This window comes from Nostoc sp. NMS7, from assembly GCF_017115085.1.
In the GTDB taxonomy this organism is placed as follows: domain Bacteria; phylum Cyanobacteriota; class Cyanobacteriia; order Cyanobacteriales; family Nostocaceae; genus Nostoc.
This window is the reverse complement of record NZ_JABXKJ010000263.1, coordinates 52,789-104,678: the sequence shown is the minus strand read 5'-3', so window position 1 is coordinate 104,678 and position 51,890 is coordinate 52,789. Positions and strand designations below refer to the sequence as shown.

General features: G+C 42.8%; 52 protein-coding genes, 2 pseudogenes and 1 CRISPR repeat array (1 of these 55 running past the window's edge). Of the genes and pseudogenes, 27 read left to right on the top strand and 27 right to left on the bottom strand.

Translation table 11 applies throughout. The features are described 5' to 3' along the window. Positions 1–122: 122 nt before the first annotated feature. Positions 123–416: a transposase gene (locus tag HWQ38_RS38880; RefSeq protein WP_292805455.1), complete on the bottom strand. Its 294-nt coding sequence runs from the start codon at positions 414–416 to the stop codon at positions 123–125. Positions 417–499: 83 nt separating this feature from the next. Here HWQ38_RS38880 and HWQ38_RS38875 point away from each other — a divergent pair, with 83 nt between their 5' ends. From HWQ38_RS38875 to HWQ38_RS38865, 3 genes and pseudogenes are all read left to right on the top strand, one after another. Continuing rightward, a complete protein-coding gene (locus HWQ38_RS38875; protein WP_292805441.1) occupies positions 500–1,483 on the top strand; it encodes an AraC family transcriptional regulator in 984 nt (327 codons plus the stop codon). Positions 1,484–1,599: 116 nt separating this feature from the next. Beyond that, positions 1,600–3,030: a TonB-dependent receptor plug domain-containing protein gene (locus tag HWQ38_RS38870; protein WP_292805438.1), complete on the top strand. Its 1,431-nt coding sequence runs from the start codon at positions 1,600–1,602 to the stop codon at positions 3,028–3,030. A gap of 74 nt (positions 3,031–3,104) precedes the next feature. After that, positions 3,105–3,287: pseudogene (locus HWQ38_RS38865) on the top strand (hypothetical protein); the annotation flags it as partial. Between the two features lie 2 nt (positions 3,288–3,289). On the opposite strand, the gene HWQ38_RS38860 reads toward HWQ38_RS38865, so the two are convergent. The 6 genes from HWQ38_RS38860 to leuC all read right to left on the bottom strand — a co-directional run bounded on the left by HWQ38_RS38860 (position 3,290) and on the right by leuC (position 7,967). Continuing rightward, on the bottom strand, positions 3,290–3,601 hold the full coding sequence (locus tag HWQ38_RS38860) for a hypothetical protein (RefSeq protein ID WP_292805435.1): 312 nt from the start codon (positions 3,599–3,601) through the stop codon (positions 3,290–3,292). Then, positions 3,585–3,869 carry a BrnT family toxin gene (locus HWQ38_RS38855; protein ID WP_334787264.1) on the bottom strand — a complete coding sequence of 95 codons (285 nt, stop codon included), beginning with the start codon at positions 3,867–3,869 and terminating at the stop codon, positions 3,585–3,587. The genes HWQ38_RS38860 and HWQ38_RS38855 overlap by 17 nt, the downstream gene beginning before the upstream one ends. 179 nt (positions 3,870–4,048) lie before the next feature. Next, a complete protein-coding gene (locus HWQ38_RS38850) occupies positions 4,049–4,954 on the bottom strand; it encodes a DUF3153 domain-containing protein (protein ID WP_292805432.1) in 906 nt (301 codons plus the stop codon). 294 nt (positions 4,955–5,248) lie between these two features. Next, on the bottom strand, positions 5,249–5,788 hold the full coding sequence (locus HWQ38_RS38845) for a tetratricopeptide repeat protein (protein ID WP_292805429.1): 540 nt from the start codon (positions 5,786–5,788) through the stop codon (positions 5,249–5,251). Positions 5,789–5,888: 100 nt separating this feature from the next. Then, the gene (leuD, locus tag HWQ38_RS38840; RefSeq protein WP_292805427.1) at positions 5,889–6,497 is read right to left on the bottom strand and encodes a 3-isopropylmalate dehydratase small subunit; all 609 of its coding nucleotides are present in this window, start codon (positions 6,495–6,497) and stop codon (positions 5,889–5,891) included. 66 nt (positions 6,498–6,563) lie between these two features. Further along, the gene (gene leuC / locus HWQ38_RS38835) at positions 6,564–7,967 is read right to left on the bottom strand and encodes a 3-isopropylmalate dehydratase large subunit (RefSeq protein ID WP_292805424.1); all 1,404 of its coding nucleotides are present in this window, start codon (positions 7,965–7,967) and stop codon (positions 6,564–6,566) included. 294 nt (positions 7,968–8,261) lie between these two features. Here leuC and HWQ38_RS38830 point away from each other — a divergent pair, with 294 nt between their 5' ends. The 4 genes from HWQ38_RS38830 (at position 8,262) to HWQ38_RS38815 (ending at position 11,878) form a co-directional block, all read left to right on the top strand. Then, positions 8,262–8,432, top strand: a complete 171-nt coding sequence (locus HWQ38_RS38830; RefSeq protein WP_292805458.1) for a hypothetical protein — start codon at positions 8,262–8,264, stop codon at positions 8,430–8,432. A 220-nt stretch (positions 8,433–8,652) separates the two neighbouring features. Beyond that, positions 8,653–10,512 carry a Mu transposase C-terminal domain-containing protein gene (locus HWQ38_RS38825; RefSeq protein WP_292805421.1) on the top strand — a complete coding sequence of 620 codons (1,860 nt, stop codon included), beginning with the start codon at positions 8,653–8,655 and terminating at the stop codon, positions 10,510–10,512. Positions 10,513–10,515: 3 nt separating this feature from the next. Next, positions 10,516–11,370 (top strand): ATP-binding protein, encoded by an 855-nt coding sequence (locus tag HWQ38_RS38820; protein ID WP_292805418.1) that lies wholly within the window; start codon positions 10,516–10,518, stop codon positions 11,368–11,370. Beyond that, complete coding sequence (locus tag HWQ38_RS38815) at positions 11,324–11,878, top strand: TniQ family protein (RefSeq protein ID WP_292805415.1); 555 nt, start codon at positions 11,324–11,326, stop codon at positions 11,876–11,878. Before HWQ38_RS38820 ends, HWQ38_RS38815 begins: the two co-directional genes overlap by 47 nt. A 567-nt stretch (positions 11,879–12,445) precedes the next feature. On the opposite strand, the gene HWQ38_RS38810 is transcribed toward HWQ38_RS38815, so the two are convergent. From HWQ38_RS38810 to HWQ38_RS40735, 9 genes and pseudogenes are all read right to left on the bottom strand, one after another. Beyond that, entirely contained in the window at positions 12,446–13,591 is a 1,146-nt protein-coding gene (locus HWQ38_RS38810; protein WP_292805412.1) for a carbohydrate kinase family protein, read from the bottom strand. Beyond that, positions 13,581–14,756, bottom strand: coding sequence for a hypothetical protein (locus tag HWQ38_RS38805; RefSeq protein WP_292805410.1), 1,176 nt, complete (start codon positions 14,754–14,756; stop codon positions 13,581–13,583). The genes HWQ38_RS38810 and HWQ38_RS38805 overlap by 11 nt, the downstream gene beginning before the upstream one ends. Beyond that, positions 14,753–16,264 carry a hypothetical protein gene (locus HWQ38_RS38800; protein ID WP_292805407.1) on the bottom strand — a complete coding sequence of 504 codons (1,512 nt, stop codon included), beginning with the start codon at positions 16,262–16,264 and terminating at the stop codon, positions 14,753–14,755. The genes HWQ38_RS38805 and HWQ38_RS38800 overlap by 4 nt, the downstream gene beginning before the upstream one ends. Before the next feature lie 174 nt (positions 16,265–16,438). After that, entirely contained in the window at positions 16,439–16,699 is a 261-nt protein-coding gene (locus HWQ38_RS38795; RefSeq protein ID WP_292805405.1) for a hypothetical protein, read from the bottom strand. Positions 16,700–16,701: 2 nt separating this feature from the next. Beyond that, positions 16,702–17,832 carry a hypothetical protein gene (locus tag HWQ38_RS38790; protein ID WP_292805402.1) on the bottom strand — a complete coding sequence of 377 codons (1,131 nt, stop codon included), beginning with the start codon at positions 17,830–17,832 and terminating at the stop codon, positions 16,702–16,704. Beyond that, a complete protein-coding gene (locus HWQ38_RS38785; RefSeq protein ID WP_292805400.1) occupies positions 17,829–19,793 on the bottom strand; it encodes a hypothetical protein in 1,965 nt (654 codons plus the stop codon). The genes HWQ38_RS38790 and HWQ38_RS38785 overlap by 4 nt, the downstream gene beginning before the upstream one ends. Before the next feature lie 483 nt (positions 19,794–20,276). Beyond that, entirely contained in the window at positions 20,277–22,406 is a 2,130-nt protein-coding gene (locus HWQ38_RS38780) for an N-6 DNA methylase (protein ID WP_292805397.1), read from the bottom strand. A gap of 140 nt (positions 22,407–22,546) precedes the next feature. Then, positions 22,547–24,190, bottom strand: a pseudogene (hsdR, locus tag HWQ38_RS38775) (EcoAI/FtnUII family type I restriction enzme subunit R); the annotation flags it as partial. A 197-nt stretch (positions 24,191–24,387) separates the two neighbouring features. Continuing rightward, positions 24,388–24,621 carry a hypothetical protein gene (locus HWQ38_RS40735; RefSeq protein ID WP_366933402.1) on the bottom strand — a complete coding sequence of 78 codons (234 nt, stop codon included), beginning with the start codon at positions 24,619–24,621 and terminating at the stop codon, positions 24,388–24,390. A 219-nt stretch (positions 24,622–24,840) separates the two neighbouring features. Between HWQ38_RS40735 and HWQ38_RS38765 the strand changes: the two genes are divergently transcribed. From HWQ38_RS38765 to HWQ38_RS38750, 4 genes are all read left to right on the top strand, one after another. Continuing rightward, a complete protein-coding gene (locus HWQ38_RS38765) occupies positions 24,841–25,155 on the top strand; it encodes a hypothetical protein (protein WP_292805450.1) in 315 nt (104 codons plus the stop codon). Between the two features lie 184 nt (positions 25,156–25,339). After that, the gene (locus HWQ38_RS38760) at positions 25,340–26,650 is read left to right on the top strand and encodes a hypothetical protein (RefSeq protein ID WP_292805388.1); all 1,311 of its coding nucleotides are present in this window, start codon (positions 25,340–25,342) and stop codon (positions 26,648–26,650) included. Positions 26,651–26,661: 11 nt separating this feature from the next. Continuing rightward, positions 26,662–28,743, top strand: a complete 2,082-nt coding sequence (gene cas12k / locus HWQ38_RS38755; RefSeq protein WP_292805385.1) for a type V CRISPR-associated protein Cas12k — start codon at positions 26,662–26,664, stop codon at positions 28,741–28,743. Between the two features lie 494 nt (positions 28,744–29,237). Beyond that, positions 29,238–29,713: direct repeats of the CRISPR family, unit length 37 nt; unit sequence GTTTCAACAACCATCCCGGCTAGGGGTGGGTTGAAAG. Between the two features lie 411 nt (positions 29,714–30,124). Continuing rightward, positions 30,125–31,756 carry a hypothetical protein gene (locus HWQ38_RS38750; RefSeq protein ID WP_292805382.1) on the top strand — a complete coding sequence of 544 codons (1,632 nt, stop codon included), beginning with the start codon at positions 30,125–30,127 and terminating at the stop codon, positions 31,754–31,756. 40 nt (positions 31,757–31,796) lie between these two features. On the opposite strand, the gene HWQ38_RS38745 is transcribed toward HWQ38_RS38750, so the two are convergent. Next, positions 31,797–32,816 carry a hypothetical protein gene (locus tag HWQ38_RS38745; RefSeq protein ID WP_292805378.1) on the bottom strand — a complete coding sequence of 340 codons (1,020 nt, stop codon included), beginning with the start codon at positions 32,814–32,816 and terminating at the stop codon, positions 31,797–31,799. Between the two features lie 81 nt (positions 32,817–32,897). Here HWQ38_RS38745 and HWQ38_RS38740 point away from each other — a divergent pair, with 81 nt between their 5' ends. Next, on the top strand, positions 32,898–33,239 hold the full coding sequence (locus HWQ38_RS38740; protein ID WP_292805375.1) for a hypothetical protein: 342 nt from the start codon (positions 32,898–32,900) through the stop codon (positions 33,237–33,239). Positions 33,240–33,704: 465 nt separating this feature from the next. On the opposite strand, the gene HWQ38_RS38735 is transcribed toward HWQ38_RS38740, so the two are convergent. Continuing rightward, complete coding sequence (locus HWQ38_RS38735; protein WP_292805372.1) at positions 33,705–34,469, bottom strand: SGNH/GDSL hydrolase family protein; 765 nt, start codon at positions 34,467–34,469, stop codon at positions 33,705–33,707. A gap of 419 nt (positions 34,470–34,888) precedes the next feature. Between HWQ38_RS38735 and HWQ38_RS38730 the strand changes: the two genes are divergently transcribed. Continuing rightward, positions 34,889–35,200 (top strand): hypothetical protein, encoded by a 312-nt coding sequence (locus HWQ38_RS38730; protein WP_292805369.1) that lies wholly within the window; start codon positions 34,889–34,891, stop codon positions 35,198–35,200. Positions 35,201–35,469: 269 nt separating this feature from the next. On the opposite strand, the gene HWQ38_RS38725 is transcribed toward HWQ38_RS38730, so the two are convergent. The 3 genes from HWQ38_RS38725 to HWQ38_RS38715 all read right to left on the bottom strand — a co-directional run bounded on the left by HWQ38_RS38725 (position 35,470) and on the right by HWQ38_RS38715 (position 39,569). Beyond that, positions 35,470–37,509 (bottom strand): pentapeptide repeat-containing protein, encoded by a 2,040-nt coding sequence (locus HWQ38_RS38725; protein ID WP_292805367.1) that lies wholly within the window; start codon positions 37,507–37,509, stop codon positions 35,470–35,472. Positions 37,510–37,602: 93 nt separating this feature from the next. Beyond that, entirely contained in the window at positions 37,603–38,835 is a 1,233-nt protein-coding gene (locus HWQ38_RS38720) for a hypothetical protein (protein ID WP_292805364.1), read from the bottom strand. After that, entirely contained in the window at positions 38,832–39,569 is a 738-nt protein-coding gene (locus HWQ38_RS38715) for a hypothetical protein (protein ID WP_292805361.1), read from the bottom strand. The genes HWQ38_RS38720 and HWQ38_RS38715 overlap by 4 nt, the downstream gene beginning before the upstream one ends. 161 nt (positions 39,570–39,730) lie before the next feature. Between HWQ38_RS38715 and HWQ38_RS38710 the strand changes: the two genes are divergently transcribed. After that, on the top strand, positions 39,731–39,931 hold the full coding sequence (locus HWQ38_RS38710) for a hypothetical protein (protein ID WP_292805357.1): 201 nt from the start codon (positions 39,731–39,733) through the stop codon (positions 39,929–39,931). Then, a complete protein-coding gene (locus tag HWQ38_RS38705; RefSeq protein WP_292805354.1) occupies positions 39,924–40,130 on the top strand; it encodes a hypothetical protein in 207 nt (68 codons plus the stop codon). Before HWQ38_RS38710 ends, HWQ38_RS38705 begins: the two co-directional genes overlap by 8 nt. A gap of 242 nt (positions 40,131–40,372) precedes the next feature. Here the strand turns inward: HWQ38_RS38705 and HWQ38_RS38700 are convergent, their stop codons facing one another. Continuing rightward, entirely contained in the window at positions 40,373–40,627 is a 255-nt protein-coding gene (locus tag HWQ38_RS38700; protein ID WP_292805351.1) for a hypothetical protein, read from the bottom strand. 204 nt (positions 40,628–40,831) lie between these two features. Here HWQ38_RS38700 and HWQ38_RS38695 point away from each other — a divergent pair, with 204 nt between their 5' ends. From HWQ38_RS38695 to HWQ38_RS38675, 5 genes are all read left to right on the top strand, one after another. Further along, positions 40,832–41,674, top strand: coding sequence for a hypothetical protein (locus HWQ38_RS38695; protein WP_292805348.1), 843 nt, complete (start codon positions 40,832–40,834; stop codon positions 41,672–41,674). 154 nt (positions 41,675–41,828) lie between these two features. After that, positions 41,829–42,071: a hypothetical protein gene (locus tag HWQ38_RS38690; RefSeq protein WP_292805345.1), complete on the top strand. Its 243-nt coding sequence runs from the start codon at positions 41,829–41,831 to the stop codon at positions 42,069–42,071. Continuing rightward, on the top strand, positions 42,055–42,669 hold the full coding sequence (locus HWQ38_RS38685) for an HNH endonuclease (protein ID WP_292805342.1): 615 nt from the start codon (positions 42,055–42,057) through the stop codon (positions 42,667–42,669). Before HWQ38_RS38690 ends, HWQ38_RS38685 begins: the two co-directional genes overlap by 17 nt. Beyond that, entirely contained in the window at positions 42,666–43,004 is a 339-nt protein-coding gene (locus HWQ38_RS38680) for a hypothetical protein (RefSeq protein ID WP_292805339.1), read from the top strand. The genes HWQ38_RS38685 and HWQ38_RS38680 overlap by 4 nt, the downstream gene beginning before the upstream one ends. After that, the gene (locus HWQ38_RS38675) at positions 42,997–43,230 is read left to right on the top strand and encodes a hypothetical protein (RefSeq protein WP_292805336.1); all 234 of its coding nucleotides are present in this window, start codon (positions 42,997–42,999) and stop codon (positions 43,228–43,230) included. The genes HWQ38_RS38680 and HWQ38_RS38675 overlap by 8 nt, the downstream gene beginning before the upstream one ends. 553 nt (positions 43,231–43,783) lie before the next feature. On the opposite strand, the gene HWQ38_RS38670 is transcribed toward HWQ38_RS38675, so the two are convergent. After that, positions 43,784–45,196, bottom strand: coding sequence for a pentapeptide repeat-containing protein (locus HWQ38_RS38670; RefSeq protein ID WP_292805333.1), 1,413 nt, complete (start codon positions 45,194–45,196; stop codon positions 43,784–43,786). A 170-nt stretch (positions 45,197–45,366) separates the two neighbouring features. On the opposite strand from HWQ38_RS38670, the gene HWQ38_RS38665 reads away from it, so the two are divergent. Both HWQ38_RS38665 and HWQ38_RS38660 read left to right on the top strand, forming a co-directional pair. Beyond that, positions 45,367–45,630 carry a hypothetical protein gene (locus HWQ38_RS38665; protein WP_292805330.1) on the top strand — a complete coding sequence of 88 codons (264 nt, stop codon included), beginning with the start codon at positions 45,367–45,369 and terminating at the stop codon, positions 45,628–45,630. A gap of 72 nt (positions 45,631–45,702) precedes the next feature. Next, positions 45,703–46,812 carry a hypothetical protein gene (locus tag HWQ38_RS38660; protein ID WP_292805327.1) on the top strand — a complete coding sequence of 370 codons (1,110 nt, stop codon included), beginning with the start codon at positions 45,703–45,705 and terminating at the stop codon, positions 46,810–46,812. 46 nt (positions 46,813–46,858) lie between these two features. Here the strand turns inward: HWQ38_RS38660 and HWQ38_RS38655 are convergent, their stop codons facing one another. Both HWQ38_RS38655 and HWQ38_RS38650 read right to left on the bottom strand, forming a co-directional pair. Beyond that, complete coding sequence (locus HWQ38_RS38655) at positions 46,859–47,116, bottom strand: hypothetical protein (protein WP_292805324.1); 258 nt, start codon at positions 47,114–47,116, stop codon at positions 46,859–46,861. A 129-nt stretch (positions 47,117–47,245) separates the two neighbouring features. After that, the gene (locus HWQ38_RS38650; protein WP_190950108.1) at positions 47,246–47,386 is read right to left on the bottom strand and encodes a ribbon-helix-helix protein, CopG family; all 141 of its coding nucleotides are present in this window, start codon (positions 47,384–47,386) and stop codon (positions 47,246–47,248) included. 18 nt (positions 47,387–47,404) lie between these two features. Between HWQ38_RS38650 and HWQ38_RS38645 the strand changes: the two genes are divergently transcribed. Next, a complete protein-coding gene (locus tag HWQ38_RS38645) occupies positions 47,405–48,667 on the top strand; it encodes a transposase (protein WP_292805318.1) in 1,263 nt (420 codons plus the stop codon). Between the two features lie 96 nt (positions 48,668–48,763). Further along, positions 48,764–49,231 (top strand): hypothetical protein, encoded by a 468-nt coding sequence (locus HWQ38_RS38640; RefSeq protein ID WP_292805315.1) that lies wholly within the window; start codon positions 48,764–48,766, stop codon positions 49,229–49,231. 60 nt (positions 49,232–49,291) lie between these two features. Here HWQ38_RS38640 and HWQ38_RS38635 read toward each other — a convergent pair whose 3' ends face one another. After that, positions 49,292–49,603: a hypothetical protein gene (locus HWQ38_RS38635; protein WP_292805312.1), complete on the bottom strand. Its 312-nt coding sequence runs from the start codon at positions 49,601–49,603 to the stop codon at positions 49,292–49,294. 78 nt (positions 49,604–49,681) lie between these two features. On the opposite strand from HWQ38_RS38635, the gene HWQ38_RS38630 reads away from it, so the two are divergent. Together HWQ38_RS38630 and HWQ38_RS38625 are read left to right on the top strand one after the other, a co-directional pair. Beyond that, positions 49,682–50,137: a hypothetical protein gene (locus HWQ38_RS38630; protein WP_292805309.1), complete on the top strand. Its 456-nt coding sequence runs from the start codon at positions 49,682–49,684 to the stop codon at positions 50,135–50,137. Between the two features lie 81 nt (positions 50,138–50,218). Further along, positions 50,219–50,710, top strand: coding sequence for a lysozyme (locus HWQ38_RS38625; RefSeq protein WP_292805306.1), 492 nt, complete (start codon positions 50,219–50,221; stop codon positions 50,708–50,710). Positions 50,711–50,730: 20 nt separating this feature from the next. Here the strand turns inward: HWQ38_RS38625 and HWQ38_RS38620 are convergent, their stop codons facing one another. Further along, positions 50,731–50,988, bottom strand: a complete 258-nt coding sequence (locus tag HWQ38_RS38620) for a hypothetical protein (RefSeq protein WP_292805303.1) — start codon at positions 50,986–50,988, stop codon at positions 50,731–50,733. A gap of 170 nt (positions 50,989–51,158) precedes the next feature. On the opposite strand from HWQ38_RS38620, the gene HWQ38_RS38615 reads away from it, so the two are divergent. Then, positions 51,159–51,890: the 5' end (the start) of a hypothetical protein gene (locus HWQ38_RS38615; RefSeq protein ID WP_292805300.1), read on the top strand. It continues 1,701 nt past the right edge of the window; 732 of the gene's 2,433 nt are visible here — the first part of the coding sequence; the start codon lies at positions 51,159–51,161; the stop codon falls past the right edge of the window.

Sequence of the window (51,890 nt, the reverse complement as noted above, 5' to 3'; positions counted from 1 at the left end):
TTGTTTCTTCCATCCATAACGGAAGCGATAGCGTCCGTAAACAGCTTCTGTCACTCTCCGAAAACATTTGCCATTTCTGAATTCTAGAGCTTTTATCTACCAAGGGTTCACACGATTTTTTTCTAATAACAAATACAACACCGATTTTTTTCTAATAGGATAGCTTGTATTGATTGCCTGATGAGGCTTCTAGCTATTACCCTCCCGGAGAGTGACAAAAGAGGGATAGCTTGAAAAAGTGCTTTTTGTCTATTGAAAAAGTGATTGATAGATTTTAAAGGTCTGCCATTTATCAGGAACGGTACTAAACCGGACTGATTGAAAGTTACAGCCGCTAAATTATTCAATCCTAAATCTATGCTAGCAATTTTACTTTGATCAAGAAGATGAGGTTCTATTTCTTTGTTGTAAACAATTTCAACAATATATACGAATAAATCGTGATAAATTTATTGATAATTTATATCATTAATTTCTAACCATCTACCAATCGCCAGCTATGACAATTACCCTAACGCCGGAACAGGAAAAAGAGCTTTGGGCAGAAGCTAGACAGAATAGCCAGCAAAACTTGTCAGAGCCATTTGAATCCTATTGTCAAGTACCCAAGCAACTGGGCAAAGGATATACGCGAAGCATAGAAGTGCATCCCCAAGTGTGGCTGGGGATTGGTAACTACGAATACTACGATGACATACTGGAACCAGGCTGTGAATGCGTTCACCCTTTGCAATTTTGTGTTCGTCTTTCAGGAAAAGTTATAGATGAATTTGGAGGGCAAATAGGAGAAGGATACACAGCCATTTCCGGTGGCGGCATTCAACCAAAGATGGCTTTTTTGGATTCTCAAGCGCACCTGGGTATTGGCTTCAGTATGCCTCCTGAGTTGTTGGCAACCTTTTTTCCTACAGGGGACGGAGAAATTCCACCGCAATTACGTTTTTTGGCAAAGGGTAACGAGTGGCAGATATTGCTCTACCCAAAAACTACAACAGCAATACAGACAGTGGCACAGCAAATAGTCAACTGTCCTTACCACGGGATGACGAAGCGTTTGTATTTACAGGCGAAGGTGCTAGAGTTGATGGCATTGCAACTTGCCCCCTTCTTAGCTGACCAAGATGAACCGCAACCACGATTTAGAGCCGGAACTGTGGAGCGGATATATCAAGCAAGAGAAATTTTACTCTCCCGTCTAGAAAATCCACCATCATTACTAGAATTAGCACAACAGGTAGGAGTAAGCGATCGCACCCTGCAACGTGGTTTTCAGCGACTCTTTGATACTACCGTATTTGGTTACTTGACAGACAAACGCATGGAGCGAGCAAAACGCTGGCTCAGAGAAGGAAATCGCACAGTGCTAGATGTGGCAATTATGACTGGTTACTCCAATCCCACCCACTTTAGTGTTGCTTTTAAACGTAAGTTTGGTATCTCTCCTAGTCAGTGTCGGTTGCCAGAAAAGTCTGTTTGGCGATGATTAATTCTGTATTGGGGTAGACGCGACTCATCTAATTCCTCTAATCTCAATTTTGAGTTTATTCAGAAATCTTCTCAACAAAGAGGGTTTTAGTTACTGGAGTGTGGGGAATTATTGTGAGGATTCAAGAGTTGTCGTCTAATATTTGGCTGTGTTTGGTGATGAGTTTTCTGCCATTGTTGATGGCACAATCTGTACGGGCAGAAGTGAAACAGAATCAGACAACAGCAATTACAACAATTAAGCGACTGAGCGAGATTGAACGCCCAGCCACTAATGTTAGCGAGTTGTTTTCTCAATCGTCAACACCTTCAAGTGCAGTTGTGCAAGTGACAGCAGTGAAGGCAAATCCTACCGCCAAAGGTGTGGAGGTGATTTTACAAACCACCAAAGGGGAACAATTACAAATTACTAATCGCAGTACTGGTAATAGTTTTATTGCTGATATTCCTAATGCCCAGCTGCGTTTACCCAATGGTGATGGGTTTACATTCCGTTCGGAAAAACCACTTGCGGGAGTTACTGAAATAACAGTAACAAATTTTAATGCTAACACAATCCGGGTGACGGTGATCGGTGAGGCAAGCTCACCAACAGTCGAGTTATTTGACAGTGATGAAGGTTTGATTTTCGGGTTGACAACTGCTGCATCTACTGCACAGCAGCCACCCCAAACACAACCAACACCTCAAGTAGAGCAGCCAACAAACCCAACTCAGCCGAAGCAACCATCAGGGCCGGATAATCAGCCAATTGAATTGGTGGTGACAGGAGAACAAGATGGATACAGTGTACCAGATGCGACCACTGCGACCAAAACCGATACACCCTTGCGCGACATCCCGCAATCAATTCAAGTTGTACCGCAACAGGTAATCCGCGACCAACAAGCCACCCGCTTGAACGATGCTTTAAGAAATGTTCCCGGTGTGATTACATCATCTGGATCACCTGGCAATAACGAAACAAGTGCATTTACCATTCGGGGCTTTGATAGTAGTGGGACTACGATCAGGAATGGTCTGATAGATCCTCTGGGCGATCGCTCACTGGAACTCTCCAATATAGAGCGAGTGGAAGCCCTCAAAGGTCCGGCTTCAGCTCTGTTTGGTAATGGTAGTCCCGGTGGCACAGTCAACTTGATTACCAAGCAGCCCCTCGCCACTCCTTACTATGCCCTTGAAGCAACGGTTGGAAGTTACAGCTATTATCGGGGCGCTGTCGATCTGTCTGGGCCTTTAAACGATGACAAAACAGGGCTGTATCGACTAAATGTGTCTTATAAAGATGCAGGCAGTTTTATCGATTTTGCTCATGATAAAAATCTACTCATTGCGCCAGTGGTTAGTTTTGCCATTGGTGAGCGCACAAAGCTAACTCTGGAAGGAGAGTATATCAGTGCAGACACCAATCGATTGTGGCTACCAGCCGTCGGCACTGTACTACCTAACCCAAATGGGAAAATACCACGCAACCTCAACACTAGTGGATCTGACAGGAATGACAATTATGTTCATCAAGATATTGGTAGAATTCAAAAGTGTTGAATGTTAAGAGAAATCCGATAAAAACAGCCCAAAATATGTTAAATTTTGGGCGGAAGATTAAAGTATATCTATTTTTTCAGTTGCCGAGTTATTTCCGTACTGATGCTGCCATTTTCTATAAACAAGGACAGCTCCGCGCACAGGTTAATTTCAGAAATCTGTTTGATGTGGATTATTTTGAGTCTGCTCGTGACCTTTTGCGTGTTTATCCTGGTGAGCCGTTCACGGTGCAGGGCACGATTTCGTGGGAGTTTTGATCCTAGTCGCAATTATGAATATACTCTGCCAACACCTGATTAATCAGCCCTTGAACCCCTTGCTCACCCGCCTTTGCCTCGAAATATTCCACGATGAAGGCATCCAGCAGCAAACTGATGTGCCGCTGATCTCGTTCAACAGTCAGGGTATCGGTTTTTGGTCTCAACTCAATCACTTGCTCCGTACCGTCTTCCAAAACCCGAATCAACGATCCCTGAAACCCTCGATGTCTACCAGGTTTGGCATTGCTGAAGTCATATTCGTCCAACATATCCTCTGCCTCGGTTTCATCCCGTTCAAGTTTGTGATTCATAGATTCGTCGTTCATTTTTAGTCGCCAATCTAGAACTAATAATCCGTATTCTATCGACTCGTTGAGTGCATGTGACAACCAACAAACGCCCACTGCTAGATACACCTATGATCTTAAACCGATCTTCCTGGTCAGAGTGTGCTTCATCATAATCCTCCAAATAGAGAGGATCGTAGAAAATAGTTGCCGCCTCATCAAAGGAAACCCCATGTTTTTTGACATTGAACTGAGCTTTTTGACTGTCCCATTCAAATCGCAATGAATCCATGCAGGCTAAATCACTCCGAAACCGAATATTTACCTTACACCGCTAATTCTGGGCATGGCGCGATCGCTCCCGCATTCCGCAGCGCTTCTGTACTTTTTACAAAAAGCTGGGGAAAGTCTAAAAAAGCCGATGGAAAATACATCGGCTTTGCTAACAATATTCAACAGATGAATAGTTTACTATTCCTGGATCGCTGCTGCTTTGGGAGAAAACTGAATTCTGGGATCTGGCATGAAATTGTATCTCAAGTACAATCCTCCCCAGACGAACAGAATAATGAACAACCCACCAATACCAAGGGGACTGGGAAGCCAGAAAACAGCTTCTATGTGGTTTAGTTCACCAGGCTGGAGTTTCCACACTAGTTGATTGCCATTTTTTTCTGGCGCAATCGCAGTTTCAGTTTGTTGAATGTTTTTGGCTCCCCAAGGAGTCTTCAAGCTAAATTCCAAATTGAGAATTGAACCAGCATTAGCTAGGACGTTACCTTTGCTAGCAATTAAAGATAGCGATCGCAAATCCAAATCATAAATCAACCGATTTCGGACTAAAAGTAAAAAGTTGTTCTGTTCCAAGAGGACGTTTGATTCAATTTTCGGCAGTTCTGAGTCAGATTTGCTCTGCACAGTCTCAGAGGTTTGATTCGCACGGGAGTTAAAAAATTCGTTGAACTTCTCTTGCAATTCCCTACCACTACTAAAAGGAATTGTGACGATGATTTCTTCAGGGGAAACTCGTTGCACTTTCCCCTGAAGTTGACGGGTGCGGCGCTCTATGCTATGTAACCATTCGTATACAGAATCGCCACTAAAACTGGTTAACCGCTCTCCCAACTTAATATGCTGTACTACTTCGCCACTATTTGAATTATCAAAGTTAACCCCCACATCGTACTTCACACAGCCAGACAGTAGCAGGGATGTTAACAGCACTACCCACAAAATAGGATTTCGGATGCGAAAGACGCGCTTGATTCGATTTCGACCATTCAGTGGTGAGATAAATTTCACATTTCCCAACACAAAACTAAATGGTCTGATGAACCACAAGAAAATCTTTCCGAAAATTGAAGAAGTTGAAACCATAAATCTCCCCAAAAGTCAAACTTTCTAACCAATCTTGACTTATTAGTATTGTTTGAGATTCCTAGAACACCGTTTTGGTAAAGAATTTTAATCTAAAATCGTTCGACTGACTTGTACTGAGCTTGCCCTTCGGCAGGCTCAGGGTAACACCTGCCCTGAGCCTGTCGTTCGCGGAGCGTCTCGTAGAGAAGGGTCGAAGTAGCGTAGCCGTGCCGTACTCCTTCTCTACGAGACGCTCCGCGAACGGAGAAGCAAGCTACGCGTAGCGTTCCGCAAGAAAGTCCAAAATTGGTATCAGCCAGGGGTTCCTGAAAAACTCAACCAAACCAAGTACGAGATGGTTAAACCAATGGCAATTAGCGCCACCCAGATAAAGCGATTATCTCTGGTATTGACCTGACTGAGGTCAACTAATTCTGGCTGGGCAGGTTTAGGCTTCTGCTGGACAGAAGATTTCGTAGACTTAGCGACAGTAATTTTGAGTTCATTCTCGGATAATGCGCCCAAATCGGGAATTTCGGTCATCCATTCGCTGGGTCTTTTCAGCTTTGGTGCTTTTAAGATGTAAAGCATCTGTCGCGCTTGTTTGCTGGTTTCAAAATCGGGATGGCGTTTGAGCCTTTGGCAAAGAGCGATCGCCTCATCCGTGCGTCCAGCTGCTTCATAAGCTGTCACCAGATGAATTTCTACTTCGCCCCCAAGACGAGAATTAGCAGCTAACAGGGCGCTGGCCTTTTCTAAATTTTCTACGGCTTGGCGGTATTGCCCATTTTCAAAGGCAATTTTCCCAGTCTGGTAGCGGGTTTGAGCAATTTCTAAACTTTCTGCACTCACGTCTTATATAAAAAATCAGCACTATTTTTATTTTGCCAATAGTTGTAATGTTTTTGGAATCTTTTCAAAGGCTGGCAATCTGAAAGGGAACGAGAGAATATTAACTGGCGGCTAAATTGCCCCAACTCACATAAGGTAATTTGGCAGCCGTTGTCCGAACTTGATCAGCATTGGCCACCAACTGACCGCAAGCGTCCCAAGTCCCGGAAATAAATGTGCTTCTTGTACCTTCACCGATCGCAACTGAAGCGGTGTAATCACCAATTTGCACTTGCAAAGTTTCTAAATTCACTGTCACGACAGCTTGGGGATTGGCAGCTATTAACTCTTGCAGTTGTTTAACAGTAACAGCATCGGCTGTCACACAAGGTATGCCCATTGCCACACAGTTACCAAAAAAGATTTCGGCGAAGCTTTCACCGATTAAAGCTTGAATTCCCCATTTGGCGATCGCTTGCGGTGCGTGTTCCCGTGATGAACCACAGCCAAAGTTACGGTTAACTATTAAAACTTTCGCGCCTTGATATTGGGATTGGTCAAAGGGATGTTCACCTTTAAGTGCTGTCCGGTCATCAATAAACGCGCCTTCACCTAACCCATCAAAGGTAATGGCTTTCAAATATCGTGCGGGAATGATGCGATCGGTATCTATATCGTTGCCCACTAAGGGTATACCGCGCCCTGAAACTGTTTTAACTTCACTCACCATAAATTTAAATTCTTACTTTAATTATTGCCTGTTGCAGATTTCGCGTAACCTCTCCCCTGCTTGAGGTTACAGCAACTCGCGCACATCAGAAACTTCGCCTTTAATTGCAGCAGTGGCGACCATTGCCGGACTCATTAGCAATGTGCGCCCGGAAGAGGAACCTTGCCTTCCTTTAAAGTTGCGGTTGGAGGAAGAGGCGCTGATTTGTCTTCCTTGTAGCTTATCGGGGTTCATGGCTAGGCACATGGAACATCCCGGTTCCCGCCACTCAAATCCAGCTTCCTGAAAGATTTTATCCAATCCTTCGGCTTCCGCCTCTTCCTTCACCCTTTCAGAACCAGGGACAACGAAGGCTTTAATTCCCTCAGCAACGTGGTGACCTTTGGCGATTTTCGCCGCTTCTCGCAAATCAGTAATCCTGCCGTTGGTGCAACTACCAATAAAGCAGACATCTATTTTGGTGCCCTTGATGGATTGACCAGGATATAAATCCATGTAGCGGTAAGCTTCTTCGGCAATGAATCGGTCTTCTTCCAGCAGTTCTTCTGGCTGAGGTACTGACTGGTTGACACCGATACCTTGACCGGGAGTAATCCCCCAGGTAACAGTAGGAGAAATTTCCGCAGCGTCGAATACGACTAGATCATCGTAGTGGGCATCAGCATCACTCTTGATGGATTCCCACCAAACTACTGCTTGATCCCAATCTGCATCTTTGGGAGCAAAATCTCTACCTTTGAGGTAATCGTAGGTGACTTGATCGGGATTGACGTAGCCGCATCTAGCACCGCCTTCGATCGCCATATTGCAGACAGTCATCCTTTCTTCCATGTTCATTTGCTCAAATGTCGTACCTGCAAATTCGTAGCCATAGCCGACACCACCTTTCACGCCAAGTGTGCGGATGATATGCAAAATTACATCTTTGGCGTAAACTCCGGGGTTGAGAGTGCCGTTAACTTCAATTTTGCGGACTTTCAACTTAGAAAGGGCGAGGGTTTGAGAAGCGAGAATATCCCGGACTTGGCTTGTACCAATCCCAAATGCGATCGCCCCAAATGCCCCATGACTTGATGTGTGACTATCTCCACAAGCGATCGTCATTCCTGGTTGCGTCAGCCCAAGTTCGGGAGCGATGACATGAACTATACCTTGACTGCCAGAACCGATGTTGTAAAAAGTTATGTTATTTTCTTGACAGTTATGTTCGAGCGCCTGGATCATTTCCTCTGCCAAGCGATCGGCAAAGGGACGCGCCTGATTTTCTGTCGGTACAATATGATCGACTGTGGCGACGGTACGCTCTGGAAACAGGACTTTTAAACCCCTCTCGCGTAACATCGCAAAGGCTTGGGGACTGGTGACTTCATGAATTAGGTGAAGCCCAATAAATAGTTGCGTCAGCCCTGAGGGAAGTGTACCAACGGTGTGTAAGTCCCAAACTTTATCAAACAGGGTACCTTTGCTCATACGTCAATCAATATTTAAAGAGTCCGATCTTAAATAGTATCAAAAAAGAGTCTCGTTTTTTGCAGATAACTTAATATTACTTACATCATAGTCCCCTCCTCGCTTGCTCTTAGGGGGTTGGGGGTGGGGTTCTTGTATCTCGCTCAAGGGAGAACAGTCCTAAAACCATTTGCTCACCTTTGAGGTAGCAAAAGCAAAAATTCTCCGAAATATTGAGATGCAAAGATGTAAATAACTTTATCCTTTTAATCAAGGATATCTAGGACAATACGAGATAATTGCACTACCAGCGTTATGCCCATAGATTTACGGGAATTTTATCAGGCTTCCGACCCCAGCAGAACTCTGTTTGTCAACAATAGCTCTGATGGCAAGTATTATATAGATTTTTCCTCAGTCCGAGGTGGGGATATTCTTGGCAAGCTGATGTACATTCGCAGATTAAATGTCGGTGTTCGCAAATAACGACATCATCTTCTTGAGTTGCTGAAACCTTTACTGTAAAAACTTTTTAGTTGATTTTGTTACTTAAAAGACAAGATTACTTAATTCGCATATTTAATGTCGAAAAACCATTTTTCGCAAATTTATGTCGTTACCTTAGATTTTTACGAATTGCAAATTAAATGTCGTATTTTCTAAATTTATGGTACATTAATACTATTAATCAGTTCTTCTTACTTCTATGGCAGACCAAGAATTTGGATTAACTGGAGAATCGACGGAAGTTACAGAAGCTATTTGCCTCAGTGACAGTAATTTCGCAGTCGATCCATTGCTGATTATTCTGAAAACGACGGATAATAATAAACTCAGATTTAATTTAATTCAATGGCTTGCTGAATCGCCAAATCACCAGATTAAGTCTCAAAGAAAGCAGGCAGTAGCAGATACTCTCCGTGTTTCTATTCGGCAGGTGGAGCGTCTTCTTAAAGAATACGATGAAGACAGGTTACAAGAGACAGCAGGAGTATCACGCTCAGATAAAGGCCAACATCGAATCTCCGAATACTGGCAAGGGGTTATTAAGGATATTTATAAAAAGAGTGTTGATGAGGAACATCCAATGTCTCCTACACAGGTTTTTAGCGAAGTAGAGCGAAAAGCGTTGGTTGATCTTGGGCTGAAACAAGGAGATTATCCTCACAAAGCTACTGTATATCGAATTTTAAATCCGTTAATCGAGGAAGAAAGACGGAAGAAAAAAGTTAGAAATCCGGGTTCAGGATCTTGGTTGGGAGTGGAAACACGAGATGGGAAGCTACTAAAAGCGAATTTTAGTAACCAAATTATTCAATGTGATCACACACGGGTGGATCTTCGGATAGTTGATATTCTTCTTAGCCTGCTACCGGAGCGACCTTGGTTAACCACAGTTGTAGATACTTACTCAAGCTGTGTTCTAGGTTATCACTTATGGGTAAAACAGCCAGGTTCTGCTGAGGTGGCTGTAGCCTTAAGACACGCTATCTTACCCAAACAGTATCCTTCTAACTACCAACTTAGTAAAACTTGGGACGTATATGGGACTCCCTTACAATATTTTTTTACTGATGGAGGAAAAGATTTTCGCTCAAAACATCTGAAAGCCATTGGCAAGAAATTAGGGTTTCAGTGCGAATTGCGCGATCGCCCACCTCAAGGTGGCATTGTAGAGCGGCTTTTCAAGACTATTAATACTCAAGTTCTTAAAGGGCTACCTGGCTATACGGGATCAAATGTTCAGGAACGTCCTGAAAATGCAGAGAAAGAAGCCTGTTTAACCATACAGGAGTTAGATAAGATTTTAGCTAGTTTCTTTTGTGACATTTATAACCACGAGCCTTATCCCAAAGATCCTCGTGAAACGAGATTTGAACGCTGGTTGAGGGGTATGGGAGGAAAATTGCCTGAACCTTTGGATGAGCGAGAATTAGATATTTGCTTGATGAAGGAAGCTCAAAGAATAGTTCAAGCTCATGGCTCTATCCAGTTCGAGAATCTGGTTTATCGAGGAGAATCACTCAGGGCATATAAAGGTAAATATGTGACGCTGAGATATGACCCAGACCATATACTGACATTATATGTTTACAGTTGTGATGCAAATGATGACTTGGGAAATTTCTTAGGCTACGCTCATGCAATAAATATGGATAGCCAAGACCTGAGTTTAGAAGAATTGAAAAGCCTTAATAAGGAGCGAAGCAATGCTCGTAGAGAACATTCTAATTATGATGCATTATTAGCATTAGGTAGGAGAAAAGAGATTGTTGAAGCAGCTAAACAGAATAAGAAAGAAAGAGTGCAAGCAGAGCAAAAACGTTTACGTTCTGCTTCAAAGCAAAAGTCAAATGTTGTAGAATTAAGAAAAACTAAAACTTCATCTTCTTCTGTACCACAAGAACAACTTGAGGCATTGCCAAAACAGATAGAAGAAGATATAAAGCCTCAAGAATCAGAATTTAAAGCTGAAAAAGATTTATCAAATCAAAGTAATAATAACAAAGAGGATAGACACAAGTTAATTATCTCTAAGCATCAACATAAAAATAATATTTGGTGACCTATGGCACGATCGCAACTCGCAATTCAGCCTTCTGTCGCAACTCTAGCTCCTCAGCTTGATCTCAATGCTCAACTTTCTAAAATCGCTGAGGTTGAAGAGTTATTTAGAACTGCTTTTATTCCAACTAATCGCGCTTTAGAATACTTCAAATGGTTAGATGAACTAAGGTTAATCAAACAATGCGGTCGAGTAATTGGCCCCAGAGATGTGGGGAAAAGCCGAGCGTCTCTTCACTATCGGGAAAAGGATAGCAAAAAACTTTCCTATGTAAGAGCTTGGTCAGCGTCGAGTTCCAAACGTCTATTTTCACAAATTTTGAAAGATATTAAGCACGCAGCAATAACAGGTAAACGAGAGGATTTACGTCCAAGATTGGCTGGTAGCCTTGAGCTATTTGGGATAGAGATGGTCATTATTGACAATGCTGAAAATCTTCAGAGAGAAGCGTTATTAGACCTAAAACAACTATTTGAAGAATGTAATGTCCCTATTGTTTTGGTTGGAGGGCAGGAGCTAGATGATATTTTATGCGGTGTTGATTTGTTGACTAGCTTTCCCACATTGTATGAGTTTGAACGCTTAGAATACGAAGATTTCAAGAAGACACTACGGACAATTGAACTTGATATTCTCGATCTGCCAGAAGTATCTAACCTAGCTGAAGGGTCTATATTCGAGCTTTTGACACAAAATACAGGTGCGCGAATAGGAGTTCTTGTCAAGATACTAACAAAGGCAGTTTTACATTCTTTGAACAACGGCTCTAGCAAACTTGAGCTATCTGTTTTAGAAAAAGTTGCTAATCGGTATGGCAGAAAATACATCCCACCAGAATCGAGCAAAAAAAATAAATGAAGATGATAACGTTCTGCCAAGGTTAGGCTATGTTGAGCCGTATGAAGGCGAAAGCATTAGTCATTATTTGGGACGCTTGCGACGATACAAGGCTAACAGTCTTCCTTCGGCATACTCTTTAGGAAAAATTGCTGGTATTGGCGCTGTGACATCTCGATGGGAGCAGCTTTATTTCAATCCATTTCCCAGCTATGAAGAATTAGAAGCTTTGGGTAAGCTTATTTGTGTGCAGGTTGACAGGATATATGAAATGTTGCCGTACAAAGGTATAACAATGCAGCCTAGACCGATTCGTTTATGCGGTGCTTGTTATGCAGAGTCCCCTTGTCATCGAATTGAATGGCAGTTTAAGGAGAAAATGAAGTGCGATCGCCACAAGTTGGGTTTATTAACAAAATGTACTAACTGTGAGACACCATTTCCAATTCCAGCCGATTGGGTACAAGGTGAATGCCCTCGCTGCTTTTTACCTTTTGTTACGATGGCAAAGCGTCAGAAGCTTCGCTAACAAGTGAGATAGCCCATTTTATGCTGTGTTTAACTTAAGAGCTATTACATATTGGGAAAAGTTCCGCTTTAATCCCCCTCATTCTAAGCAATACTGGAGATTTTTGGTAATGTAGGGGGAGTTAATGCAGATAGGTTAGAGCAGATGTTAGATGAAGCTTGAACCTTTTGCCTTATTGAAAATAAGCCATCTAGCCAGATTAAGGGAACATAAGACTGTAAGGGCCATAAATTCAGTTTCCTTTCAGAATGCCCAAACTATGGAGCTAACCCTGTTCTGTCACTCTCAGGAGAGAAAAATATTATGGTTGTCCTGAGACTCAAAGAGCATCAATAATTGAGCAATGGCATTCCTCTTTTATCATTTAACTTTCTTTGTTGCGAAAAGACCTTAAAATAAAAATTTAAGATTCTTCTCTGCCGAAAGTGACAGAAGAGGATTAGGTTCAAGATTTCGGTGTTGTGGCTGCATGGTTTGTCAACGATGTTTTATGGAGTTTACATAGATAGTGAAATTTCAAAAAACTATGTACTTTTCACCATAAACTATATGAGTTAACATCAATAATTAAGCTATATTTTGAACTAAACTAGTATTTTGCTCTTCTGCTTGGCTGTTTGTTTTAACACTATAGCATTGCTTAGTGCAGCCCGGACAAACACACTGGATTGTATATTTTATAATGTTAGTCTGATTGGAAAAATCTTCTGGAATAGTAAGTAATGTTGATTTTTCCAACATAACTTTCTCGACTGCGATTTTCATAGATTGTCTATCAAGAATATACATACTACCTCTTGCTCCTTCAAAAAGGCAGTTAATTGCTGCAAGAGCTTGACCAAAGCGTAAAGCTTCAACAACTTTATCGTTAGATGCTTTTTCTAAATTTGTACTGCCGTTTTGACCAAGTAAATGTATAATTCCAGCAGTACACCAATCTCCAGAGCCGGCAGCATCTTTGAAACCGTTTATCTCAAATGCTGGGAGTTGTTGCCACTGTTCTTGATAATTATTACAACCTCTCCAAATATATCTGAGACCTTCTTCTCCCAAGGTCACTACTTGTAAAAGTGGTAAAATATCGCTTTTATATTCTTCAATATTCCTCAATCGCTCATGAGAATATTTAATAATATGGCAACTTTGTAATGCTTTATTAAATAAGGATTGATCCCCAATACCTGATGGTTCAAAAACTACAATACCTCCCTGTAATCTTACTGCATTAGCCAACTCTATTGCAGCAGGAGAAACTTTATCAAAATAAAAAGCTTTAATATCAGTTAATGTTTTTAATCTCTCTTGTATGATTTTAAGAGTTAAGCTTTTATATCTTGGTAATCGTATTCCACAATAAGGACAAGCAAAATGAAATGTATGTTTAGGAATGCCATCAGGTTTTGTACGAATTTTTTCAATAATTATAGGCGTACTTCCATCCTCAGAACTTTCTACAAAATCTAGCCTAACTTTAAATTGAGCTAGATCATTTTTAATTTTTTCAGCAGCAGAGTCATTAGCAAGACGTGAAAGTGGGTATGATTCCCAACCAAGATAAGATAATATACTGAGTACATTTCCACAGGAACCCCCAGCCCAGAATTTAGGTTCTGCTTCTGTACTCTCATTTATGACAACATCTAATGCTAGAAGACCAGTACCAGCACATCTTGTACCTGTTTGAGGAATAGCAAAATAATTTTTATTTTTCATAGCACTCACCTGCTATCCATAGAGTAAATAACTCTGATTTTTTATACTCTTCTTCGGCATCAACCATATAATATCCCTGTGCTTCAACATGGGCTATTCCTACTCGACAACCTGCCTTTTTTAACTCAAGAGATTGTCTAATTTCATAGGCAGCTAATAAAGAGCCTATAGATAATATTTTACTAGATAGTGGTGATATAAATGCTTTGCATCCTCCAAGAATTTGTAAAGCTTCATTGTATTGAATTATTGTTTGATGAATTTGTCTATAAGCTTCAAAAAGATTTTGTTCAGAAGCATAAATAATATTACTTGATTCAAATTGAAATTCATCAAAAAATAGTTCTCTGTATTCTTGTAGTAACAATGCATCAGCACGTCGCGGATTAAGTGATGGTGAAGGAAGTATAGGGCATATTTCACTAGGTCTGCCAAGATACTCATGTATAAGCTTTAACTGAGTGACTTTTCCTTCCCCAAGTACAGGAAGCCATATTTTTGGAAGATTTGCTGTTCCTTCAAGATTGAGGTCACCAGAAAAGCCATGTAAACATATAGCTTTTTCATCAATTCCTTGCTGTCGAATACATCTATCTAAATTGACATTTTCAGCTACTAAAAGATGTAAATTTGGAATAGTAGTAGATTGATTATTTTTATTTTGATATTCTTGATCAATTAAAAAAATTAACTTAGCAATTATGGAAAAATATATACTACGAGGCATTGCACTAATGTCAACCACAATATCAGTAAATACTGATAGTTCTTCTAAATTATTGAAAATATCATTAGCTCGACGCCCTATTCCTAGTAGCCCTTCGCTTGACGACATTTGCAGTTTATAAGATTGAATATCACCCTTGGTATCTATTAATTTCTTAAGGGTATGGCGATTTTTTTCAACTAAGTCTGCATATTTTTTTGAAGGTGAGTTAGCGCCCTCCTCATATTCAATCAATAAACACTTTCGCCGGCCAGTTCCTCCAGCATCTAGAAGTGCTTTTAAACCTTGACACATACGAGGATCGAAACCTAAACCCATTATCACAAGTAGGTTCCGGTTTTTTTCAGATAAGAGTTCTTTCCAAAACGGTAAAAACTCATCGCCACGTTTCATTACATAATATTCCCATCGGCGTTTTCTCTTATTGACATTACTCATAACCAAAGCTCAGGCTCCTTTTTCGGAGGTAGAAAACCGCGCTGTAACCATCTAAACAGTTTTGTTAGTGACTGCGGACGCCATCCCCCATAGGTAAGAGGAAGGTCAAAATGTACGCAAAGCATCCGATTAAGGTATAACAGCATCCATCTTTGCCCTCCTTTTTGACCTTGCTTGGCATCAACCACTACTTCAAGAAAGTTATAAGCCACACAAATTTGGATTACACGGGATAGTTGTGCCAACCCTGGATCTTTTGCTAATTGCTGTGGGTCTTGCAGTTTATCTCTATCAGCCATAGAAATAGCAATACCCGTGACTCCTGGAGCATAGGGAGCGTTAGGCCTGTTAGTTTCCCACTTAGACAATTCACCAATAGCTTCTAGGAATTTACGAACATCATGCCCATATTTCACTTGCTGTGGAAGTGTATTCCATCTTTGTTCAACAGCTTGTTTTAGAATTTGCTGCTGTTGGTTAGGAGGCAGGGCACAAGGCTGCTTGAGTAGAGCCGCAGAAAGGGAAACTTCAAATAAACTCCCAGTAAGCCATAGGAACTGTTCAATGTTGGATGATGCTATATTTGCCAAACGAGAGATGCCGTAATAGTACGGTATTTTAAACTCTTTACAAAAAAATAGCTCTGCTGCTGCACGCACCTGAGAATCGTCACGTTTTTCTAATTCATTTACTTCTAGCGGCAAATCAAATATTGTTAATTGTTTATATGGCTTTCTCTCTTCTCGGTCAATGAGAATCTCCAATGTTTTCCAAGCGATCGCATTATCTTTTTCTGTACCCTTTTGCTGTTCTCTTTCTGAAACCCATTGGATGTAGCGTTGCTTCTGGTCAGCGCTACTGCGTACACGTTCGCTAACAATTAACTTTCCTTCGGCAAATTTATTTTGCCACTTTTCTCCATCTAAAGAATTTTGAAGGCATCCATTAAAAGACTCTATATCTGTATCGGCTGCTTCTCTCACTCGACAATCAGCAATGTTTTTGACCACTCCCTCAAAGCGCCTATTCCCTCGCCAGAAAGCCTCTAGGTTAATGACTCCTTCATGATCTCGCCCAAGTATTGCTCCTTCAGATAAGAGTTCTTCAACACCAAGTGCCTCCAATCTCTCTGCCATCCAAATACCAACAGGAAGACGGTTATCAATAAGTTCTTCTCGCAAAAAACGTCTTTGCTCCCAAGTCAGTTTGTGTACATCATCAAGCATTAGCAGCACACGCTCAGTAATTGGTTGCCCAGCATATAGTATAAAAGGATATTTAATTATGTCCAGAGCAATTAAGTAATCATGCCCAGGTAACCCATCTGTAGGAGTAATAAAGCTATCCAAAGCATCACAAACTTTCTGCTCTACTCCGCACGCCCAGTCATACAATTGCTTACCTGAGCAGGGTAGGGTCAGCCCTACAGAAGATGTGTCTATCGAAAACGAAATTTCAATTTGTTCAAGAGCAGATATCTCTGGATATCTTAATCCTTTAAGTACCAAAATGCTCCGCAAAACTGCAAGTATAATCCGAGCATTCAATAATGATAGAAGTAAGCGCTTTTTTTTTGCTAAATCTATATCCAACTCATCAAGAGTTGCAAATCCACGGGCGCAGGATAATAGAATACCTAATACCTTGATTTTGCTTTCATCAAGTGCCCCAAGTTGCTTGAGTCATTGAAATAAGTCTTTAGTATCATTAGACCGTTCCCGGATAGTGCGAATAGTCAGCAGTGCATTAGGAGTAAAAAGGCGCAATAGAGAAGTTTTACCACCACCAGGAGCACTTATAAAGATTCGTAGCCTATCAAAAAGACCTTCAGTTGAATCCCCTAATATGTCAAGCACACGCGAACTAAATAAGCGGACAAAGTTGTCATCCGATTCACTTTGCTCTGAGGCTCGCATTCTAAATGGATTACGAGATTCTTTCATAACTAACTCCGATGCCTTTCCGTTCGTGGAAAAAGACCTCTTACATTGTAAAAATCAGGATCAGCCCAAAGTAAAAATATAGAATTATTCGGCGTATTATGACTTAGCACTAACGGGAGACTACAATCGTTAAAACCTCGCCTTCCATCTCCTTTACCTACATTCATGTGCTTAGTTTTAACCTTGGCATCGTAATATATATCCTTTTCTACTAATTCTAGAAAAAGAGAGTCATCCATCTGCTGTAATGGAACTCCTGCTGATAAAGGTTGTATAACTGTAATATTGCATTTTATAGATTTTTCAGAGAATAAATCTCTTACTATAGAATCTAAGTGAGAACAAGCTTGTTGGGTCGCCATATATAAAACAAGGTGTATATGAAGCTCGTTTCTGTTAAAAAGTTTTTCTATACCATTGTTTAAATTAGTTCCTGCCTCGTAAAATTGTTTATAAACTTTATCAATTTTCCCTTTAAATTCTTTAGTTTCAGGGTTTCTTCTTAAGTAACTTAGACCACTTGCCGAAAAATCATCAAGTAGAAAGACCATTCTAAAACAGCTTTCATACTCTGTAGGTTTTCGCCCCAGTATACTCTCCATATCTTCAGATAGGTTCTTGAGCATATCCTTAGCTTTTTCTGGAGAAATTTCATAAGCTTGCCATATTTGTTCATGACTCAGTTCTCGATTGCTGCGACGGAATATATCAGTATGTGCTCCATCACTTAAACCTAGAAAAAGACATTGCCGTCGAAGTACTTTAAATTTTTGGCTATCTGCAAGTCGGCTAATATAGTTTTTGGGAATGCCAGATTCTTTAGCTGTGTAATCCAATAAAATTGGTCTAATAAAATCTGGATATGCCATTGCTACAAGATGTTCCATTTCTGCTGAAGAACAAAAAATTAACCGTTTCTTCACAAATTCGTAAGCAATTTGCCGCTCATTTTTGGAGAATTGTTTGAGCCATAAAGCTAAACTCTCAACAAATTTTCTACCAGTTGAAAATTGCTGATATTGGTCATATTTGTAAGCAGCCATTGCTTGAAGTGAAGGACGTTCATTAGCAACATTTTCTGATGTCCATTCCATAACTTCCGCTAGAAGGCGCTCTGCCAACTCATCTTTCATTGGTTTTTAGTTGCAATTTGTCCTAAATCAAAATGTATACCATCATCAACAATTTGCAGGCAATCCAGGTAAGCAAGAGTTGCTTGCACTCCTCGAAATCCTGGAGGTGCAAGATTCCAACAAGTTTTAGGATCGGGCGAAACTTCATCCACACTCAAGGAAAATGGCTCTCTCAACAGATAAAAGTCATTACCAGTCCACATACCGCGATCGCCAATACACAAAACTTCACCTGTTCCTAAGATACCCAACATCCTGCGAACCTGCTCTACAACTGTAGATTTGGATACACCAGGCGCTAATACATCAATAGAGTGACTAGACCTGACTATAGTTACATTTGGAGAATTAGTGGCATGAACTATTGTCTGGACTAAAGACCAAATTGTTGTTAATGGTGCAAGAGATTTTGCTTCAACTGTGATCTGCTTCTTACGAACTGTAATTTGTGCCATTTTTGGCAGTCGAATGTCTATTTGAAACGCCTCCGCTAATGGTGCCAACTCAATACATGGTTTTTCTGAGAAATTAGGGTGCTGGTCATCATCTAAAAGCCCACAATCTGCTCCGTTATAGTAGCCTACTAATATTTGCTGCCAGTATCGCTTGGGGATAGCTTCGCGAAGAGCTTCTTTAACGGATTTTCCTCGACCTGTGGCTACCCCAATAACAATGCCTGCTCTTAGCAAACGTGAAAGTTCTTTGGTCATCTTGCTACTAAGGCTACCAAAGCGATCGCTACCATCACATAGAGTTCCATCGTAGTCAAAGATTATGGCAGCAAAAGAAACCCTTTGCATTTTTTGAATAAACTCTTCATAGGATTGTCGCCAAAAGTCTAACTCTCCAAATGAAGTAAGAATTTCAGGAATAGTACCCGTTTTACGCATGATACAGAAGGTTGCAATGTCAGTATCTTTACCAAATCTTACTGATGGAGTACACAAGGCACGAAGATTATATAGTTGCTGTCCAAAGGGTGGAACTCCAGGACGGCCTGGATCGATACCTCGACGCTCTCCAGCAAAAGATACAATGTAAAAACAAGTCACTAGAGCTTTGATCGCCGCAACTGTTTCATTTCCTGCAAAGTACAATTGTACTATAGAGATATCTGATGGAATTAATTGAAGGGTTTTTTCTGCAAGTTCTTTTTCTGCCTGCGTTATTAATACAAGTAAGGCTGTGCTTTTTCCACGCTTGGCAAGCCAATGGTGTCTGCCATGAGCAAAATTACGGTAATCAGCAAGGTGTAATGAACCCAATGCTGCTTCAACAAACTTAGATTCCAGGTCAATAGCTGCTGGGTGTGTAGGGATACTATACAGCACAGAAATATAGTCACGCTCCCACAATGAAATACAATATTCCCGGAGTAGCGAGTGGTACTCATTGGCAGTTTTTCCATCGTATAAAAGTTCTGCTAGGTTTTCGGGAAGTTCTTTGCTAGTATCGAAAACTTGATGATAGGCTCGTGCCAAAAGAACGAAAAAGGCAAGTAGTGAATTGGTGGCTAGGAAGCCATCTGTCTGAGACGGTAAATCAAAATCAAAAATCCCCGCGTAACTATACCGCGCAACAAGACGCGAGAGTGGACTCCCGCTCTTTGCACATAGTACAAATAAATGTTGAGGTTCACGGAGGACAGCCGTTTTAAAAGCCGCTTGAATATCTGAGTTTTTACCTCCTGCACTCAAGCACCAAATTGCTACTTCTCTCGTTACTGGACTACTCTCTATGAAATCAAGAGTCGTGACTGCTTTTGCAACTGTCTGTGCAAATCGTTGATGAAGAGCACTCATAAAGTGCGCGGCTGTGAGCGCTCCTCCTGAACCAGTCACGAGTAGAGGGAACGACGCTGACGATGCGACAGCAGCAACTAAGCGATCAATATTTAAAGTCATTGCTATAGAGTAAGTATCTGCAAGCTGCTGAAGTTCAGAGAGATATGGTTTGCCCATAAACAATCTCCTTTGGGAAAGCTACTAGCTTACTACAGTGCTTCTCATACCTCAATCACTCAAAGCTTCAAGAATCTTACTCTTCACTCTACATATATTTTTTCATATACTTTTTTCAAGTGTAGCTCCTAGCACTCTTCGCTCTAAGAAAAGCATCTGGGTGTTGTTTTACTTCGTTAACCTGCTCACTAGCCACAGATAAATGTAATACCATTTTGAATTACGAGTTACTTTCTCTGTCTAGGTTTTCTAAATCCATCTTTTGTAATCATTTTTCCAATTGGTATGATCCAACCACACAGTAATCAAGGAGTGACCTGCTTTTCAGGATGCGATCGCATTTTCTCAGTCAAACTGTACAAATTCAAGTGATCGCCTCATGATTTGTCTTCCAAGTACCTAGTTCACTAATAAAGTTACGGTATTTTTAAACACGCATAGTCTATGCAATGAAACCACCCTGAACTGGCAAGAAGCCTTTGACTACAGTAGGTCTCTATTTGGTGAAGATACCGTTTTGTATGCCTGCTGAGGGTGATTTAGTTGTTCGGGGTATCGCAGTTCTATTAATCCCCGGTCTAACATTAGGCTTAAATAGTGGTTCCTAATGCTGTCCGGTTTACGGTTGAGTAAGTCAGCTAATGTTCGGAGTGCGAGATAATGTTCGGAGCAAAGTTCTAAGATCACACGCTCGACTAACTCTTGATCTACGCGGCTTTTCTCACAAACAGGGACGGCAATATCTTTTAGACGCTTGTAATGTTCGGAGCTTAGTCCGTAATGTTCGGAGCTTGGCTCGTAATGTTCGGAGCTTGGCTCGTAATGTTCGGAGCTTGGAAGCAACGCAACTAAATCCGATTGTTGTTGGATGACTAAAGCGTAATACGTCCCACGACCGCGACCAGAGCGTTCCAACCAACCATTATTTACCAAGCGCTTGAGGCAGTCTCCTATGTCTCTGGGATGTTCCCGTCTGTAACACTGAATATCACTGTTACAAATATCTCCAAATTGATGCGCTAGTACCAAGATAATGCGATCTAGCTCTGTTAGTTCACAATAGTTATCCCCTATAATCTCCCTTAATTCTTTTTCGACATTTTCGGGAATTAGGCTCACCATTGGTAATGCCACTGATGTCATTTCTAAATCTAATTCTTCTGATACTAGGGGGTAAAACCATTGCTGCTCTTTCCAAGCGCGGAGAATTTTCCCAAAACCTGAGCCTGCCTTCTCACCTAAACCAAGCATTTGAAACATCTTTTGCAGGTTGGGATTCCGAGGATCGCTAATACCACCATCATAAAGTTGTTCAAGAGAGATTCTTAGGCGACCGGGATTATAGAATAAAAAACTATTTGTGAATTTGGTAACTACTAGAGGGCGAGTAGATATATGATCTGCGTGGATAAGGGAATTAACTAGAGCTTCTCGAAGTGCCTCATGTACGTGAGTTTCACCTCGCCGCACAGCATCCCTATCAAGTTGAAATGGAACGTTTATATCGTTGACTAGACGAAGCTTGGCGCAAATTCCATCCCCAAATAGCACCCCATTGGGAAATACTACTGCCGCGCGTCCTGGTTTGGGTCTTTGTCTGAGACGACGCATAATCAACTGAAGGAATAAAAACGCCGTTTCCTTGGTTTGTCTATCTGGGGGAAAGTTAATTTTAATTCTGTCTTCTTCCTCACCCCCAAACGGCGGATTTGTGAGAATCACGTCTACCCAATCCTTTTCACCCATTTCTGAAAGGGTAAACCGCAGACTATTTCCATCATCAATATCGGGATATTCAAACCCATGTAACAGCAAACTCATGTGCGCTAACATCAAAGGCAAGGATTTTGCCTCACCGCCAATAATGCTTTTTTGTAATATCTGCCAATCTTGGGCGCTACAATTCTTTTTCAGATATTCATACGCCTCGACCAAAAAACCACCTGTTCCGCAAGCAGGGTCAAAAATGGTTTCTCCCAGCTTCGGTTCCATCACTTGCACAATAAACCGCACTACCGGACGGGGGGTGTAAAACTCTCCCGAATCTCCCGCCGCGTCTCGCATTTCCTTCAGCATCGACTCATAAAGGGTGCTGAGTAGATTCACTTCTTCTGATTTATCAAAGTGAATATCATTTACCTTACTCAGCACATCCCACAGCAAAGTCCCGCTAATCATGCGGTTAGTGACATCTTTGAACACCTTGGCGATTACATCAGCGTGATCGCGTCCAGTTTTGCTTTTGAGATTCCGCAAATAGGCGAGTAGCCCTGCACCTTTAGTGCCATCTGGTGAAATTGCCTCATCATTGTTGATGAAACTTTTCAGGCGATCGCCAGTAAAATTTTCATTAGCTGCCCAATCTCGCCAGCGATAAGGCGGTTGAATCGTTGGTTTATAGGATATTCCTTCTAATTCTGCTTCCACCTCATGCAGTTTTTCGGAATCATCCAAAAGTTTCAAAAACATGATCCAAGTCAATTGGGGAAGACGGTCTAATTCTCCATTCAATCCCTTATCCGTCCGCATGATGTCACGCGCTGACTTAACCACGCTTCCTAGTTTTTGGGCAGTGGTTATGGGTTGATTAATTTTATTTTTTTTACTCACCATTTATTCAGATATATCAAAACATAAATTATCGTCATACAAGCAAATAAATCTATCAAGAATGAGTATTAATTTTAAAGAATTTTTAGCAATGCCAAAATTAGTTAGCCTTCCATGACAAATGCCATGACGATATAATCCATTCTATCCTCAAACAACACCGTGCTATTGGTGTAATCGAGTATATTAAAAGACCTCTTACCCCGTTCTTCTCGTACACGGGTTCCCCGCCCAATAATCTGCTTAAAGTCTGTCATTGAACGAATAACACGGGCAAGCACAACATTTTTACAGGTGGGAATATCTACCCCTGTTGTTAGCAACTTAGCAGTAACAGCAATAATGTGAGTTTCATCTAAGACATCTTTAAATTTGTAGAGATGTCCTTTACCCACATCACCAGCATCAGAGGTAATGCGAGTTATATAGTCAGGATTTGTTTTGGTAATATCGCTGTTGAGGTTGCGTAATTCCTTGATCATTGCCTTAACGTGTTCCTCATCCACGCAAAAGACAATAGTTTTGGCATAGCGATCGCCACTTCTCAAAAAATCAGTAATGTGTTGTGCGATCGCCTTTGTCCGGGCTTCTCTCACCAATTTCCGCTCAAAGTCTGGAGTGAGATAAACTTCATTAGGAATTGTTCTTCCATAGCGGTCAATCTGTCCAGCGTTAGGTCGCCATCCTTCGCGATCGGAACGGGTAGTAATTCGATAAACTCGATAGGGAGCTAAGAAACCATCATCAATCCCTTGTTTGAGGGAATATGTATAAAGGGGATTGCCAAAGTAGCGATAGGTATCAACATTATCATCGCGTAGCGGTGTTGCTGTCAGTCCTAACTGATACGCAGGTTCAAAATGTTCTAGAATTTGTCGCCAGTTACTTTCATCCCTGGCGCTACCTCGGTGACACTCATCAACAATAATCAAGTCAAAATAATCAGGATTATATTCTCTGTAAAGTCCAAAGCTATATTGTGTATCACCAATTGCTTGATAAATAGCAAAGTAGAGGTCACGTCCTTTTTTCGCTTCCCCCTGAATTTTGTAAATTTTCTCTTGATTAAAGGCAGAAAAATCCTTATTCATCGGGTCATCTACCAAAATATTCCGATCTGCCAAAAACAGAATTCTAGGAGAACGAGATTCTCCAGAAGTATTCCACTCCAAACTTGACAGTTTCCAAACTATTTGGAAAGCAACAGTAGTTTTACCCGTTCCTGTTGCCATTGTTAGCAGTAGGCGCTTTTGACCTTTGAAAATTGCGGCTAGTGCAGCATTAATAGCATTTCGTTGATAGTAGCGCAGTGGTTTATCTGGAATTGGATAAAACGGAGTTAACAGTTTTTCTGCTATGTCCTCTCTAATTTGTTCCTTTGCTTCCCCAGTTAGTCGTCGCCAAAGTTCATCAGGGCTGGGAAACGATTCCATCACATTAGACTGCTTACCCGTGATGAAATCAAACTCTACAATTCCTTGTCCGTTAGTGGAATAAGCAAACTTCACCCCTAGAAGATTGGCATAGTCTATTGCCTGTTCCAGTCCCTCATCTGGTGTTTTATGTTTTCGCTTGGCTTCCACCACGGCTAAGGGAAATTCTCCGTTATATAGCAGCAAATAGTCTGTAAACTTCCGTTTACCACGAGGTTGGCGCTTATTTTTCGGGCGAATTTTGCCATTAGTGAAGTAATACTGCTCAGTATAATCGTGAGGCTCTTTTTCCCACCCTGCATCTCTTAGTTTTGGCTCAACATACTTACGGCAGGTATTAGCTTCATTGCTCATTGCTTGCTATTTTACTAGTTATTTTTCTAACTTAACACCTAGTTATGTCTACGCACAAAAAAATAATATTACCCTTGTTATTCAAGATGCAAATAAGACCTGAGCAATAATCAGCGATCGCACTACTTTTCTACATACATCGTGGCTCATAATATCTTTAACATAGTCACGAATCGTGAGTAAATGTGTTACTCAGATCAAGTAAGGTCATAGACATCATTCGCCCAAGGGCTGAATATAGAATCGACGCGCTCAGTGAAAAGCCCTTGGAGCCGATGGAATACTGTAAAAAATGGGTTGATATGTCCCCCGATGACCGGGGGTACAGAAAAGCCTGCATAGCCGCTCTCACCGAGGCAACCGCCCTGAGTCCAAGGACTATAGGTAATTGGGGTTCCAATTTCGAGAAGCGCCCCAATTATGTAGCGCATATTTTACGAATGGCGGATAAACTCAACCAAATCAAAAAAATAGTCTTACCTCCTGACTTTCCTCAAGAATAATTTACTCGTGATTCGTGACTAAAATACTTGTACTATAGGCAGAGATTTCCTAAGTTGAGGTCAGCAAGCATGGGTTTTGCGTGCAGTAGCTTGATACCTCCACAAATCTCTGTTGCTGTAACCCTTAGTAACTCACGAACGCTCAAGATGCAAACTGGGAGGCAATCCCACCAAAACAAACATCAAATTGATACCCTCTGTCAGTTGCCCCTGGAACCGATGGAGTATTGTCATCGTTGGGTTATTCACGAACCAGGACGTAATTATCGCAAAGCTTGCATTAATGCAATCGCGGAAGTTACAGGTACTAGCCCAAAAACTGTTAAAGATTGGGGGACAGAGTTTCGCCGACGACCAAAATACGTTACCCGAATTTTGCGGCAAGCCGACCTGATTAATCAATTCAAACAGCTAGTTGTTAAGGGAATTATTACCTTGCCCTCTGACTTTCCTCAAGAATAAGCGAGGGTATATAATACCTGTGCCTGCTCTTTTATTGGGTAGAAGTAACCTTTCTGAAAGCAAGTTGAAGTGTCAGAGGTGATCGCTACTCACTACCAATTGCGCCAAAAACCGCTTGCTCTGATTACAAGGTTAATCTTAGGCTGAGATACAGAAGTACTAATTGGAACAGGCAAGAGGTCTAATGAATTCAATCAGCACCGTTGAAATCAGCAAAAATCCTTGCACAATCGAGGTAATGGATAATTGTATTTTCGTCCGTGATTTGGAAATCCCCCTACGTGAAGCTATAGACTACCTGCAACTTCTTCCACAATCAGAAAAAGAAAAGGCTTGCCTAAATGCTTTTGAAGTAGGATTCTTTTGCCTCCAAAGAGTTCAAACTCTTACTGACACAGAATTTGTGAAGCGACAGTTTGAGTCTTTGCTTGTTGATATTTCTAAAGCGGTTGGGGTTATACCTGAAACCCTTGAGCAAAGATTAATCAGTCAACTTAGTACAGATGATGGTCAAGTATTTGCTCTAATACAAAACCAAATTAATTTAACCAAAGCAGTTCTCACCGAACAACTAGAAGGAGTGAGAATATTGTTTCAACAGGAGATTGACACCTCGAAAGAGACTTCAACTCTTGGCGGCGTGATGAAGAAGTTGCAGGACTTGTTAAATCCTCAGTATTCTGGCTCGGTACAAGGCGTATTTCTAGAGGCGTTAAATAATGTCATAACAGAAAATGGAACTTTAGTTAAAGCCGTTAAAACCGTGGTTGAGGAAGCAGTTAAACCATTAGCTAGCGAAGTAGATCAATTAGCTAAACAAATTCGAGAAAAAGAGGTGGTAGAGTCTGTTCTGGAGCAAACTATTGCTAAAGGAGCAACTTACGAAGAAGCTGTGGTTGTAGAATTACAAAATTGGTCAAAGCTTTATGGCGCAGAGGTTTCTCATGTTGGTAATGATAAAGAACCTGGAGATATTCTCATCAAGCTGAGTGCAAACTCAATAGCACTAACAGAAATGTCAATAGTTATTGAAGCGAGAAACCGAGAATCTAAACGATGGGGTCGAGGAAAAATTTCTAAGCAATTAAGCACAGCTATGGAAAAGCGTGGAGCAAATACTGCTATATTTCTAAGTCGCACTCGTGATGGTTTAGCTCACGAAATTGGTGAATGGGGGCAAGGGATATGTGAACAGGGTTTATGGGTAGCTACTACACATGAACTATTAAATGTCGCTATCCAATTTTTGATTATTCGCCAACAGTTGGCATCTCAGCAGATCGTTAACTCTCAACTGGATTATACAGTTATAGAAGCCCAGCTTCAGCGAATTCAGTCATCTTTAGATTATGTCACCAAGATTAATACTCATCTAACTTATGTACAAGAAAATGCGGAAGGAATTCGAGCAAAAGCCAAAGCCATGAGAGTTGAGATTCGGAATAGTATTTCCGAAATTTATGAAGCAGTTCGTCTGAATGAGATTGTAAGTTAGTAGGAAATAATATGAGTGTTATCACTATTCAATGTCGTCTCGTCGCTCATGAAGCAACTCTTCGCCTCTTGTGGAAACTGATGGCTGAGAAAAACACACCACTGATTAACGAATTATTGGAACAGCTAGACAAGCATCCTAATTTCGAGACTTGGTTAGAAAAAGGTCAAGTACCTAAAGACACTATCAAGACAATATGCAATTCTCTCGAAATACAAGAGCGTTTTGCTGACCAGCCAGGTCGTTTTTACGCATCAGCAGTTACTCTAGTCAAAGAAATTTATAAGTCTTGGTTCGCCTTACAAAAGCGACGACAGCGCCAAATAGAAGGAAAAGAGCGTTGGTTAAATATGTTGAAAAGCGATATAGAATTACAGCAAGAAAGTCAATGCAATTTAGATGTAATTCGCGCCAAAGCTACTGAAATTTTAGATTCGTTTTTAACCAAGTTCAGTCAGGAGAAAAATAAGCAATCCAAAACAAAAAAAGCCAAGAAGACTAAAAAAAATAAAGAAATATATTCAAATACCACACTTTTTAATGGGTTATTTGATACTTACGATAAAACGGAAGACTGCCTATCCAAGTGTGCGCTTGCATATCTGCTTAAAAATAACTGTCAGGTCAGTAAAGTTGATGAAGACCCTCAACAATATGCTAAAAATAAACGTAAAAAAGAAATTGAAATTGAACGCTTAAGAAACCAAATCAAAAGTCAGAAACCCAAAGGTCGAGATATTACAGCAGAAAAATGGTTAGTAACTTTAGAAGAGGCGACCAAAAAAGTCCCTTTAAATGAAGACGAGGCAAAGTCTTGGCAAGCTAGCTTCTTAAAAGCAAATAGCTATATGCCATATCCTATTGATTATGAAACAAATACAGATTTGGATTGGTTTACCAATTATATTGATGATGAAACTAAGAGAGTAATAATACTATTAGGGCAAATATATTTTTTGAATTTGGCTTTAAAATTAAGGACATACAACTTAATTAAGTATGTTTATTTCACAATGGTATGCTCTTCCAATAGAGATGTAAATTGGTTGAACCTACAAAGCAAAAAAGATCGTATCTTTGTCAAGTTTAATGGTTTGAAGGAAGAAATCAAGAATCCTGAATTTTATGTTTGTTGTGATTCTCGCCAGCTTCATTATTTTCAACGTTTCTGTCAAGACTGGCAAATTTGGCATGATGACGATGAAACATATTCTTCTGCATTGTTTATTCTCCGTTCTGCACGTCTGCTTTGGCAGGAAAGAAAAGGTAAAGGTAAGCCGTGGACGGTTCACCGCTTAATTCTTCAATGTTCTATAGAAACACGTTTGTGGACACAAGAGGAAACAGAACTAGTTCGCTCTGAGAAAATCAATCAGCCTGAAAAAACTATCAGCAAAATGGAACAAGAAGGTAGTTTAAAGAAGAACCAGGTAACTCGTCTAAAAAAAGAGTTAACTACGAGGCGTAAACTTAACAACCCCTTCCCTGGCCGTCCCAGTAAACCTCTGTATCAAGGAAAATCTAATATTCTGGTTGGTGTAGGCTTAGGTCTAGATAAACCAGCAACAGTTGCTGTGGTAGATGCTGCCAACAATAAAGTTTTGACTTATCGCAGCGTTAAACAACTACTCGGTGACAACTATAATCTTCTCAACCGCCAAAGACAGCAACAGCAACGCCTTTCACACGAACGCCACAAAGCTCAGAAACAAAACGCGCCAAATTCATCTGGTGAATCAGAGTTAGGACAATATGTTGATAGATTACTGGCAGATGCGATTGTTGCGATCGCAAAAACTTACTCTGCTGGCAGCATTGTTCTACCCAAACTCAGCGATATGCGAGAAATCATTCAAAGCGAAGTTCAAGCCAGAGCAGAGAAAAAAATTCCAGGTTACAAGGAAGGTCAACAAAACTATGCCAAAGATTATCTTGTCAGCGTCCATCGCTGGAGCTATGGTCGATTAATCGAGAGTATTAAAATCCAAGCTGCAAAAATTGGAATATCTATTGAAATGGGGCCACAGCCAATTAGAGACACTAAACACGAACAAGCCAGAGATTTAGCTTTGTTTGCTTATCAACAGCGCTAACTTGAGGTGCTTTAGTTGAAATACTGAACCTTGAAAATATAATATAGAAATAATAGCGCCGCAGTTCATGCTTTTCGGAGCTAATCTGTAAAAAATCTGGGTTAGTTTGACGGTTGTCAGACCGTTTTGCTTTCTGGCCCTGGTAGCTGCCCGCTTCTGATGCTGCTGTCGCAAGACAGGATAGGTGCGCTCCCTGCAATAAGAAGTAAGGCTTATTAAGCTCTAACCGTTCTAGCAACGGTGCGGATTACCTCAGTGGTGGCTACTGAATCACCCCCTTCGTCGGGGGAACTCTCCAAATATTTTTTTGGCGTGTCGAAGCGGGGGCAAAATCCCTGGAGTCCCGCCAAAAATTAAAACCTTTGTCCGGCCTTAATTTCAGTCTCTTAGACATGAAGATAAGCTCTAGTCAGAGGAACGAAAAACCATTTATGTACTTTCGCTGCCAAATTTAAGTTTGGAAGCCTGTACTAATAAGGGTATAGACGGGTCGAGTTTCAACAACCATCCCGGCTAGGGGTGGGTTGAAAGTCTCTATATGCTACATCCAGAGCATGATTACGGTGAAGTTTCAACAACCATCCCGGCTAGGGGTGGGTTGAAAGATTCACTTCCGGTCGAATCAGCAGTGAATCAAGAGTTTCAACAACCATCCCGGCTAGGGGTGGGTTGAAAGAAAGATCAATTCCGCAGTTTATCTGAGGGTCAATTGTTTCAACAACCATCCCGGCTAGGGGTGGGTTGAAAGAAGTTTCTATTGAGAAAGTGGGAAAGTAGTGGACTTGTTTCAACAACCATCCCGGCTAGGGGTGGGTTGAAAGGGTTAACTACATGGCAGCAGTTGAAGTCCGAGTATGGGGTTTCAACAACCATCCCGGCTAGGGGTGGGTTGAAAGTTATTGCAGATCCTGGGGAATTTCCGATTGCAGAAAGGTTTCAACAACCATCCCGGCTAGGGGTCGGTTGAAAGCATTCCCCTACTAAAAACAATTGATTTAGGATTGAACAAAGCTCACAGCTTTCTAATTAGAAATGAGTAATAATTTAGTGAGCTTTGTTCGTTTTTAAAACTTATAATCTTGAAGTTTGACAGGAGGGTTGAAAGGAGCGCCTGCCTAACAATGAATATTTTATTGGCTAAAAAATGTGCTTTTGAGCGACATTAATTTGCTAATAGCATCAATAATGGCTCAAAAGCGTTATTTGCGTACAAACGACAGCAAACTGCGAAATTCGACATTAAGTTGCGAACACCGACATTTAATCTGCGAATGTACATTTAGAAAAAAACAAAATCGACCAAAAAGCGGTAAGCGATCGCATTAATTTTCTCAAGTCGCGCATCGGTAGCAAAAAGGATGCAACTCAGGCGATCGCTCCATTGAAAGAACAGTTAGTTGAGCTAAAAATTGCGGGTGAGGAGAAATATCGTGCCATTGTTGACCGTAATATCTCCACAAACAAAACCATTGCGACAACTAAAATAGATAAGGGACTTTTAGCGGCAGGACTAACCCCCGAAGCCCAAGACCAAGCAGCACTCGGTAAAAACAAACTTGATCAACAAGAAGCGGTTGACAGGATCAGCTTTATCAAATCGCGTGTCAAGAATGAAAAGGATGCCAAAGACGAAATAGCTGCTTTAGATTCACAGCTTAATAAGCTCAAAATTGAGGGAGAGGAGAAGTACCGCGAAAACTTTGAGCATAGTATCCAGCGCGTCGTGCAAGCCGAAGAGGATCGCTTTAAAAAGCAACAAAGTCAGCTTGATGAATCTAAGGCAAAACTTGAACTTTATAATCAAAGTCTGGATCGAACCGTCAAGCTAGAACAATCGCGCAACAGCCTATCCAAGGCAGTATCTGATGCTACAACTAGCTCTGCTGAAAACACAAAAACTGATGCGGATGATGATTTGGACTTAGTACAAAAGCTTAAAGACAAACATACTAAAGGTAGAGTCAAAAGAGCGATTCTTAAACAACTTGACGACAAAGGATATGACAGAGGTACTCCCGAAAATTACGAACTGCAAATTAAAGAGAGGAAAGCGGTAGCTGAAAAGGACGCAGCCTTTCAAAAAGAAGCAAGCATGGCAGTCCAGCAAGAGTTTCAACGCAAGACTCTAGAAAATGACCTGAAACGCCAGAAAATTGCTGCTCAAATTTCTTTGTATGAAGCTCAGGGCTATCAGATTGCAGCCCAAAAATCTAAATTAGAAGCTGATGCGGCTCTGAAAGTTGCCGTAGCTAAAAAAGATCCCGCAGCAATTGAAACAGCTAAGGTTGGGGTCGAACTTGCTGATAAAGAAGTTAATTTAAGCTCAATGCGCGTAGACAGCGCCCAAGCGAACCTTAATGATCAGCCTGAAATTGCTGCTAATTCTACTCTTGAGCAGAAAGTCGCCCAAGGGATAGAAGCACTAGGCCTGCGATCTGGTGAGAAAAGACGCGAACGCAAAACTGCTTTAGATTTAGTAGAAGCTGGGGAAAAAGCTCATAGACCAATGAGTTTGTCAACGGCTGAAGACAAGGCAGGAAGGGTTAATCCCGTGTTGGCGCAAAGTCTGCCACCGGGGAGTATCCCCGGTAGCAGCAGCTTTGCGCTTCCTAAAAGTTTCGAGTCCGATCCGATACCCAGCCTTAACCTCAAGCCGGGAGAAAACTTGTTTGAAGGTTATCAGCGCCAGCGTGAAAACATGAAGTTACCAAGTGCATCGGCAAAATTCCCCAATTCTGCTGCATCCGATATGCCACCAATTGATAAGACAACTGCCTCTGTATCGAGCGATCGCATTCAGCCGCGTGAGGGAGCCGGTAGTAATCAATTTGTAGAGGCGCTAAAGATGGCAAACCAAGGGATTGAGCAACGGCTGGATGCGTTAAGAGGTGCGATTATGGCATTGGCGAACACGCCGCGTAGTCTCACGGTTTCTACTGCTAACCCTGTGGATGACACGGCGGACTTGTTGAATAGGATGTCACGCGGTCAAGTAATGGCAGGGGGGATGTAAACAATTGTATCTGTCCTCCGAGGACAGATAGCTATCTGATTTAAGCCTCCGTCAAAAGCTTTACGCACCAGCCACCGTATTTAGTTTTAGAGTACTTGTATGCATCCGTTGAATCACTTAACATTTGTTTTTCGGCAAGCGTGTCACCTTTTACAAGAGCGAATTGCCAATTTTGCCTAATTGGTGTTCCATCTCCAGTACTAGATTCAATCCTAGCTGTAACCGTAGCCGTGCTGCCATCTAAAGCAACCCATGTCTCTAAAATTGTTGCACTTTGTGGTGAGTAGAGAGAAGACGAAAGCTCAGGTGTTTTTGCACACGAATAAACTTCACCTCTCATCCCCTTATTTATGGTCTGGTCAAAATATTCATTCATAAAGACTTTAGCAGATGCCTCAAGCGTATGCTCTTTGTCTTTAAAAGTTAATTGCTTGGGCTTGGATGCTATAGCCTGGGATTGGACAGGCGCAATAGTGGTTAATGGGCGAGGTTTTGCAGCAATAGTGGGTGCTGACGGTCTAGAAATGCTAATTACACTCGAAAAGGATGCTTGCTGAATTACTGGTTGAGCAGTTGCAACAACTGAAGTTACTGGCTTAATAGATTGTTTGTTTGCTAATCGTAAATTCTTCTGATATTCTGCTACCTTCTTTTGAGCAGACGCATAGTTTGAACTGGTGCTTGGCACAGATTGCATCAAAGCGATCGCTTGGAGCCACATTTGCGCGACTAATTTCCAATCGTCTGATGATTGAGCAGACTGGCTAATAGTTGCTGCACCAATTGCAATACTTGTTGCATCTGGATAAGGATCTGCTTGCGGTGATGGTTGAGCTTTAGCTGAGGCTTGAAGCGTCGTTTGCTCTAAAGTGGGTACGGGATTCGTGGCTGTATGTGGTGTTGGGGATGGCAATATAGCTTGTTTTCCTTCTGTAGAGCATCCCGCAACCAACGTAGAAAATACTGTTAACAATACAGCAGTTACATAAAACCTTTTTGCAGTGCAGTTTAAAATCTTGGAGTTAGAATCGGCAGTGATAAAACTTGCGAGACGGTGCATACTGAAAACTCTGAGAATAAAATAACACCTCCTTTTTACTGTATTTACAAGAAATACTCCTCCAGTACAGCTACCGAAAAAATGCATGAATATTTAGCGATCGCCCCTAACATCCATTTCCGCCGTTCACGGCAGATCAGTATGCTCTTCTTACGATCGCTCTCACCCGCTAACATCCATTTCCGCAATCCGGCGGCGCTCAAAATTTGGCGTTTGTCAGAAACTTGCGATCCCCCTCATCCGCCAACATCCATTTCCGCCAAATGCTTCAGCAGATATATAGCCCGCTTCATGATCTGCACGCTTGCGATCGCCCTTAACCCCTCGCATCCATTTCCGCTCAAACCAAAAGAGCGATTCTTAAACATTGCGATCGCTTGGCATTGGACGCGAAGATCCGATGGCGTAAGCGATCGCACTTGAGTTGTGACATACTCCCCGCGCCGCCCTTTCCTTCGGAACGCTCCGCGAACGGGACGGCGTGGGGCTGCTGTCGGAAATAGCTCACCTATTTACGCTCAAACAGATGCTTGAATTTTTACGTCAAGCCGTAGACCGCGAGTATGGGGTAGCCTGCGAAGCTTGTTTACCATCTGGCTGATTTTGGTCGTTTTGCCACTCTTTCTATAAGTTCAGCTTATAACTCATTTCTCGAAATCAGCTTTTGTACATTCCTGAATAAACGGTATCACAGACTACTATTTTTTAGCGATCGCAAAACTTTTCGGTCTACTGAGAGTCAATTGTTGGTTCTGAAATGTTTTTTTGCGACAGAACCGTCGGAGGCGGTGGTTCGCCAAATCGGCCGGACTGCCCTTGAAGTGTTGCCGGCGACCTCGCGCCTTGGAGGCGGCCGTTGACCGTCATGGACCGCCCCGGGTTTCACGCTCAACTATCGAGCGATAGGTCCAGTCCTGCGCCAAGCGTTTTGTCGAGGGCGGAGGCGAGCCGGTTCATGCCGGCCTGGTTGGGATGGTAGGGCACGGGACCCGGCCAGCCCGGGGTGGCGGGCGGCTGGTAACCTGCGACGAAGGGCTGGGCGGAGCAGGCGTCATGGTCGGAACCGATCATGGAGGAGCGCACCACCGGCGTGCCCGTCTCTTGCGCTACGCCGCCGATGACGTGCGTCAGGCGTGAGTAGATCGCCTGCATCCGCCGGAGGTCGGACAGGCTGAGCGGAACGGCCGCGCAGCCTGGCATCCCCGATCCCGGCAGGACGGGCAGGTAGCCGATCATCACTAGGCGTGCCTTGGGCGCGCGCCGATGCACCTCGGCAACGACCCGGCGCAGCGAGCCGGGCAACGCTTGGAAGTGCTGATCCACCTCCGCATCGGATACGATCTTGCAGTTCGCCCCGCCCGTGTGGCGGCAGGTGTAGCCAAGGAGGTTGCCGACATAGTTGACGTCGTTGCCGCCGACCGTGACGGTGACCAGGCGGGTGTCGGCGTCCACCGCGTCGATCTGGGGGCGGAAGCCGTCCTGCGAGCGTTGCAGGATGTCGGCCGTGGTCGCGCCGGAACAGCCGACATCCACGAGGTTCAGGCCGCGTCGCGCCGCCAGCAGATGCGCGTAGTTGGAGAGCGACCGGTCGCACCCGCGGCTCTGCCCATCGCGTCTGCCGACGCCGGGTCCGGCGGCGTAGGAGCTACCCATCGACACGTATTTGAGCGGACGGGTGCCGCCGGACCCCGCTGCAAGACTAGGCGCGCGGAAGGGCTGCGCTGCGACGGTACCAACGGCCAGCCACAACGCAGCACCGATGCCGACCGCGGTTCTTCCTAGTGTACGCATGAGCTTCTGACGGAGCATTGGTGACAGGTTAAGGTTATGATGCATTTCTCAATCTACCTATAGCACGAAAATTTTATCAATAACCGCGATAGAAAACATTGTTTTTGGGTTAGCGATCGTTGGGAGTTGTGGTTAGCCCGTGATCTTGGCGACGCCTTGATGATGTTTCGGGTAAAAATGTCCCTCAGATTCGCCTCAAGGGTGAAATAGGCTGTAGAGGGAAAATACTGATAACAGTAGACAAATTTTTAGATGTTTTAAGCAATTCTGACGACAGCCCCGTGATTCAAACTGTTTCTTATGCTTACAATGCGTCGGTGCAGGGGTTAAGCAATATTTTTCGATACGATAACCTAGATGACTACTTTGTTGTTAACTCTGGACACCTAGACAGCCATCACAAACACAACTTTAACTGGCGTGCTAATCAGCAAAAATGGGATAAACTCACTTGGGTTGGCTATGCAAATTGGCCGACATTAGGCCAGTTTATAACTGAACTAGAAGAGTGGTACTGGGATAATAGAGATGAATTAGCCAATTACATAGATGATGCAGATGACTACCCTGTACTAGGGCTTGGGTGGGACTAAATAAGTGAAAACAACCCGACCATAACACGGTGAAAGTTGAAAAATTTTCCAACTATAGTGATTTTGGCGATCAGCTTGCTAGCTAAGAATTTTAACTACTCTATCAAGCTTATTTTTACCTGTTTTCTGGTGACACAGTGCAAAGCGCGATCGCAAGTGTCCAAAGTCGTACCAAGAGTAGATAATCTTTTACTCGGCAAATTCTATTTGTCCACGGTGGACAGATAGCGAGGAGGGCGAAGCCAACCTCACATAGTCATAGTTAAAAATTATGGTATGGGTATACCCGATAGTCTCAGTGCTATCTTGAAAACTTCTTTTGCAGCTTCACTTACAGTTGTTTTAGCGGCAGTATCACTCAATGACTGTCCCCATTTAACCAACTTGCCTAAAACTGTGGGGTCATTATTAGCTTTCTTTGCCAAGTCCTGGGCGGCTTCTTGTTGAGCGTCTTCAGTGGTTAATCCTTGATTTTGAAGTTGATTTAATAGTTGTTGAATTTCTGACGCTGCTTCAGCTAAGTTTTGTTTGTCAGCATAGTTGATTATATTGCCGCCTATTTGTTCAGCATTAACTGTTTCAGCATCTACAAGACCTCCAGCAAATTGAGCATTTTGTAAATTGAAAGTAGATTGTTTTTTAGAACTTTGTGACATAGTATCTCCTTGATTCTGATAAGTTTCAGCATAAAAGCTAGGTCGTTGTAACGCTGTCACTACCATAGTTTCTAAACTACGAATTCTGCTATCTTTTTCTGCCATCAGTGCTTTTAATTCTTGTTCTGCTAAAGCTTTAAGTTGATTATAAATTTCAAAATATTCTTGACTAAGTTGAGATTTATTAGCTTCAGGAGCAGTTTTAGCACGAAGTAAAAACTTATCCTGTCCCCGTTTCTCCATTGCCACAATTTCTAATTCGGCATCAGGGTGGTTCTCTGCTAATTCCTTAAAGGAAATTGCGATCGCTCTTGGGTCAACCCCTTGGTTATGGTACAGGTCGAGGGTGTCAAAAATTGGCTTGATAAAGTCGCCAAAATCCCCGTCTGCAAATTTCTCTTGTTTATTATCAGGTTTGCGGAGGGGGTCAGGGTCTTCTTTTGTGCCGACGCGCATGAAGACATATTCACACTTCACCCCATGCAATTTAGTTGTATTTGTAATCCCCCAATCTTCAATGTACGCTCCTGTAAGTGTTGCACCTGTTAAATCTGTGCCGTCTAGTTGCGTTTGTTTGAGTTTTGCTCTTGACAAATCGGCATCTTGCAAATTGGCTTCACTGAGATCAGCACCAATAAAGCTGGCATCTGCTAGTTTAGCTTCTTTGAAGTTGATACCTCGGAGGTTTTGACCGTCAAAGTTTTTGTCCTGTCCCTGTCCTGCAACCAGCAGTTGACGTACTTGTAAGTTTTTAAGGTAAGTCGAGCCAGGACGAACACGGTCAAGCATTTTGACTTGATGCCAATGGGTAGTAGTAAGGATAGCCTTTCTAAAATCTGTACTTTTGAGCGTAGCTTGGGTGAAATCAGCACCCGTTAAGTTAGCGCCACGAAAACTCGTACCTCCTGTTGCAGCAAAGGCGATCGTGATATTACGAACCAAGGAGTGCTTTTGATCTCCTTTCATCGCTCGCCAACTGATGTAGATACTAAATAACGTTACGGCTACGGCTACGGCTACGGCTACGGCCACGGCCATGGCTACGGCTCCGGCCATGGCTACGGCTCCGCTTACGGATCCGGCTACGGCTACGGCTCCGATTACGGCTCCGGCTACGGCTACGGCTACAGATCCGCCTACGACTCCGGCTACGGCTACGGCTACAGCTCCGCCTACGACTCCGGCTACGGATCCGGCTACGGCTCCGTCTACGGCTCCGGCGACAGCTCCGCCTACGACTCCGGCTATGCCTACGGCTATGCCTACGGCTACGGCTCCTAAACCAGCTGTTACTCCTTGGTGAATTGTGACGAAGAAAAAGGCAATTAATATGATTAAGACAGTCCAGCCGGTAATATGATTACCTAAGCGATTACTTAAGCTGGAAATGTCAAATATTAGTGACACCATAGAACCGTAGACAGCCCATAAAAATCCTGACAGTCCCGACAACACCCACGAGACAAAGACTAGAAAAATTACCCAACGCAGTTGCAGTCCTGCTTTGGCATGACTGAAGTTTGCACCTGTCAGATTAGCATTGGTGAAATTTGCTCCTCGGATGTCGGTATAGCTAAAGTTTGCACCCGCAAGGTCTTTCCTACCTTTGAAGTTGCGTCCTCGAAGATTTTTATGGGAGAAGTCTTCAGCCATATTCCATTTGACGGAGGTGAGCAAATTTTACTACACGCTCACCGCTTTAAATTCAGGAATCATCAGATATTGCTTATTTTTGCATGAAAATAGTTACCAAAGTTTAAGCGAAGCCATTCGTGCATAGTGAATCTTCAGTACTGGGTCACTAAGGCATTCTTGCAGAAATTCGTCGGGCGGACATTCCCCCATCGCTGCATAGGATTTAAGTCTTGAGAGCCGTTGCTCGCGCAATTTAGAATTTTGAGCTATTTGTTGCGGGACTGTAGAATAATCTGACAAATTGATGCCCCACTGTGGGTTATTAGTAATCGCAGCCATGAGTGATCGAGAATGAGGTGTTTCTAGCAGGGCTGCGATCGCCCCTTTGTCGGGACAAACTCCCTGATTTGCAGCATCTAAAATATTCAATATCTCGCTGTTTGTAAGGTTTTGTAAAGCCGGCACGCCAGGCGCGGCGGAACAAACACCTTCTCTACGAGACGCTGCGCGAACATGACAGTCTTTCGGCTCAACACCAGAATTCTGGTTCTCTGCTGTAAACGTTGTGAATTGACTTGGTGCATCATCCACTCTTCGCCGCGTCGTACAGTCCATCACCGTCGGCGATTCTTGTTCTTTCTCTTTCACGATGCAGACAGGCTGAGGCGACGCACCCCCCAAGGGTGCGTGAGCCGTTTCATCTACACGCGAATTTTCAGTTGGCGCGTCAGAACCAACTACCATACCAACAACCTTAGTTGGTTGTTGGTAGGTAGTTAACGGGTAGTTAGAAACGTTGTTAGGTTTTTGTAACCCTTGCAATTCCTCACTTTTTTGACCATTCTTTTGGAATGATTCCGTGGGAGCGTGGATTTGTTCCACTTTGGGGTGGTTTTCATTCCGTCCGGGCTGGTTGATTTCCTCCCCGGCGTGGACAGCTTTTTCGTCACAAGAATTGGTTTCTTCAGACGTGGACGATTCCCAATAAAAGCGATTGTAATAACCGTGCAAGTTACGAACGCGATACCCAATCAAGCCAGGTCTACCAGAAGGCAATCGGCCAAATAATTCTTCAAACTGGAATAAGCCCTGAGCAGAGAGAACGGCGCTGGCTTTCTGAAAAGATTTGTATGTCAGATTGGTTTTTAATTCATGAGCAGCACCTCCGTACTGCTCTGCTCTAATACACTCCAGATACAGCTGCTGAACAGAGGGGACTTGCTGAAGTACCCAATCAGCATCTTCAATTGAAATTTTGCAGTGCGGCCTGATTGTTTTCTCTTCTGAGGGTGGTTTTTTAGTCTGTTGTTTGCCACCACTGATTGATTTTAATGCTGTGGTCATGACTCACCTCCCCATGAGCGATATTGCTTCAAAACCTGCTGTTTGAGTGCGTCAAATCTCTGTTTTTCTTCCTCTGATACCTCACTGATCAGTCGTTCAACCTCAGCCCTTTGCTGAAGTCTTAAAGAGTGATTATTCATAGCAGGCAATGCAATTAAGTCAGTTTCATTACCAGGACGGAACCGACGGCGGCGGAACATAAACCGAAAATGTCGTTTATCCTGTGGCGGCAACTTCTCCCAGACATCCGCATCCCACCCAGGCGGTATGAAATCAGCTGATATGGGTAGGAGATTTTGTACTTGGGATTGGAGTAGCTCAAAGTTCTGCTGCAACTGGTTAATTTGCTGCTGCAATTGTGGAATCACCTTAACTGATTGTTTAGCGATCGCTTCACAAGTCAGAAAATATTTGCGGATCTGCTTACCCTCTTCACTCTTGGACAGCATCCCCATTTCTTTGAAGCACTCCACTGTTAAGTAGATTTTTTCTGTAGGTCTACCCGTTTTTGAGTTTTTATCATTAATGATAAAAAGTTCATAGGGCAAGGATTCTGGCGATTCTTCTGGAGATTGCACGAAGTAATCAAAGTCTCGCTCAAAGTATCCAGTCAGCATTCGTTTAGCATTGCCCTTGGTGCTATAACTAAGCACCTGCCAAGCCCAATCAAAATCTATAATCTGGTTGCTGTCGTGTAACTGCTGGGCAAGTTCAAGCGTAAATTCTGGGTTCATTGCCTTATCTCCTTATATATAGGCAAATAAAATTGACCCCAACTGCTGTCGGGGATATGAATAGCGGTTTGATTAATCAAAAATTAAGCTTTAGCGATCGCTAGTTATGGCGATCGCTACAAGTCACATAGTTCTGCCTAATCTCGATAAAATAGATAAGTATGGAACAGACAACAGTTACAGCATTGCTTGACGCTTATAACAGGTTGCAAGAGATAGTATTCGACTTGTACGCCGAATATGAGAAAGCAATGCAGATTGAAAATTATGCTGACGCTAGTCTGTTGGAGGCAAGAGCCGAAAGACTTTTTGAAGAAGCAGAATCAATCATCATAGTTATTCAAGAGCAAACAAATGGATAAAGAACGGCTACTAACTATTGCTTCTGAAGTTAAAGATTTCAGTAGCAGGGGAATTGAATTGATACGCCTTGGTAAATATGTCGAGGGTCATTCTTTAATGCGTCAAGCCGTTGATGCTGGGAGAAGGTCGCGGGGTTTGATTAAACAAGGCCAAATCCAGCAAACTTTACAAGCCTTAGAAAAAACACATCCAGGATAGACTGACATATACTTTTTTTGTAAATTCGCCTGTAGTAGTCACTACAGGTTTTTTGTTTTTAGAGCGATCGCACTTTTTGTCCAAGTGCGATCGCTTTTATGTATCGATTATACGTTACCTGTATTGTAATAGTCTACTAACCCATAAAAATATCTAACCCGCCTCATGGGAAGCGGGTTTTTGTTTATTGAGTAACTCTAGTAAATGGTTGTAGGTCTGCCTGAGAGATTCGTTTTCCTCTCTCAGGCGACTAATTCCCCCAGCAATTGGGCATTTTCAATACCTACTTTTTTCTCAACCATTTCTAATCGCCTAATAACCTCTGCTAATTCCTGCGGGGAGGAGATGGACTCCTCTTTGCTCAGATAGTCTTCGATGAACTGCTTGAGAACGCCCGTAACTGTTTTCCCTTCTTGTCCCAGTCTTTTGTTAAAAGCATCTTTAGTTTCAGGGTCTACCTCAATCGAGATAAAAGTCCTTTGTCTTTTGGTGGCCATAGGTTTTTCAATACTGCATACCTTTAATTTATTCTTGTTGAATTTGTATTGCAAGGTATTGAGTGTATTGTACCTTATAGTGCTTGACATTGTATCGTAAAAACAATACACTAAATATAGACACCAAAAAGCGATCGCCCGACTACCAATCAAGTGCGATCGCCTTTTGTAAAAAACCCACCATAAAGATGGAACCACTTCATTATGACTTACACAATTCAAACTATTCAAGCACTCTCTGCTAATGACGTAAATTTCACTGACATTGACGGCTTTTACAACTTTGAAGCACAAGTGAAAGGTGTTGTGATTGCCGAACTGTCTCATGATGCTTTTAATGAGCAAAACCCTTGGTATGTGTCTGTTGCGGGAGTTGAGGTTTACCGCAGTTCGCTTTACTGTGAGGCGACTGATTGGGTGAAATCACAGTATGTTGCAGGCACGTTAACGAATCATTTGCATTGCCAAGTTCAAGTATTGACAACACGCTCTGAACGAGCCGCAACGGTTGAAGTATTAGAACAGCATGGGGATGAGTTTGTGGTTCATAACTGTGAAAATGACCATTATTATGTCGTTCGCCCCAATCACCATAGCTTGTGTGCAATTCTTTCTGTAGCAGCTGATGAGGATAACGACGGTAACACCGCGTCAGAAAAGAAATCTGAAAGTAGGGGACGATTGCAGCTAAAAAATTCAGCCCGTGACGGGGCACCGGCATCCAAGACTTCAGCAGTTCATCCGCAAGATTTACGGGTAAAGCTTGTTCGTGAGGTTTTGGGTTATCCACGAGACTTGATTGTGGAGTGGCTGCAATCTCAAGGTGTTGAACGTCCCAGCCAGCTTGAACCACATATAGTTGATGAACTTATAAAAACTATGTGTTTGGCTTGGGCTGCTGATAAAACAGACCACCCTAATCACGCCGAAAACAGCTATGCCTTACACGTAAGCAGCGTGGTTAGTCCAGAATTTGAGGAGCTAGGGGCGATTAAGCAGTGGATGATGCACATTCAACAAACACATCCTGCTTCAGTCAAAGCATAGCCTACTAAAGTTTTACAACACAGAATTTTATGAAACTACAAAACTTCTTAGCAGCTGCAAGCGCTGCCTTATTTCTCGTGCATTTTTTTACCCTTCCAACTCTTGCTAAGAATACCGAAGAATGCACTTATCGAGGCACGGGGAGGAAGGAAGCATGAACAAGCTTGTTATTTCGCTTGACATCGCACTCAAAGAACAGAGGCATGATTTTGTATGCAGCACAACCGCTCAAGTTATGACCTTTCTTGAAAACCAAGGTTTCACATTTGATGAAGTGTTAGATGGCTTGGTTAATTACGCTTGGGTAAATGCTTACTCCGTGGATACAGTTTTTGGACTTGCCAAAGCTTCACTCTCAGCTAGAAAAAAGCATCATCCAGATGGAATCGAGCGTTAGTCTGCGCTTGCACAAAGGGCTGTACCACGGTCAAAAAGACCGTAAACGCCCACACTTGATAGCCAAGTACGGGATGAGGTGTTTTTGGTGTGGGCATAACCTGAAGCCAGAAACGCTGACCATTGACCACTATATTCCGTTATCCCGTGGCGGAAGCAACAAGATTAAAAACCTACGCCTAGCGTGTAACGGCTGCAATCAAAAACGAGGTAATGCTATGCCAGAAGAAACGCCAGAAATTATTGCTGAAAAATCATGCATTCGCTTTCCTAGTCATTGGTCACAGCCCAAATATCATTTCGGACAGTTAGTTAAACAAGGTCGAATTATTGGGATTGAATATCAGTCACCAGGAACAAGAAGGGCTTTCGACTTAGGAAAAGGATGGATTTACGCTGTGCTGCTTGATGACCTTGGTTATGATACCGACCAACTTCATGAGCCAGAGATTAAACCGCCGTCATTAGAACAATTGCAAGCTGAAATTGAGTACGAAAAATCCCTTGCCCAGATTCATCAAAAAAATTTAGTTGTTCTTGACGAGCAGTTGAGTGAAGTAGTCCAAGTTTCATCAAAACAGGAGAGTGAACAATTATGACTTTTTCTCCTCAAAAACTCTCAATCTCCATGCCACATGATTGGACGCCACCGAAATATCATTTTGGGCAATGGGTTAAACAGGGGTTAATTATTGGCTGTACATACTATCACGCTGGCAGCAAACCCGCTTATCAATACCAACAAACTTGGCGTTATTGTGTACTTCCTGATGTTCAAGCGGACGCTGAAGACATCAAGTACTTCACCGAATCTGAGATTACGCCATTAACACCAGAACAACTCCTTACCAAAATTCAAGATGAGATTGACTTTCATCACGGCAGGATAGCAGCTTTAAGCAAACAACTTGAAGAGAGTGAACAACATGATTGATTCCGAGCAACAGCTATGTATCCGCACCACCCTGCGGGATTGTAGAAGAGAGGGCTTAATCAAGTTCGTAGAAGAATTTATTACTCTGCTAGAACAAGAAGGTTTTTCCTTTCAAGACTTGTTAGAAGCGCTTGCAGCCTGGATGTTTCGGCAAAGACCAAACCCTGAAGAAGTGATTAAACATTTAGAGGATGCAGCATTAGAACTACACCGCAATCGCTCGTAACTAACGTATATAACCCGTCATTTGGTGAGAAGTTCAACGCCCAGTGACCTGAAAGCTGCATAATTACTTGTGTTCACATAATCATAAACACACCACTCCCAAGCGGGGGGTGGTTTTACTTTTCTCTATCCCTTATATTCCCAATCCCAAAGTACAGCTTGACGATCCTAAGTAACATATTTTACTATTGAGTCAGCGTGTTGAAACTCATCGACTCAAATTGAGTTTCTCAAGCTTCAGTCAGGGATAGCAGCCGTGGGAATAAGTAAGGCGGCGCTGAAACTAAATCAGGAGCTAAAAAAAGCCTCAAATGTTGCCATTGGGACAATCCAAGGCTGAGGCAGAAACCATACTGGTATCACTACAAATTGATTTAGTGGTGGTATTTACTTAAGCATTTCGACAATTGAATTTGACGTTGCCTAGTTGAGCCAGAAGAATGAGTAGAATTTTTCTGACTTGTGAGGCGATCGCAGTCATCGGCAAGTTGTCAATACAGACCGCGATGAATGGTTTGTGATAGAGCTTATGAAAAATTTTTCAGGTATGTTTCTTATCTTGGACTCCGAACTGGAGGGCGATCGCCAAAAATTGCACCTCGTTTCTCTAGGTCACGCCTCAAGTTTTCTGTAAGACCTAGACTTTTCCCAAATAAGGCGTTCACAACAATAGCAGTCTCCAAATTAACATCGCTCAGGATGGCATCACTCAGGTAGGCAAGGCTTAGGTTAGCACCATTCAGGTTAGCATGACTGAGGTTAGTATGACTGAGGTTAGCATGACTGAGGTTAGCATCACGCAGGTAGGCAAGGCTCAGGTAGGCATCACTCAGGTTGGCACCGCTCAGGTTGGCATCACTCAGGTTGGCATCACTCAGGTTGGCACGGATCAGATTGGCATCACTCAGGATGGCACGCATCAGGTAGGCAAGGCTCAGGTTTGCACCACTTAGGTTGGCACGGATCAGGTAGGCATCACTCAGGTTGGCACGGATCAGGTAGGCACGGATCAGCTTGGCATCACTCAGGTAGGCAGCGCTCAGGTTGGCAGCGCTCAGGTTGGCACCGCTCAGGTTGGCACCGCTCAGGTTGGCACGGATCAGCTTGGCATCACTCAGGTTGGTACCGCTCAGGTTGGCACCGCTCAGGTTGGCACGTCTCAGGTTGGTACCGCTCAGGTCGGCACCGCTCAGGTCGGCATCGCTCAGGTCGGCATCACTGAGGTCGACACCGCTCAGGTCGGCATCACTGAGGTCGACACCGCTCAATTGTCGCATCTCAACTGGCTGATTAACAATGTCCTCTACTAAACGCCATTTTTTGTTAGATTCGACACTTTCATCATCAGAACTTTCACTCAAAATTTGAACATCTTCAACAGGAAAACCTCTTACTGTTTTTAGTTCGCCCGATCTGATGCGAGATATAAGCCGCTCAATATCCTCTGGAGAGCCTTTGACAAATAATCTGATGCTGCCTTCTTTGATATCAGTAATTTCTATAGTGTCACCTGGATATGCTCGTACAGCAGATTGAATAAATTCCCAGTTTTGAACCGAATCTATATTGCCTTCTAAGGTGATAACTGCTTTAGTTTTTTTAGTTTGTTTATCTATTACAGTTACTTTACGGTGTTCTGGTTGCACTTGCTCTACTACCCCATCACTACTAGGGTTGCTGTAACTACTTGTTGGTGACTGGCTTGGTTGTTTTTCTTCTATTAACCCTGCAATTTCTCTCCAATTCAATTTCAGTGCCTCACATATCCTTTTAAAGGAATCAAGCTGAATTGGCTGACGCTGGAAAAATTTTGTAACTGTACTGGGAGCTAAAAATTGAGATTTTGCAAAGTTGCTTTTTGAATCAAACCCTAGCCGGATTAAGGCATTTTCCGCTACCTCAACACCTTCTAGAGATGCCGTGATAGTTATTTTCCTCTTTTTTCTGCCAAGGCTTAGGTATGTCATAATCTGATAACGGTATTGAAAAAGCGATCGCTTAGGCAATCAAAACTAAGGCATCAGACAATCATAGAGAAATCACAAGTGATTTACAACACAATCTTTGTGTAGTCAAGGTTGTAGGTTTTTGGCTCGATATTGGAAGTGTGAAGCAAAACACACAAACAACAAAATTTATGAGTCATAAGCCAGTCGAATTTTACATTGCCCAAGAGCGCCTACGCCAAGCACGCTACAGCTTTAACCTTGCCCTAACTGCCACTGCTTTATCTGCTTGCATTAGCCTTATCGGAGCCGGATTACTGTTGTCAGGCAAGGTTCCAGAAGGAACATTTACTGCCGTTGGGGGAATGGCCACGAGTGTGCGATGCATCCAGTTTGCTAAGGAAGCTAACGATAGACTTGACAAAACTTTGACTGAGATGAAAGACGGAGATTAAACAAGGGCTGCTGAGAAGAGCGTTAGCGCAGCTCGCCGAAGGCATCGCTTTCACCCTCGCGCATTTATAATTGTGCTGAAAATTGCGATCGCACCTCTGGAAAATGAAAGCGCCGATACTAGTGATGCTTTAGGATTGGTCGAAAAACTCAAAGACCCAAAAATCAAGGGTAGAGTTAAGCGGGCTATCAAACAGCAACTTGATGATATGGGATATCAAAGAGGTAGTCCAGAAAAATATGAGTTGCAAATTAAAGAAAAAAAAGCGGCTACTGAAACAGCGATCGCCCTGGAAAAACAAGCAAGCATGGCGCGTGAGCAAGAATTTCAACGTAAGACATTAGAAAATGACCTGAAACGCCAGCAAATTGCTGCCCAAATTGCTTTGTATGAAGCCCAAGGCTATCAACTTGCAGCCCAAAAATCTAAATTAGAAGCTGATGCGGCGTTGAAAGTTGCGATCATTAAAAAAGATCCACAAGCTATTGAAACGGCTAAAACTGGGGTAGAGCTTGCCGATAAAGAAGTTAACTTAAGCTCATTACGTGCTGCTAGCGCTCAAGCTAATCTTAATGATCAGGGGGAAATTGCTGCAAATTCGACTCAAGAGCAGAAAGTCACCCAAGGCACAGAAAACCAAAACTTTCAGGCTAGTGAGAAAAGACGCGAACGCAGTACTGCACTGGATTTGGTAGAAACTGGGGAAAAAGCTCATAGACCAATGAGCCTGACAACTGCTGAAGATAAGGCAGGAACTCTCTCGCCACAATTCACGCTTCCCCAAAGAATTGATATTAATCAGATGCCCAAGCTTGACCTCAAGCCGGGAGAAAATATCTTTGAGGGCTACCAGCGCCAGCGTGAAAACATGAAACTGCCGAATCAATCGGCGAAATTCCCAACATCTACCATTGCTGATATGCCGCCAATGGATAAAACAACTGCCTCTGTATCTTCAGCCAGTATTCAGCCCCGCGAGTCCGCCGGTGGTAATCAATTTGTAGAGGCACTGAAGATGGCGAACCAGGGGATTGAGCAGAGACTGGATGCTTTGAGAGGTGCAATTATGGCATTAGCTAACACGCCGCGAAGCCTCACCGTTTCTACTGCTAATCCTGTGGATGATGCAGCAGATTTCATGAATAGGATGTCACGGGGACAGGTTATGGGGTCAGGTATGTAAACAATTCTATCTGTCCTCCGAGGACAGATAGCTCAGTACATCGGTATTAATTTCTATCGGCAAGCGGGTGTGGCTGAGGGTCTTCGTGAAGGTGTCCATGCCCCAAGAGAGCGCCTACACAGTTTTCAGCTATTCGGTTGTCGCCGCCCATGCTTTTGAGCCAAGATAGCAAAGAAGGCTTGTCTAGTAGCGAAATTTCTACAGTTTCCCAGCCACCATCGGGATGTTGAGCGCGGACGTATATATGCGTACCTTGCCATTGTTCTTGAATTGCCCATCGGTTCGGATCAATTTTCAATCGCATCTAAACCTCCGGGTACTCCCGCCACATTGGTACTCCAATTGGCGGTGATAGCGAAGCGGTAGCGAGTCTTCGAGCGTCGGGGGATAGAAGGGGTAAATACAAGGGTTCGATACCCTTGTATTTACCAAATCATTGGTTTTTAATTTTCTTTCTAAGACTACGAATGAATTCACGTATTACCTCGGTTTGGGTTCTATCTTGTTCTTGGCAGTAGGCTTTTAATATTTCCAACTCTTGCTCTGGAAGCCTGATATCTATTCGAGTAGTCATATACAAAAGTACGGAGTAATGCTGTACAATAGTTATATGCTACTAACTTATCAGTTCAAACTCAATCCTACTTCTGAACAAGTTGTCATTCTTGAAACTTGGGGGGAGTTGCTGCGTCGTCACTGGAACTACGCGCTAGGGGAGAGATTGGACTGGTTAAGACGTACAAGGTCACAGATTGACCGATGCAGCTTAGTCTCTGAACCAATTGGGGAGATACCTGAGAAACCGGATTACTATACACAAGCAAGCAAACTCAAGCAAACCAAAAAACTATTCCCCGACTACAAAAGTATCTATGCTGAGTGCCAACAGCAAAATTTAATGCGGTTGGATAAGGCGTGGAAGCGGTGGTTAATACCTGACAAGAAGGGAAAAAGGGGAGGTAAACCACGATTTAAAAAGCATGGTGACATAAGCTCTTTTACCTTTCCCCGTGTTAACCACCCTAAAGCAGGCGCACACCTGACAGGTAACGTTCTTAAATTATCCAAGATTGGTGAAATTGAAGTCATCTTGCACCGTCCGATACCAAATGGTTTTGAGATCAAGCAAGCAACGATTTTAAGTAAAGCTGATGGTTGGTATTGCAGTTTTTCTTTGGAAGACAAGACTGTTCCCGATGCTTTGTCTATTGATAAAATCACAACTGCTACTGGGATAGATGTAGGTTTAGAAAAGTTTTTAACTACTGCTGATGGACAAAGCATTGGAGTGCCACAGTATTACCGTAAAGCACAATCAAAGTTAGCCTGTCAACAGCGCAAGCTTGCACGTAAAGTCAAAGGGTCTAAGAATTACCAAAAACAGGCTAAGAAGGTTGCACTTACTCATTTGCACGTTGCTCGGCAAAGAAAAGAGTTTCATTATCATGTTGCACATTGGTTGGTTAACTCCTATGATTTGATTGTTTTTGAAACATTGAACATTAGAGGATTAGCTAGAACATGGCTAGCTAAGTCAATACTTGATGTTGCCTGGGGCGCATTCCTGGAAATCATGCAAGCAGTAGCGGTAAAACGCGGCAAGCTGACACTTGGAGTTGACCCTAGAGGGACAAGTATTAATTGTTCAAGTTGTGGTGAAAGAGTTGAGAAAACTTTGTCCGTCCGTGTTCATAGTTGTTCTTGTGGATTGGTCATTGACCGCGATTGGAATTCAGCATTGAACCTTTTAAAGCGTGGGTCGGTTGGACTACCGATTCCTGGCTGTGGAGGCTTAGGGGATACCCAGCCTGTGAAGCAGCAAGTCTCATTTGTGAATCTGAGATGCTCACCATGACACTGCTTGCAGTTAGCGGCGAGAGTTGTCACCAGTAGTATATCGGTAAAAGAACAGAAAGAGGAAACCTAGCCTTGGTTTCCAATACCTCTATCAATGCGGCAACTAACCCTATCTATCAGCGGCATATCAGTAACTTTAAAGCGCTTTGTGTCATACGATCGCACCCTAGCCGACACAGGGCAAACCGAATATAGCATCAGTGGCGCTTCCCTAGATAGCGGGCCGGTTTACGAACCTAAGCACATCTGGACAGTGAGCGCAAGTGTGACACTTTCTCAGTGGTGGGCAATTGGGGCGATATTTGGGGAGTGCGATCGCCTTCGTCGAACTCAAGGCAATTACAATATTATCGTTGACGACAGCATTCAAGATTTTATTGAGCAGGGATATAGATCGAGAGGTTTGGCGATCGGGGGAGTACAAGCGTACTTTCCCGGAGGTGTGGCATATTCGGCGCGGTTTTACGCTCGGATGCTGGAGCCGAAGTCACGCGATCAGGCGAACGGGGTTTACCCTTATGTGGCGAGTTTTGTATTGCGGGAATTGGATAAGGCGACTTAATCAGCAGTAAAGTTATAAGATCGAGGGGTTTGTACAGATGTGGGACTTCTGCTGTTCCAGTTAAAGAAATTGGACAAAGCCACTTAATTTTTGCGGATCAACAACTGACTGGGGGTCGTTCACAAATAACGTCAGGCTAACAACCTTACCATGCTTTACCAATGGATCTACGGGACTTCTACCCCAAAAAAGATCGTGTGATTCTTGCTCACCACTTAGTAATAATTCTATAATTTGGGTCAGCGTGGGGCAAGATTTGGGGGTGTTGCACTGATGGTTTTTAGTAATTATGCTCAAATGATCACATGGGGTATGATTTCCAACTTGTGTCCCAGTATAATGAACAACAATAAGACAACGTTCAGATGCCATAAAACCTCTCCATTTAAACTCTTGCGGATTTAGACAAGGGAACTAGACAGGGAGTTACTACGAAAGAGAAGGTAATTTATGTTACAAAATATTCCCAATATTGAGCAGTTTTTCAGTAACTGCTCGCATACTCAAGATGCTACTGGTAACTATACAAGAAATTGTCAAGATGCTTTTTTGGGTAGCGATACAAAAAATTACCTAGTTCTAAAAATTAAGAATCCTCATCTTTTACCAGACTATTTCCAACTACCTGGAAATTACAAGATTATTTACTGGTCGCATTTGAACGATGAAACAGTGATTGTACGTGCAGGCGTTTCTCCTCTACTTTGGGTTTTTTATTGGATAACCTTAAGATTAGAGCGATCAGTGGATGTAGCAATTGACTACGTAAAAAGAAGAAGGTTTAGAACTCCAAATATAAATAACATCGCTAGGCTTATCGTCAAATGTGGCGTAATAAATTATATAAAAAACACAGACATCGCGTGTACATTAAGATATATCTGGCGAGAATGGGCAATTAGATAGTGAACGCGGGAATTTCTTGAGGAATCATGAGCGTATTCCATCGTTGCCATCGCAACGATAACACCGCAGGCATCGCTCCCAATGACAAACCTACCAAAATCTGGCGTAGACCTAATCAAAGAATTTGAGGGCTGCAATCTTTGCGCTTACCCTGACCCACGCACCGGTGGAAAGCCCATCACTATCGGCTGGGGAGCCACCAAAAAGCTTGACGGCAGTAACTGGCGAACGGGCGAAACTGTTATCCAGGCGGCTGCTGATTCAATGCTGATAATGCAATTAGAAAGAGATTATCTACCTCCACTACAAAAAATCCCCGCATGGAATAACCTGACGGAAAACCAAAAAGGGGCGATTTTAAGCTTTGGGTACAATTTGGGTGCTAATTTTTACCTTGCATCAGGATTTACCAGCATTAGTACATTGCTTAGAAATCCTGATCGCTGGAACGATGTCAAAGAAGTTACACGAGTTTTTAGTTTGTACTGCAACCCAGGTAGTAACGTAGAGCAAGGATTGCGTCGCCGTCGGGTTGCAGAATCTAAACTTTGGCTTACGCAGCAACAGGAGTAGCAGGAACAGAGGCAGAAGGATCAGGGGGTGCTAGTCACTGACTGATACTGAGTTACCAGTTGTTGCAGGGTAGCTAACTTTGTCGCTTCGTCGGCCTTCTGCTGTTCATCAGCGTTGAGGCTTGAGGTAATTGCCTGCAATTGAGATTGTAATTGTGCGTTCTGCGCTGTTAGTTGTGCAACTTGAGCCTGTAATTGTGCATTAGATTGAATGGCTGCGATCGCGCTTGTGAATATCCCAGCCAAAACGTCTAAAAAGTTGGGTGTCGATGTTGTCATAATAATGCACCTATTTGTATGCGACCGCTCAAATATAACAACACAGTCATGCATCGTGTCATTGGCACTCTAAATGTAAATTTAGCTACATACTTACAAGAGTGATTTTTGTAACAGGAATTATGAGTTGATCATAAAACTTGCTCACTTGTGTTGAGCGCCTGCGTAACATGTCAGTCAACCAATCAGCCAGAAATGTCAGGCTTCTCGTGGGAGGAGCAGACTATACCCCATGCATGATTTCCTTTCAAGGTAGCGATAACCACCTTGACCAATCTGGGCTGATTACTTTCACTGGGCAAATCTTGCTGGGCAAGGCGCTGGGCTTCACACAATCCCTAGACGATCGGCATCGTCCAGGCGCCTTTTGTCGAGGCACGCCTGTAACTCTTGATATCGCTGATACCAACGGAAGCTTGACGCGCCACCCACGAGGAACGCTGCGGATATTAACCCCAAAATATAATGCTGAAAAACAGCAGCTAACATTGGAGGTGGGAGATTTAATCACAGTCCTCACTTTCAAAGAACCCACAGACCCAGATAAGGCAGGTAATAAAAAAACAGATTCTCAATCAGCATCTTCCGTAATCACTAAACTTTTAGCGGAAGCTGGAATTAGTAGTTTCACTGGAAACCTGCCAGAGACGCTCTACAACTACCCTTTAAATCTTTCGGGTTCATATCTCCAATCTGTTGGTAAACTGCTCTATGCCAATAATCAAGTAGGATGGATTGACAACCAAGAGCGCTTCAGGATATCTACAGTTAATGTCAGTTCTACTCAATCGCTGGTAAGTTTAATAGTTGGCAAAAACGAGCTTTGGTATCGCCGCCTGGGTGGGGCGGAGGCACCTTGCGAGAAGGTGAAGGCTGTGGGGACGCAGATGGTAACGCGGGAA

Bases quoted from the DNA above. Each gene is read 5' to 3' on its own strand.
- HWQ38_RS38760 (WP_292805388.1), top strand. From the start codon at position 25,340: ATGAATTCAATCAGCACCGTTGAAATCAGCAAAAATCCTTGCACAATC.
- HWQ38_RS38785 (WP_292805400.1), bottom strand. From the start codon at position 19,793: ATGGGCAAACCATATCTCTCTGAACTTCAGCAGCTTGCAGATACTTAC.
- HWQ38_RS38665 (WP_292805330.1), top strand. From the start codon at position 45,367: ATGAGTCATAAGCCAGTCGAATTTTACATTGCCCAAGAGCGCCTACGC.
- HWQ38_RS38690 (WP_292805345.1), top strand. From the start codon at position 41,829: ATGAACAAGCTTGTTATTTCGCTTGACATCGCACTCAAAGAACAGAGG.
- HWQ38_RS38740 (WP_292805375.1), top strand. From the start codon at position 32,898: ATGCATGAATATTTAGCGATCGCCCCTAACATCCATTTCCGCCGTTCA.
- leuC (WP_292805424.1), bottom strand. From the start codon at position 7,967: ATGAGCAAAGGTACCCTGTTTGATAAAGTTTGGGACTTACACACCGTT.
- HWQ38_RS38630 (WP_292805309.1), top strand. From the start codon at position 49,682: ATGTTACAAAATATTCCCAATATTGAGCAGTTTTTCAGTAACTGCTCG.
- HWQ38_RS38720 (WP_292805364.1), bottom strand. From the start codon at position 38,835: ATGACCACAGCATTAAAATCAATCAGTGGTGGCAAACAACAGACTAAA.
- HWQ38_RS40735 (WP_366933402.1), bottom strand. From the start codon at position 24,621: ATGCGCTACATAATTGGGGCGCTTCTCGAAATTGGAACCCCAATTACC.
- HWQ38_RS38725 (WP_292805367.1), bottom strand. From the start codon at position 37,509: ATGGCTGAAGACTTCTCCCATAAAAATCTTCGAGGACGCAACTTCAAA.
- HWQ38_RS38735 (WP_292805372.1), bottom strand. From the start codon at position 34,469: ATGGGTAGCTCCTACGCCGCCGGACCCGGCGTCGGCAGACGCGATGGG.
- HWQ38_RS38815 (WP_292805415.1), top strand. From the start codon at position 11,324: ATGGCAGAAAATACATCCCACCAGAATCGAGCAAAAAAAATAAATGAA.
- HWQ38_RS38645 (WP_292805318.1), top strand. From the start codon at position 47,405: ATGCTGTACAATAGTTATATGCTACTAACTTATCAGTTCAAACTCAAT.
- HWQ38_RS38635 (WP_292805312.1), bottom strand. From the start codon at position 49,603: ATGGCATCTGAACGTTGTCTTATTGTTGTTCATTATACTGGGACACAA.
- HWQ38_RS38810 (WP_292805412.1), bottom strand. From the start codon at position 13,591: ATGAAAAATAAAAATTATTTTGCTATTCCTCAAACAGGTACAAGATGT.
- HWQ38_RS38825 (WP_292805421.1), top strand. From the start codon at position 8,653: ATGGCAGACCAAGAATTTGGATTAACTGGAGAATCGACGGAAGTTACA.
- HWQ38_RS38625 (WP_292805306.1), top strand. From the start codon at position 50,219: ATGACAAACCTACCAAAATCTGGCGTAGACCTAATCAAAGAATTTGAG.
- HWQ38_RS38860 (WP_292805435.1), bottom strand. From the start codon at position 3,601: ATGAATCACAAACTTGAACGGGATGAAACCGAGGCAGAGGATATGTTG.
- HWQ38_RS38700 (WP_292805351.1), bottom strand. From the start codon at position 40,627: ATGGCCACCAAAAGACAAAGGACTTTTATCTCGATTGAGGTAGACCCT.
- HWQ38_RS38640 (WP_292805315.1), top strand. From the start codon at position 48,764: ATGCGGCAACTAACCCTATCTATCAGCGGCATATCAGTAACTTTAAAG.
- HWQ38_RS38850 (WP_292805432.1), bottom strand. From the start codon at position 4,954: ATGGTTTCAACTTCTTCAATTTTCGGAAAGATTTTCTTGTGGTTCATC.
- HWQ38_RS38705 (WP_292805354.1), top strand. From the start codon at position 39,924: ATGGATAAAGAACGGCTACTAACTATTGCTTCTGAAGTTAAAGATTTC.
- HWQ38_RS38805 (WP_292805410.1), bottom strand. From the start codon at position 14,756: ATGAGTAATGTCAATAAGAGAAAACGCCGATGGGAATATTATGTAATG.
- HWQ38_RS38655 (WP_292805324.1), bottom strand. From the start codon at position 47,116: ATGCGATTGAAAATTGATCCGAACCGATGGGCAATTCAAGAACAATGG.
- HWQ38_RS38695 (WP_292805348.1), top strand. From the start codon at position 40,832: ATGACTTACACAATTCAAACTATTCAAGCACTCTCTGCTAATGACGTA.
- HWQ38_RS38650 (WP_190950108.1), bottom strand. From the start codon at position 47,386: ATGACTACTCGAATAGATATCAGGCTTCCAGAGCAAGAGTTGGAAATA.
- cas12k (WP_292805385.1), top strand. From the start codon at position 26,662: ATGAGTGTTATCACTATTCAATGTCGTCTCGTCGCTCATGAAGCAACT.
- leuD (WP_292805427.1), bottom strand. From the start codon at position 6,497: ATGGTGAGTGAAGTTAAAACAGTTTCAGGGCGCGGTATACCCTTAGTG.
- HWQ38_RS38875 (WP_292805441.1), top strand. From the start codon at position 500: ATGACAATTACCCTAACGCCGGAACAGGAAAAAGAGCTTTGGGCAGAA.
- HWQ38_RS38830 (WP_292805458.1), top strand. From the start codon at position 8,262: ATGCCCATAGATTTACGGGAATTTTATCAGGCTTCCGACCCCAGCAGA.
- HWQ38_RS38670 (WP_292805333.1), bottom strand. From the start codon at position 45,196: ATGACATACCTAAGCCTTGGCAGAAAAAAGAGGAAAATAACTATCACG.
- HWQ38_RS38620 (WP_292805303.1), bottom strand. From the start codon at position 50,988: ATGACAACATCGACACCCAACTTTTTAGACGTTTTGGCTGGGATATTC.
- HWQ38_RS38680 (WP_292805339.1), top strand. From the start codon at position 42,666: ATGACTTTTTCTCCTCAAAAACTCTCAATCTCCATGCCACATGATTGG.
- HWQ38_RS38795 (WP_292805405.1), bottom strand. From the start codon at position 16,699: ATGAAAGAATCTCGTAATCCATTTAGAATGCGAGCCTCAGAGCAAAGT.
- HWQ38_RS38855 (WP_334787264.1), bottom strand. From the start codon at position 3,869: ATGGATTCATTGCGATTTGAATGGGACAGTCAAAAAGCTCAGTTCAAT.
- HWQ38_RS38715 (WP_292805361.1), bottom strand. From the start codon at position 39,569: ATGAACCCAGAATTTACGCTTGAACTTGCCCAGCAGTTACACGACAGC.
- HWQ38_RS38790 (WP_292805402.1), bottom strand. From the start codon at position 17,832: ATGAAAGATGAGTTGGCAGAGCGCCTTCTAGCGGAAGTTATGGAATGG.
- HWQ38_RS38745 (WP_292805378.1), bottom strand. From the start codon at position 32,816: ATGCACCGTCTCGCAAGTTTTATCACTGCCGATTCTAACTCCAAGATT.
- HWQ38_RS38710 (WP_292805357.1), top strand. From the start codon at position 39,731: ATGGAACAGACAACAGTTACAGCATTGCTTGACGCTTATAACAGGTTG.
- HWQ38_RS38780 (WP_292805397.1), bottom strand. From the start codon at position 22,406: ATGGTGAGTAAAAAAAATAAAATTAATCAACCCATAACCACTGCCCAA.
- HWQ38_RS38685 (WP_292805342.1), top strand. From the start codon at position 42,055: ATGGAATCGAGCGTTAGTCTGCGCTTGCACAAAGGGCTGTACCACGGT.
- HWQ38_RS38820 (WP_292805418.1), top strand. From the start codon at position 10,516: ATGGCACGATCGCAACTCGCAATTCAGCCTTCTGTCGCAACTCTAGCT.
- HWQ38_RS38675 (WP_292805336.1), top strand. From the start codon at position 42,997: ATGATTGATTCCGAGCAACAGCTATGTATCCGCACCACCCTGCGGGAT.
- HWQ38_RS38765 (WP_292805450.1), top strand. From the start codon at position 24,841: ATGCAAACTGGGAGGCAATCCCACCAAAACAAACATCAAATTGATACC.